We start from the raw sequence: 56,343 nt of genomic DNA on the forward strand, positions 1-56,343 counted from the left end.
CCAGGATCTCCGCGCAGATCGCCAGCGCCGTCTCCGGGGGCGTCCGGGCCCCCAGGTCCAGCCCGATCGGCCCGTGCACCCGCGCCAGCTCCGCCTCGGACACCCCGGCGGCGATCAGCCCCTCGCGCCGCCGCGCGGTGGTCTTGCGGGAGCCGAGCGCGCCGACGTACGGAATCCCCAGCGCGAGCGCGCTCCGTACGGTCGGCACGTCGAACTCCGGATCGTGGCTGAGCATCACCAGGCAGGCGGCGTCCCGGCGTGCGTCCAGCAGCTTCTCGGCCTCGGCGACGGAGCCGACGAGTCCGGCCCCCCACCCCAGCAGCAGGGCCTGCGCCTCGATGATCTCGGCGAGCTCGCCGCTCCCGCCGATGACCACGTACGGGGCGGACGGGTACGCCTCCACGAACACCAGCCCGCGCTGCCCGTACAGCGCGTCCCGGCCGGGCCGCCGCGTGGCCAGCAGCTCGCCGGCCCGCCGCTCGGCGTCGTCGGCCGGCGCGTCGACGGCCCGGACCACCTCGCTCACCGCGTGCCCGGCCTGCTCGTCGAGCCGGGTCACGAGCGCGACGCCGGCGCCCTCCCCGAGCAGCTCCCACCACGCGGCGGGCACGGCCGACAGCGGCTGGAGCAGGATCTCGGCCCGCCCGCCGCAGGTCAGCTTCGCCGAGACGGCCTCGTCCGCCCCCACCGATACCTCGCACACCCGCGCGGTGGCCCCGGCGGCCATGGCCCCGGCCTCCGCCACCAGCTCGGCGTCGAAGACCCCCCGGTACAGGGCCCCGACGCACTCCCCGCGCGCGTCCACGAGCAGGGCCCCGGCCGGGTCCCGCGGTCCGAACCCCTGCTCGGCCACCGGCCGGGCCAGGAACGCGGCCCGCCCCTCGGCCGTCCACCGCCGCGCCGTCTCCACCAGCTCACGCATCGCGCTGCCCCATCCTCGTCGTCAGAGCCCGCCCCATGGCACCAGGTCAGCGGCGCACCGCGGCCTCACGGCCAACCTACGCACGCACCGCACCCCTACCCATCCCTCAAAACCCACAGACCCGGACCCACCTCCCTCGTACAGACCACCGGACGGGCCGCCGGACGGGCCGCCGCACCGGCCGACCGACTCTGACTTGCGCGCGGCCGCCGGGAGGCGTTGTTTCGAAGTACGGCAGGCAACGCCGGGGACGACCCTTGGGGATGACCCGCAATGCTCTTCACGGACCGCGACGACGCAGGTCGAAGACTCGGCACGGAGCTCGCGAGGTACGCGCCGGACCACCCCGTGGTCCTGGGGCTGCCGCGCGGCGGGGTCCCGGTGGCCTTCCATGTGGCCCACGCCCTCGGCGCCCCGCTCGACGTGATCGTCGTCCGCAAGCTGGGGGTTCCGTACCAGCCCGAGCTGGCGTTCGGTGCCATCGGGGAGGGCGGCGTACGCGTGATCAGCGAGGACATCGTCCGGCGCGGGGGGCTCCGCCCGCAGGACATCGCCGCCGTCGAGGAGGCGGAGCAGGCGGAGCTGACCCGGCGGGCCGGCCGCTACCGCGCGGGGCGGCCGCAGGAGGACCTGCGCGGCCGGACGGTGATCGTGGTCGACGACGGCATCGCGACCGGCGCCACGGCGGCCGCCGCCTGCCAGGTCGTACGGGCGCAGGGCGCGGCCCGGGTCGTCATGGCGGCCCCGGTGGCCCCGCCGGACGCGCTGGGCCGGGTGGGCGCGGTGGCCGACGAGGTGGTCTGCCTCTCCGCGCCCCCGGGGTTCTCGTCGGTCGGCCAGTGGTACCGGGACTTCTCCCAGACCCCGGACGAGGAGGTCGTCTCCCTGCTCGCCCGGTCGCCGCGCCGGCCGGCCCCGACGGAACGGGCCGAGGTGGAGGTGGCGGTGGAGGCGGCGGGCCTGCACCTGCCCGGCGACCTCACCCTCCCGCCGGGCGCGAGCGCGGTGGTGGCGTTCGCGCACGGCTCGGGCAGCAGCCGCCACAGCCCCCGCAACCGCCAGGTGGCCGCGGCCCTGAACCGGGCCGGCCTGGGCACCCTGCTGTTCGACCTGCTCACCCCGGCCGAGGAGGCGGACCGCTCGAACGTCTTCGACATCGACACCCTGGCCGCCCGCCTCGTCGCCGCCACGACCTGGCTCGGCACCCGGACCGGGGCCCCGCTGGCCTACTTCGGCGCCAGCACGGGCGCGGCGGCCGCCCTCGCGGCCGCGGCCGCCCCGGACTCGCCGGTCTACGCGGTGGTCTCCCGCGGCGGCCGCCCGGACCTGGCCGGATCCCGGCTCGCCGGGGTCCGGGCCCCCACGCTCCTGATCGTCGGCTCGGAGGACCAGCTGGTCCTCACCCTCAACCGCGAGGCACAGGCCCGCCTGCGCTGTGAGAACCGCCTGGAGATCGTCCCGGGCGCCACCCACCTCTTCGAGGAACCCGGAGCGCTCCACCAGGTGTCCGCCCTCGCCGAGCAGTGGCTCACCACCCACCGCCCCCCGCAGCCCGCGGCGAGCTGAGGAGCGGGGCCGCTCGGGTGATCGTCGCCGAGACATGGGCCGAAGGGTGATCATTCGGTCACAAAGCGTCAACAATGGCCTCGTTCGTAGCCAGAGGCGCGCGCCTGCGGGCGCGACCCCTCCCAGTCCCGTGAGGACGGTTCTCTTGAGTCATCGAACGATCCGAACCAGACGCCTGAAGTCCGCCACCATGGTCGGGGCCGGTGTGCTCGCCGTGGCGCTCAACGTCGTCCCGACCACGACGGCCATCGCCGACGCCATCCACCGCTCCGGAGCCGACAGCGCCGTGGCACTGCCCGGCCCGGCCGGCGTGGTCACGGGCGGTGACCACGGCAACGGCCGCGGCCCGCAGGGCCCCAAGGGCAAGCCGGGCCGCCCCGGCCACCCGGGCCGGCCGGGTGTCCAGGGCCCGCAGGGCTACCAGGGAGTCCCGGGTGAACAGGGCAACCAGGGCAACCAGGGCTCCCAGGGCAACCAGGGCTTCCAGGGCAACCAGGGCAACCAGGGGTTCCAGGGCAACCAAGGTAACCAGGGCTTCCAGGGCGACCAGGGGTTCCAGGGAAACCAGGGCAACCAGGGCTTCCAGGGAAACCAAGGCAACCAGGGCTTCCAGGGAAACCAGGGCAACCAAGGTAACCAGGGCTTCCAGGGTGCGACGGGCACGGTGACGACCTACGTCAACGTCTCCGACCCCGTCACCAACGGCACGTCGACCGTCTTCTGCAACCCCGGAGACCAGGCCACCGGCGGCGGCTTCCAGACCAACAACGGCATCGTGCACCAAAGCCAGCCCGTTGCTCCCAACGGGTGGCAGGCCACCACCGTCACCGTCGGGCCCAGCCAGCCGATCGCCACCTACGTGGTGTGCGTCGACACGACGCCGTAACCCTCCCCGCAGAACGGCGGCGCCCCGGGGCCTCGGCCCCGGGGCGCCGCCGTTTCCGTGGAGCGCGCACCTACACCAGCAGCGGACCGCCGCACCGGGCGGCGCCCTCCTTCATCGCGATGAGGTTGGCCACCACGTACGAGATGTCGTTCCGCGAGTGCCATTCGGTCGGGAAGTAGGTGACCAGCCGCGACGACTGGAACTTCGCCTCGATCGTCGGGACGAAGGTGCGGTACTGGTCGTCCGTGTAGTACCAGAACGAGTTCTCGTTGTAGTACGCGACGTGCGTCGGGTCCTGGTACGCGCCGCGCCCGTCCGAGCTGGGCGTCATCGTGAGGAGCATGCCGCCGGGTGCCAGCAGCCGGTACAGCTCGTTGATCAGCGGCACCTTCGAGGGCACGTGCTCCAGGAAGTCCACCGCCCGCATCAGACCCACCGAACCGTCGGGCAGGTCCAGCTTCCCGGGCAGCGTCGCGACGATGTCGACGCCCTTGCCCGGGTACTGGTCCACGCCCAGGTAGCCGGGCGGCTTGCGGTGGGCCGCGCCGAGGTCCAGCGCCAGCAGTCCGCGCCGCTGGGTCCACGCGAGGGCGTTGGCCTCGATGTACTTGTCGTACAGGACGACCGTCTCGCGCTGGATGTGCGCGTTGATCTCCGGGTCGCTCTGGGTGTTCGCGGGGTGCACCCGCTGGAGGTACAGACAGCGGTTGATGTGGTGGAAGTCCCCGAGGTGGAAGAGGCGGCACATCAGGTCCTGGTCGTCCAGGACCGTCCGCGCGGCGTCGTACCCGCCGGCCTGCTCGTAGCTCTCCTTGCGGAAGGCCCGTACGTGGTTGGGCGCGTACCAGATGTAGGAGACGTTGTGCGGGGTCGGCGCCAGCGAGACGATCTGCTGGAGCTTGCGGCCGTCGACCTCCACCTCCTCGTACTGCCAGCCGCAGGACTCGTCCCACCGGGTGTCGTCCCGGCTTCCGTCCTCGGCGATCTGCGCGGTGTTGCTGTAGACGAAGACGGCCTCGGGGTGTTCGTCGAACGCCGTGCCGAGCTCCGCCAGGCACGACTTCGCCAGCAGGTCGTCGTGGTCGAGCTCTACGAGAATCTCGCCGCGCGCGAGTTCGCAGGCCCTGCGCTTCGCCGCTCCGACGCCCTGGATCTCGTCCGCGATCACCACGCGGACCCGGTCGTCGGGCCGCTCCGGCCGCCATCGGGCGCCGCTGTTGAGCAGGACGATCCACTCCCAGTCCTGCTGGGTCTGCGCCTGCAGGGTCGCCAGGCACTCGTCGAGGAAACGAGGCCGGTGGCTGGGCGTGAAAACGGAGAACCTCGGGGTCGCGGTCGACGTCATCTGGTGCTCCCGGCTGGGGGTGTCTTTCCGCGCGACGTTACGAGGGCGCCAGGATGATGCCGCCGAATGGCAGGCGGCCTTGGCCCAAGACCACTCGAATGTACGTTTAGACCAGCCAGCCGGCGTCGCGGGCGATGCGGATCGCGTCCACGCGGTTGCGGGCCTTCAGCTTCATCACGACCGTCGTCAGGTAGTTCCGCACCGTCCCGGTGGACAGATGGAGCTCGCCGGCTATCTCGGCCGCCTCCGAGCCCTGGGCAGCCATGCGCAGCACCTCGGTCTCGCGGTCGGTCAGCGGGCTCTCCAGACCGTTCCAGGCGGCCACGGCCAGCTTGGAGTCGATGACCCGGTGGCCGGCGACCACCCGGCGGATGGCGCTGGCCAGTTCCTTCGGGGAGTCGTCCTTGAGGAGGTAGCCGGAGACCTGGGCCGCCAGGGCCCGGCGCAGGGTGCCGGGGCGGCCGAGGCTGGTGAGCATCAGCGTCCGGCACTCCGGGATGTGCTCGTGGATCTGCATGGCGGCGCTCAGCCCGTCGAGCCCGGGGAGGTCGATGTCGATGATGGCGATGTCCGGCCGGACGTCGAGGGCGGCGGCCAGGATCTCGTCCCCGCGCGACAGTTCGCTGACGACCTCCAGGTCGTCCTCCAGGTCGAGCAGGGCGACGAGCGCACCGCGCACCATGTGCATGTCTTCGGCCAGCAGGATTCTGATCACCGTGACGAGCCCCCCGTCCGCGCGGTCGATCTTGTACTTCCGATCATAGCAACCGGCCCGATCCGGCGACCGGTTGGCAGTCGGTCGGCGGCCGGTCGGCGGCCGGTGTGCGCCGTCACGTCAGGCGACGAGCCATGACCGTTCGCCCTCCGCCGGCTCGTCCGACTCGTCGAGGTCGGGATCGACGTCCCCGTGCGCGGGAACCTGCGCGACCAGCCGGAACAAGGTGCCGGGGCCCCGTTCGACCGTCAACTCCCCGCCCACCGCCCGCAGCCGGATCCCCAGATTCCCCAGGCCGCTGCCGCTGTGCGGCGAGGTGTCGCGGTAGCCCTCGGTGACGCCGTCGTTGATGACCGACAGCGTCATCAGGCCGTCCTCCTCGATGGCGGTGATCTCGCAGTGCACGGCGCGGCTGTGGCGCAACACGTTGGTGACGGCCTCCCGCAGCACGGTGGCGAGCACCGTGTTCACCGGCGAACTGACCTCTCCCATGCGGATGTCGGTCACCGCGTCGACCTCGGCGGCGCCCAGCACCGACTTGGCCGAGGCGATCTCCTCCTCCAGCGACATGTCCCGGTATCCGCTCGCCACCCGCCGTACGTCGGCCAGCGACTGGCGGGAGATGGCCAGCACGTCCTCGATCTCGTCCATGGCCCGGGCGGGATGGGCCGGGATCAGGCGGTGGATGAGCTCGCCCTTGAGCTGGATCGCGGAGAGGCTGTACCCCAGCAGGTCGTGCAGGTCACGGGCGAAGCGCAGCCGTTCGCGGGTGACCGCGGCGCGGGTGAGTTCGCCGCGGCTCTCGTGCAGGACGCGGACCAGCTCCGAAAGCCTGGTCAGTCCGAAGGTGACCAGCCCGGTCAGCAGGGTGCTCTGCGCCAGATAGATGCCGTCGAGGACGGGCCGCCCTTCCAGCAGCGGGGGCACCAGCATGCTGATGCCGACGAAGCCGTACAGGATCCAGCCCAGCCGCGGGGGCAGGAGCAGCAGCAGGGAGCCGGCGAGGAAGCCCGCCATGGCGCCCCACTGCGATTTCAGGGCGATGAGCGGCAGGTAGGTGAAGGCGACCTGGGCGCCGAGGGTCAGCGCCCTGCGGGCGGTCGGGATGCGCTGTGTGCTCGTCCGGGAGTGCAGGAGCTGGAGGGCGAAGACCGCGCCGAGGCAGCCGAAGGCGGCTGCCAGGGCGGGTCCTTCGACTCCGGCGCTGAGGATGTTCAGGGCGGTGATGCCCACGTAGCAGAGGAGCGCGGCGACGAGGATGACCTGGGCCATCCGGGGCGCGGGTAAGTCCCGGCTACGTCGCAGAATGCCCTCGACCAGGACCGCCTCCGACGGTCCGTCCGAGGACTTCAGGCGGCCAGGCATGTCAATCCCCCTTGAGCGTTCCTCTGTTACATGCCAGGTGTGAGCATAGGGGAGGGGCGTGGACAAGGGGCGTGAATCGTTCCGTCATACGAACAGCGGGACGGGGTTGAGCTGGTCGTACGGAGTGGGTTCGGCCAGTCGGCCGAGGCTCACGGGGACGTCGAAGAGCCGGCCGGACCCGTACCTCGCCCAGAAGTGGCGCAGTCCCGGTACGACCACTTTCGTCACGGGAAGTCCGAGGTCAGGTCGGCTCTGGTCGAGCACCAGCAGGTCCATGCCTTTGCCGCGGACCAGCTCGGTGATCAAGCGTACGTCGTCGAGCAGATCGGTGTTCCGGAGCGACGGCCAGTGGCCCGGCGTGCGGGTCTGCGCCATCGGATCGGCCGCCAGATATGGCTGGTTGGCGATGGTGGCCCCCTGCCACCACGACAGCGGCTCCGGGTCGGTGATCCGGTATCCGCGGCCGTCCGGCCGTACGTCGCCGACGGCGGGCAGCAGCTGCCCCAGCTCCGACATGGCCCGGCACAGCGCCACCCGGGGGTCGAAGTGGGCGCCGAAGCCGAAGATCACGTCCTCGGCGGGCTTGTCGGTCCGCCGGGACAGCGCCGCGAACACCGGAATGCCCAGGTCGGAGGTGAGGTCGAGCGCCCACACCTCCCGGTTCGTCCGGCGCAGGCCGTGGCGGATCCGCTCCACCCACTCGTCCTCGAAGGAACCGAGGTCCACCCCGGGTTGACGGGTGCGGTTATACCACCACAGGGCCACCGCGTCCCGCTCCACCAGCTCCAGGAAGCCCTGCACCAGCGCGTCCTCGGGGCTGCTGCCCGCCGCGTTGCCGTTGGAGTCGGCCCACGGCTCGTCCTCGGCGCGATCCCTTCCCCGCCCGAAGTACAGCATCGAGGTGGGGAGCAGCCGCTGGACGCCCCCGGTGAGCGACCACACCGGGGTCCAGTCGGTCGGGCGGGTCTCGTCGAACGGCGCCGGGACGTGGTGGAACCGGGAGTGCCGCGCGTTCCACCGCTCCCTCTCCGCGAACTGGCGGGAGCTGTAGAGCTGGCAGTCGTTGGGGTGCACGGCGGCCCCGCCCAGGCCGCGCAGGGAGTCGCGGACCACCGGCTCGTCCCCGCTGCGCGTACCGCTGTAGCGCTCGACCGCCTCGCACAGCGCGCTCGTACGGGCCTCCTCGGCGGTACGGCCCTTGCCGCCGCTGAGCGCGCGCAGACCGGAGCTGAGACCGGCGAAGGACGCCGACTCCATGGCCAGGTTGTGCCCGGAGGTGTACGCGTGGACGAAGTCCGGGGCGCCGGAGGCCTGCCGGATCTCCTTGACCACCCCGGTCACCGGGTCCACGAGGTGCCCGTACGTACGCAGCACCTGCGCCGGGGTCAGGGCGCGGTCCCCGCCCCCGGTCGCGGCGGCCTTGGGCCGCGACACGGGGACGAACGGCGCGCCGACCCGGCGGGCCACCAGGCCGGGGTCCCCGCAGCCCGCGCACTGCGGGAGCCGGCTCACAGGGTGGCTGGCGGTGCGCAGGCGCAGCGTGTCGAAGGTACGGATGTGGGTCTGCTCGGGATGGCGCAGCCCGGCCAGCCACTTGGCGGCCTCCAGGACGGCGAGGTTCACCGCGAGCGCCGTCCCGGCCGCCAGCCCGGCGGGCGGCCGCGGTACGGGGCCGTCCAGGCCGAGCGCGCGCCGCACCGGCACCTCCGAGTGGCGGTGGCCGCGCAGCCGTACGGCCAGGCAGTGCCAGCAGGGGCCGGAGCCGGGCCGGAAGAACGGGCCCACCCAGGGGTCCGTCCCGCACAGCTTGGCCGGCACCCACGGCCGGCCCGCGGCGCGGTGGCCGGCGTCCACGGCGGCCAGGGCGGGGGAGAGGTAGTCCTCGCACAGGACGAGGACCAGGTCGGCGGCGCCGGGGTCCGCGACGACCGCGATCCCCGACTCCCGGCAGGCCTCGGCCACCGGCCGCGGATCCAGGCCGGGCAGCGCCTCGATGGCGACGGCGGCCCGGGCCAGCCCGGCGGCGGCCACGCCGCCGTCCAGCCCGGCCAGATCCCAGTACGCCTCGGCCTCGGCCTCGGCCTCGGCCCGCGCCTCGGCGGGCGCGGCCGCCGGGGCGGTGGAGCGGATCAACCCGGCGTCGGCCAGGGAGACGAGGGCCGCCTCGGCGTCCTCGGCGCCCAGGATCCGCGAGGCCTCCTGCCGGACCGCCAGGGCGGTCCGGGTGCCGTCGAGCAGCGGTACGAGGATCTCCGCCCCGCTCCCGCTCAGGGCCGTCACCCCGCGCCGGGACACCAGGTATGCGGCGTCGCCGGGGACGACCGTCGGCCGCAGATGGGACTTGAAACCCACCAGCGCCTCGGCGGTGGCCGGAGGCGGCACGAGCGGCACGGCGGGCCGCTCACGCTCGGCAGTGCTCATGCTCCCAGCCGTCCGGCGATCGGCGCCGCCGGGCCCGTGACCTGCGTCTGGCTGCAGACGCTGAACAGGGCGTACGCGGTGTCCGGCAGGGCGTCGAGGTTCTCGATCACCAGGCCAGGCTTCGAGGGGCGGGCGGGTATCGGTACGGATCCGGTGCTGGGGCTGATACGGGCGTTGGCCGAAAGGCTGGTCATGGCGGTGGAGTTCCCTCTGCGTCGTCGTGGCGCGGGTCGGTCCGTTCACTGACGATTCTGCGAGGATCCGGTGATCGCGGGACAGTGCCCCGGTCACCAGCGGAAGGTGAAGATTTCACATGGTGCGGTGCCGCCGACACAGCTGAACGTTCAGGCCGACCAGCGGACGGGCAGCTGCCGGGGGCCGCGGATGAGGAGGCCCGTGCGCCAGCCGAGGTCGCGGGGGTCGGCGTCCAGGGAGAGGCCGGGACAGCGCGCCAGGAGCGCGGTGACGGCCGTACGGGCCTGGAGGCGGGCCAGCGGGGCTCCCAGGCAGTAGTGGATGCCGTGACCGAAGGCGATGTGCCCGCCCGCGGGCCGGCGGATGTCGAAGCGGTCCGGGTCGGGGAAGCGCGTGGGGTCCCGGTCGGCGTCGGCGAGCGCGACCAGCACCAGTTCGCCGCCCCCGGGTATCGGGGTCCCGGCGATCTCCACGGGCCCGGTGGTGAACCGGTACGTGGTGGTCTCGACCGGCCCCTCGTACCGCAGCATCTCCTCCACGGCGTTGTCGATGAGCGAGGGGTCGGCGCGCAGCGCGGCGAGCTGGCCGGGGTGGCGGAGCAGCGCGAGGACGCCCCCGGAGATCAGCTGGACGGTGGTCTCGAAGCCGGTGACGAGCAGGAGCCAGGCCATGCCGATGAGTTCGTCGGGCGAGAGCCGGCCGCCGTCCTCGTCGGTGGCGCGGATCAGGGCGCTCAACAGGTCCTCGCGGGGCCGCTCGCGCATCTCGTCCACCAGCGCGACGAGGTAGCGCGTCATCGCCGCCGTGGCGGCGGTCCTGGTGGCGTGGTCCGGGCTGCTCAGGGCCTGTTCGGCCCAGTCGCGGAAGGCGGCGCGGTCGAGGGAGGGCACCCCGAGGAGTTCGCAGATGATGCCCATGGCCAGCGGGAACGCGAGGGCCTCCACGAGGTCGGCCGCGCCGGCGGGCCGGGCCAGCATGGCGTCGAGGAGCTCGCCCGTGAGGGCCCGTACCCTCGGGGCGAGCGCCTCGACGCGGCGCGGCGTGAACTCCTTCACCACCAGCTTGCGCAGCCGGGTGTGGTCGGGCGGGTTCGAGCTCAGCAGGTTCTCGCCCGCGGAGAGCCGCGCCAGCGGCAGCGCGGGAGAGGCGTCCCGCCAGGACTTGGACAGGGAGGGCTCGGTGAGCGCGGCGCGGCAGGCCTCGTGGCCGACCACGAGCCAGGCCTCGGCGCCCTCCGGTACGCGGACGCGGTGCACCGGGCCCCGGGCGCGGAGCGCGGCGTACACCGGGTGGGGATTCCTGGTGAATTCCTCGCCGAGCGCACCGAAGTCCGCCGCGATGTCCGCCATCATGTCCACCGAGATGTCCGTTCCCATGGATCGCCCTTCCTGCCGTCGTACCGTCCGGTCGTCGTAACGTGCTGTCGCCTTACCGAGCGGGGGCGTTCCGCTTCTCGAACACCTCCCTGGCCACCCCGATGGCGTTCAGCACCCGCGGGAACCCGGCGTACGGCACCACGTGGATCAGCGTCTCCACGACCTGCGCCGGGCTCAGGCCGACGTTCAGGGCGGCGCCGATGTGCACCCGCAGCTGCGGAGCGGTGTCACCGAAGGCCGTCAGGGCGGCGACGGTGACGAGCTGGCGGCGCCTCGGCGACAGCCACGGGCGGTGGTAGACGTCCCCGAAGGTGAATTCGACGATGAACCGGCCGAGGTCCGGGGCGATGTCCTTGAGCGACTCGATGACCTCCAGGCCGTGGTGCCCGTCGATTTCCACGAGCTTCTCGGTTCCGCGCATGTAGCGGTCGCGGGTGTCGTTCATGACGGGCGGTTCGAAGGTGACGCCCCGGTTGGCGAAGACCGTCCTGGCGACGCCGACCGCGTTGAGCGCCCGCGGGAATCCCATGAAGGGCACGATGTGGATCAGGGCCTCGATGACCTCCTCGGGCTGCACGCCGACGTGCAGCGCCGCGTCGATGTGGAAGTCCAGCTGCGCGGCGGTGTCCCCCTGGGCGGCCAGCGCGGCGACCGTGGACAGCTCCCGTTCGCGCAGGTCGAGTCCCGGCCGGGCGTAGACGTCGCCGTACGCGAACTCCACGACGTAGCGGCCGAGGTCCGGGGCGATGTCCCGCAGCGAGTCGATGACGGCCGCTCCGCGCTCGCCCGAGGTCTCGTGCAGGACGGCCAGCCCCCGCTCGTAGCGGGAGTCGCCGCCGGAGGTGGCCGCGGCCGCGGCCGATGCCGGGTTCAGCAGTCCCTCGGCGAGGCCGATGCCGACGAGGGCGCCCCCGGTGAGGGTGGCCCGACGGGTCATTTCGGCGGTGCTCCGTACGTCGTTCATGGTGTGTCGTCTCCATCCATCGGTGCGAGCGGCACCCTGCCGATCGCGATGACGTTTCCTTCGCTGATGTATCCGTCCGGGTCACGCAGCGGGCCGGCCGGATCGTCGGGATCGAGGAAGGGGGCCCAGTTCCCCGGGATGCCCTCGTCCGCCGCCTGCCGGGCGAAGCGCGCGCAGGCGTTCGCGTAGAACCGGAGGGCCGCCGGGGTCAGCGGAGCGTGGTGCTCCATGAGGATCGTGCGCTGCGTCACGTCCGTCAGACCGGCCGCCCGCAGCCGGCGGTACAGATCGCGGCCGCGGAGCAACTGGCGTGCGTAGCCGGGGGAGGCGGCGGACGCCCGGAAGAAGTCGGTGATCAGGAACGGGTCCGCCGGGCGGACGGTGCTCAGCGAACCGTCCACGTCCTTGACCGCGACGAGCCCCCCGGGCCTGGTGACCCGGCGCAGTTCCGCCAGCGCGCGCGCCAGCTCCGCGTCGTCCAGGTACTGCGTCGTGTTCGCGCACCAGACGGCGTCGAACATGCCGTCCGCGTACGGCAGGTCGAGGACGCTGCCCTGCCGTACCACCAGCGGCGCGGCGCCCGGCCGGCCCCGCAGCCGCCCGGCGGCGCGCTCCACGTTCTCCGCGGCCAGGTCGACGGCCGAGATCCGGCCCGCCGCGCCGACGAGTTCGGCGATCCGGGGCAGGAACGCACCGCTGCCGCAGCCCGCGTCCAGTACGTGCCACCCGGGCCGGATGCCGACACCGTCCAGGGCGTCCCGGTAGTACGCGGCGCAGGCCTCGAAGTGCGGGTCCACGATCTCCTCGTGGGTGAACGGCAGTCCGGTGGACGTCGTGTACCCCCACGCCGCGTGATCGGCCGTCAGCATGGAGCGGCCTGCGCTTCCGCCCGTACGAGGGCCTGCGCGAGCAGCCCCGTGAGGATCTCCGCCGTGGCCTCCGGCGCCTCCAGGGGAGCGAGGTGGCCGACCCCGGGAAGGACGACGAGCCGGCCGCGCGGCAGTGCCTTCGCCGTCCGGCAGGCCTCTTCGAGGGAGACGAGCTCGTCCTCGGCGCCGATCACGACCACCGCCGGTACGTCCGCGGCCCTCAGGGTGGCCGTGGAGTCCGTACGGGCCGCGATGGCCCGCTGCGCCCAGGCGACGGACCGCGGCGGCGCCGCCAGCGCCAGGCCGGTCACCCGCGCCGTCAGATGCGGCCGCCGGGCGCGCGTGGTGGCGCCGAGCAGGGACGGCGTGGTCGCGGCGACGAGCCCGGCGCGCGCCGAGTCGTCGAGGATCGCGTCGGCGAAGCGCAGGCGCTGCCCGGCCGCCGCCGCCGAGTCGGCCGTACCCCTGGCCGCCAGCAGGGCCAGCGCCCGGACGCGGTCCGGATGGCGGCGCAGGAAGGCCATCGCCACGTAGCCGCCCATGGAGCAGCCGGCGAGGGCGACTTCGCCGATGCCCTGCCGGTCGAGCTCCCGGGCCAGGCCGTCCGCCACGAGATCGAGCGAGGGCGAGCCCTGGGGCAGCGGCGCCGAGCCGAAACCGGCCTGGTCGGGGGTGAGGACCCGGCGGCCCCGGGCGCGCAGGGCCGCGGCCGCCGCGTCCCACAGGGAGGAGTCGAGGGGCAGGGCGTGGAGCAGGACGAGGGGGAGGCTCATCGGCGTGCCGCCCACTGCGCGTCGGCGACGAACCGCCGTACGTGTTCGGGCGGTTCGCTGCCCCGCAGCCAGGCGAAGGCCACCGGCGAAGGCGGCAGGTCGTGCACCGGGACCACCTTGACGTCCGGCGGGACCACCGCGTCCAGGGACCGGAACGAGAGATGGATCGCGTACGTGCTCCTGAGCAGCTCCGTCATCGCGGTGAGCGTCGTCATGGCGTGGATCCGGCGGATCGGCCGGCCCAGCGGGGTCCGCGGCGGCACCACCAGGTTCCAGACGTGCGCCGGGAAGTCCCCGGGGCACCGGAAGCCCCCGTACTCCGCGACCTCCTCGACCGACACCGAGGCGCGGCCGGCCAGCGGGTGATGGGCTCCGACGAGGACGGCCCGCCCGTCGAAGCCGACCGGCTCGCTCACGGCGAGGTCCGGCTCCAGCGGGTCGTACTTGACGATCATGATGTCCATGGATCCGGCCCGCAGCGGGCCGAAGGGCTCGGTGACCTCGTACGGGACGTACTCCACCGACTCCGGCGCATGTCCGGCCGCCGCGACGAGGCGGGACGCCAGGTGCGTCGAGCCGTGGACGCCCAGGCGGACGGTGCGCGGCGCGGTGCCGGTGCGGGTGGGGGTGCGGGTGGGAGCGGCGGTGGGGGTCGCGGTGGGGGTTGGCATTTCAGACCTCCGTGGTCAGTCCGGCATAGGCCTGGAGCTCGTCCGGGCGGTGGACATCGGTGTCGACGCGCAACATGGCGAGCTGCGCGCCCAGGCCGGTCAGGCGCGGTACGAACCGCAGCGTCAAGCGGTCCCCGGGACCGATCAGCCCGTCCAGGACGGCCTCGGCGAGCAGGTGGTTGACGTGCACGAGCGCCTCGGTGACGGACACTCTGGCGGTGGCGATGTACAGCTCGCGGTGGGCCGGGGGACGGGTGCCCGGACGGCCGGGCACGGTCACGGTGGCCGACCGCTGCGCGGTCAGCTCGTGCGCCGCCTCGAAGGACTTGAGCAGCCGGCGCAGCGTGGCCGTCCGCGCGCCGGGCGCGGGCCCGGCCCAGGCGACCGAGTCGTCTCCGGCGACGTGGTCGAAGACGAACCGCTCGCGGAGGTTGGACGGGCTGCCGGCCAGGTAGACGGTACGGGTGAACGAGCGCCGCCACGCCTCCCGTTCCCCGGGAGCCAGCGCGAGGGCGAAGGCGCAGGTCTCGCGCACCCACCGGGGCAGGTCGAGCCGGCCGATGACGACCACGGCCAGCACCTCGTCGGCCGGGGCGGTGCGGTCGCCGTGGAGTCCGGCCCGGGCGGCCCGCAGGGCCTGCGTACTGGACAGGTCGAGCCCGTCCGCGAGCTCCGGTCGGGCGGACCGGACGCGGTCCGCCGCCGATTTGAGCAGGGCCGCGGAGGACAGGGGGAAGGGGGTCACAGGAACACCGCCGACAGGAGTGCGGGATCGGGAGCGGGGCGGCCCTTGCCGAGGAGCGAGCAGGCCAGCCGGTAGGGGTCGACGTACGCATGGCCCCGCCGGTGCCGCTCCAGCGCCTCGGCCAGATCGCCCGCACCGGTCGCGGACCCCGAGCGCCTCAGGAGCCGGGCGGCCACGGCCAGGCAGTGGCGCAGCAGGTCGTGGCGGAAGGACTGCTGCTCTCCCGGGCCGAGGGTCGCGATGAAGTACAGGCGCATGCCGAGCCGGAGCGCGTCGTCGCCGTGGCCGTCCGCGGACTCGCCCGCCTCGGCCGAGGCCCGCAGCAGCGCGCCCGCCGTGTGGCCGCGCCAGCCGCCGTGCCGGGCCGAGGTGATCTTGCCGTCGATGGGCACCCGGCCGATGGGCACCCGGCGCACCGGCGGCCCCAGGCTGGTCAGCACACGGTGCAGCAGTCGGTAGTCCGCGTCGAGTTCGCGGTCGTACAGCAGGACCACCTCGTCGTACCAGGGCACCAGCGGCAGCAGCTCGCGCAGCGCGCAGGCGAGGTAGTTGGGGCGGCCGTCCGCGGTGACGATCCGGCGCAGCGGCATCCCGTACCGGGTGAGGTCCAGGTAGACGGGGCCCCCGCAGTGCCGCTGGTCGAGGACCAGGCCCACGGCGCCGAGCCGTTCGATCATCTCCTCCAGCCGGAGGCCGGGCGGCTGGTGCTCCCGCAGGCCCGGGTCGTGCATCCCCAGCCGCTCGTAGTGCCCGGCCCACAGCCGCAGCATCCGCTCGCTCGCGGGGTGCACCCAGCCGCTGTGCTCGACGGCGTCCCGGTAGGGCCGCAGGACCTCGGCGCCCTGGCGCCGCTCCTCGGAGCGGTAGCGGACGTAAAGGTCCCCGATCTCCTCCTCGGAGAGCTGCGTGTAGTCGGTCTCCCCGTGGGTGCGGTCGAGGTACTCCCAGAAGCCGACGGTCTGTTCGGTGACGTGGTACGTGGTGTGGCTGTAGCGGTACGTCACCGCGGCGAGCGGTGCGGTGGCCCGGAACATCACGTCCGTCCACAGCAGGCCCTTGAGGTGGCTGGGGGTCAGCGGTTTGGTGGGGGTGACCGTGACCGGTGCCAGCAGGACGTTCTTGCGGGGCAGCACGTTCATCCTTCCTCCCGGTCCGGGGCGTGGGCGTGGGCGGCGATGGCTCGGCGGAGCTGCGCGTACGTCGGCGGTCGCGGGCCGGACGGCACGGAGCCGTCCGTCCCGGCCGCCCGTACGCGGGCCAGGAACTCCGGGTCGGCGAAGACCTCGGCGGGGGTGGCGAGGCCCGTCCCGATCCGGGTGGTGCCCCGCCATACGGCGCGGTCGGTGGCCGCCGCCGTGTGCGCGGCCACCCGGACCGGCCCCGGAACGGGCGGTACGGGCGGTACGGGCCGGCCGGGCCCGGGGAGCGGCGGCGCTCCGGCCGCCGCCCGCCACCGTTCGCCGCGCGACCAGGAGTCGTGCACCCCCAGCTCGTACCAGGGCCGCAGCACGCGGTCGGCCAGTTCCGCGGCGGCCAGGCCCAACCACTCGTCCACCGCCGGGTGTTCCTCGATCAGGTCCGCGAGCCGGAAGGCGTGCGCGAGGGCGAGGGACAGGCCGCGGCCGTACATCGGATCGGTGACGCAGGCGGCGTCCCCGGCCCGCAGGAGCCCGGCGACCGGACGCTGCCGGCCGGGCCCGGCGCCGCGCAGGATGTTCGGCGGCATGGCGATGGCCCGGACCGGGCCGAGCGGCTCCGCCGCGCGCTCGTCGACCCAGTCGGCCAGGTACGGCGAGAGGCGGCAGGCGGCGGTGAAGGCGGCGGGTGTGCGCAGGGCCGCCATCGCGCGGTCGCCGGGCAGGGCGCCGAAGGTGACGGCGAAGACCTCGTTGTCCGCCGGGTGCAGGACGGCGGAGTAGTGGTCCCAGATCCCGCCGGCCGCGTTGCCCCGGTTGAGCGGGCCCGGCGGCGGGCCGTCGGGGTCGCGCAGCCGGTAGAAGCGGCCGAAGGCGTGCAGCCGGCTGGGGCCGGTCAGGTCGCCCGCGGCCGGCAGGCCCGCCGCGGCCAGCCAGGACCGGGACGCGCACCGGCGGCCGGACGCGTCCACCACCAGGTCGGCGGGGATCGGCTCGCCGCCGTCCGTGACGACTCCCGTCACCCGCAGGCGCGTCGGCCCGGACGGGGCGGTCAGCACCCCGGCGACCGTGGTCCGGTGGCTGAGGGTCACCCCGGGCAGGGACTCGACGGCCCGGTGCAGTACGAGGTCCAGGACGGGGCGGCGGACGAGCAGGGTGACGAGCTCCTCGTCCCCCTGCTCCACGGGACCCGGCGGCGCCGCGGCGGTGAGATCGGCGAGCCGCGCCCCCTCCGCCAGCGCCGCGTCGAGCACGGCCGGCGCGCAGGAGCGCAGCGTGCGCACGCCGAGCGCGTTCAGGATGTGGTCGTGGCCGGCCTGGGGCACCGAGGGCCGTTCCCACAGCTCGGCGCTCTTGACGAGCGGCCCGTCCGGCGGCGGTTCGCTGCGCTCCAGGACCCGCACCCGGTGGCCGCGCCCGCCGAGCGCGAGGGCCAGGGCGAGGCCGGCGGCGGCGCCGCCCGCGATCACGATGTTCGCCATGGTCAGCGTCGCCGGCCGTGCACGAAGAACACCCGCCGTACGTCCTTCACCCCGCGCGGCGGCACCGGGTCCGGCCACCGCCCGAAATCGGCCTCGGGCTCGCCCGGCTGGACGGCGCGCACGTCGAACCCGTACCGCGAGAACAGGGCCTCCGGCTCGTCGGTGCCGAACACCCACGGGCACCCCCAGCCGGCGAAGACGTCCAGCAGGCCGCGCATGTGGGGGAGGGTCAGGGCGGCCCGGTTGACGATGTCGGCGGCGATCCGGCTGCCGGGCGCGGAGATCGCGGCGACCCGCTCCAGCATCCGGTGCGCGTCGGCCTCGGGGATGTAGTAGAGCAGCCCCTCCAGCAGCCACGCCGAGGGGACGGCGGGGTCGTAGCCGGACGCGACGAGGCGGTCCTCCCAGTCGTCGGCGGTGAGGTCGACGGCGACCGTACGGTGGTCGACCCGCGGCTCCGCCCCCCGCAGCCGCTCCGCCTTGAAGTCGAGCACCGCCGGGCGGTCCACCTCGAAGTAGCGGATGTGCCCGGGCCACGGGAGCCGGTAGGCGCGCGAGTCCATGCCGGCCGGGGCCAGCACGAGCTGGGTCGTCCCCGGGTCCTGGGCCGCCTCCTGGAGCAGGTCGTCGAAGAACCGGGTGCGGATGGCGTTGTAGTCCGGGGTGCTGGGCAGGGTGCGCGGCCGGTCGGGCGGGAAGGTCGCCGCCCGGATCTCGGCGAGCAGTTCCGGGCCCGCCTCGCCGACCAGTCCGGCGGCGTACGGGTCCTCGTACAGCCGGTCCTCGCGGCGGGTCTCGGCGGCGCGCAGGGCGGCGGTGAGCAGGGCGGTCCGTTCGACGGGGTTGAGCACGGGCATGGTGGCTCCTTGTACGGGGGTGCGGGTGCCGGACGGCCGGTGGTGCGGTGGGGTGGGGTGAGGGCGGTCAGGCGAGCGGGGTCCGGGGGTCCCGGGTCAGGCGCTCCCAGAGGGCGTCGTCCTGCCGGAAGAGGCGGTCCTTGACCTGCGTCGGGCGGATGCCTTCGGCGACCGCCTCGTGCCAGTCGCGGTCGAACGCCTCGGCGTCCAGCAGGCGTACGGCGGGCGCGGCCAGCCGGCCGGCCGACCGGGCCTGCGCGTACCCGGCGGACTGCGCCGCCAGGCAGCGGTCCAGGGCGGCGGTGAAACGTACGGTCTCGGCCGCGTGCCATGGGCTGCGCGGGGCGATCGCGAACACGTAGCGCGGGGCCCCGTGCCCTGCCGGGCCCGCCGTCGTACCGGCCGCCGGTTCGACCCGGCACGCCACGTTGCGCAGCGCGAGTCCGCCGGAGCCCAGGGCCGTGTGCAGGGCCCGGACCACCTCCGCGTCCCGCAGCCGCTCACCGGCCGCGTCGGACCGGCCGCCCCGGCCCGCGTACTCCAGCCGCGGGACCCCGCCGGACATGTCCACGACGCGGACCACGTCACCGACGGCGTACCGGTACAGCCCGCCGACGTGGCTGAAGACCACGTGGTAGTCCCGGCCGGCTTCGAGCTCGTGCGGCAGCAGCGTGGCGGAGTCCGGGGCGAGGTCCTGATCGGCCGGCACGAACTCGTACACCGAGGCCGACGCGACGAGGCTGCCGGCCGAGGCGTGCCGGTCCAGCGCCACGCCGACCGGGCCCTCCGAGGCGGCCACCGGCGCCGGCAGCACGGTGACGCCGGGGCCGAACTCCTCCCGCAGTGCGGGCAGGTACAGCGATGCCACCCCGGTCGTCCAGCAGAAGATCGCCCGCAGCCGGGGCCACACGTGCGCGGGCCGTACGGTGCCGAAGTACTCCGCGAGGCGTTCGAGTTCGGCGGCCCGCTCGGGGTCCGGCGCCCGGTGCGGCAGGCCGCCGAGGGTGCCGTCCCGTACCTCCTTCACGATCCGCGGCCACCACAGGTTCAGCTGGTACGGGACCGCGGAGACCATCGCCGGATTGATGCCGATCAGCGCCCGCAGATCGCTCTGCACCGCCAGCCGGAGCCGCAGGTACGCCCGCTCCAGGTGGTCACCGGGCTCGGTCGGCACCGGAAGCACCGCCCAGGGTGCGCCCGTGCCGGGTTCGGCCGAGAGGGGTTCGCCGAAGCGGGCCCCGAAGTCCACCTGGCTGGCGCCCACATGGGGCCGGCCGTCGCCCGTGGTGGGCGGTGCGCTCAGCGGATCGTGCTTGAGGTTGAGAACGGCGTCGGGCCGGTCCAGTACGTCCGGGAAGTGCTCGATCAGCGGGGCCCAGGCCGCGAAGTAGAACGGCATGAAGGTCGTCCGCATGAAGCGCGGGGTGACGGGCACCTTCTTGTGCGCCCCGGTGCTGCCGCTGCTGGTGAAGTAGACGGCGGGCGCGTCGGCCGACAGCAGGTTCCGCTCCCCGGCGGCCGTCCGCTCGATGAGGGCGGCGTGGTCGGCGTAGTCGCGTACGGGCACGGCCTCCCGGAAGTCGTCCACCGTGAGGACGCGGCCCAAGCCGTGCCGCCTGCCGAACCGGGTGGAGGCGTTGAAGCCCACCAGATCGGTGAGGACACGCTGCTGCATGCCGCGCAGATCGGCGTGCTCGGCGGCCAGCCGCTCGCGCGCGGCGAACACGCGCTCGCGGTAGCGGCCGGTGTGGCCGGGGGTGTGCCAGACGGATGAGGCGTTCATACGGACAGCACCTCCCGTACGGCTTCGGCCGCCCGGTCGGCGTCGGGCTGCTCCGGCAGCATCGTCACCGGCAACTCCCGCACCTCCTCCAGCAGCAGCTTCCGCAGATTCCGCTGGTAGCTCTCGAACTCCGCCCAGCTCCCGTCCTGCCCGTCGTACTCCAGGGCGTTGAGCCGTGCGCCGTCTCCCCTGCGGCGCCAGGCGGACTCGGGCGAGACGTCGAGGAAGACCACCCCGCTGGGCTGCGGGAAGGAACGCCACCAGGAGTACATCCGGCTGTCCCGGACCCCTGCCATCCGGCACTTCGCCAGGATCTTGTAGTAGTACGAGTCCACGAGCACCGGAACCCGCGGGTCCGTCTCCCTCACCTGGTCCCGGAGGTGGACCACGGCCGTCTGCAGCACACCGGCCATGAAGTCCACCGAGTACGCGGTGCCGAGGCCCGGCAGCAGATGGTCGTGGACGTCCTGCCGCAGCCGGGTGATCAGGGCGTGCTCGGGTGCGACGAACGCGCGGTCCGTCGACACCAACCGCCACTCGGGCAGCATGGGCGCCAGACGCCGCATGGCCGAGGACTTGCCGGCCCCGTCGGGACCCAGCAGCACGTGGAACCGGCGCCCGCTCATCGGACGGCGATCGTCTCGGGGCGCCGCTGGGAGCGCCGCGCCAGGCGCTCGCGCAGCTCGGCGTCCTCGCCCACGGCCACGGGATGCCCCACGAGTTCCAGCATCGGCAGGTCGGAGACGTGGTCCCCGTACGCGAAGCAGTCGCGCGGGTCGACGGCGGGCCGCGCCGCCAGGTGGGCGAGGACCGCTGCGCGCTTGCCCTCGCCGATGACCGGGGTACCGACCTCGCCGGTGTAGATGCCGTCCTCGATCAGCGGGCGGGTGCACAGGACCGTTTCCGCGCCCAGCTCGCGCGCCAGCGGTTCCAGGAGGGGCGGGAACGAGCCCGAGACCAGGACCAGCGGCGCGCCGGCGGCCCGGTGGCCGCGCAGGGCCCGGAGCGTGGAGTCGATGTAGAAGCCCCGGGTGGAGGCGGTGCGTTCGGTGAACCACTCGTCCGCCAGCCGCGTGAGCGACTCCACGGACTCGCCCGCGTAGTGGCTGTAGTAGAAGCGGTTGATCTCCTCGCGGGGCGCCCCGTCGGCGGCCCGCCGGCCGATCACCGCCGTGATCCGCTCGTACTCCTCCTCCCCGGCGACGCCGTGCCGGCGCACCAGCCGGTAGTGGAGGAAGTCGAACATGCTCTTGACGGTGATCAGCGTCTCGTCGACGTCGCTGAAGACGATGTACGGCCCGGGCGTGTGCTCGGTCATGACGTACGGACCTCCGCGCGCGCCGGAGCCGCAGCCTCCGCGGCGGCCGCCGCCGCGGCCAGCGCCACCCCGTCCTGGAGGGACCGCTGCGCCGCCCGTGTCTCCTTGGCGTGGGAGACCTGGGTGTCGAAGGCGGTGAACCGGACCTCCATGCCCGCCGTCTCCGACCCGCCCTGGCTCACGGAGAGTTCGCAGTGGAAGGTCATCCGGGTGCGGTGCGGGGTGCGGTGGGCCAGGACCCGGCAGCGCACCACCGCGGGGAGCGGGAAGAGGAAGTTGCGGTACCGGGTGGCGAAGGAGTCGATGACGAAGTAGCTGCTCCCCACCGCCTCGGGCGGCAGGTAGAACTGCTCGGCCACCGCGATGAACATCTGCCGGCCGGCTTCGGTGGCCAGCATCCCCTGCATGTGCTGCCCGGTGAGGTGGTCGGACATCACCTCGTTGTCGCCGTCGACCAGCAGGTCCGCCTCGTACCAGTCGGCGCCGACCGGACGCGGCGCGGAGATCAGCACGTTCTCGGGACGGTGTTTGTGGGCGATCTCCCGGCCGGCGCGGGTGTGCAGCGCCTGGTCGTCGATGACGACCAGGTCCGCGAGCCCGCGCCGGGCCAGGGTGTCGCGTATGAACTGGACGTCGAACAGGGAGACGCCCTGCCCCACGCTCACGCGGACCCCGTCGGCGTCGGCGTCGGCGTCGGCGTCGACGGCGCTGTCGGGGCCGTCGGGGAAGGTCCCGTTCCTGATCAGGCGGGCCAGCTGGGAGACGGTGAACACGCCTTCGTGGTGGGCGAACTCGGCGAACACGTCGCCCACGAGGAACAGCGTGCCGGGCTTGGCATCGGTGGCCTGGGACGACTCATGGGGCATGGGCACGGACATGGCTTTCGACCTTTCCTGTTCGGGTGGTGGTGGGGGTCAGGTCATTCGGTCAGGCGCCGGCTCAGCACCGGGAACTCCGGGTCGCTGCCCAGGGCCCCGCCCTCCGTCCAGCGGTTGCGCGGCACCTCCTGGACGTAGACCGTGATCTTGTCCAGGGGGGCTCCGGTGACCTTCCTGACCGTTCGGGTCAGCTCCTCCATGAGCTCCCGGCACTGGGCGTCGTCCTGGCCGTCCCAGGTGGTGACGGAGATGATGGGCATGGGATGGAACCTCTCAGGGTGTGGTGCGCAGGTCCTGGAAGGACGGGCCGCGCAGTTTGAGGTGGGCGTGGATGTCCCCGCCGAGGCCGAACTCCCCGATGGCGCCGCCGTAGCTGCGCTGGTAGCTCATCCACAGCACGACGACGTTGATGATCCGGTTGGCGCCGGGCAGCTCCGGGTCCGGGAACGGGTCCGGCATCGTGGCGTGGTAGCGGCCGGAGCCGTCCTCGTCGGTGACGAACACGTTCGGGACCCCGAGCGGTCCCGGCCGGGTCGGGCCGGCCGGATCCAGGTCGCGGGCGCGCAGCGACATCACCGTGTAGACGCTGTTCGGTACGAGACGGGAGAAGTCGAAGTCGAACGTCCCGGACCGGCCGTCCGGGGTGACGGCGACCTCCAGGGTCCCGCTCGCCTCCATCCACCGGCCGAAGGTCACCGGCTCGACGACCTTGGGCCCGTCCTCGGCCCGCAGGTCCGGGATCGGCACCTGGTGGAAGGCGTGGCTCGGCCGCTCGACGCGGGCGGCGTCCGGCAGCTGCTCCGGCGCGAACACCATCGGGTAGTTGTTGCACGGCAGGGGCAGCGGCAGGGTGTGGAGCACGAGGTCCCGGTCCGCCCCGCCGGGGTCGGTGTCCAGTTCGCGCACCACCGTGTAGGGGGCGAGGCGGCCGAACTCGGGAACCGGGCTGGCCGGTGAGACCACGGCCGCGCCCCACTCGGGCGCGGCCCCGCCCGCGGCGGTGGGCCGGTTGACCATGCCCACCACCACGAAATTGCCCTCGCCGTCCATGACCTCGCTCGGCGGGTAGAGCGGACCCTGGGTCGTCAGGGCGAGCTCGTACGTCTCCGTGCGGTTCGGGGTCGCGAGCCCGGCCGTCGTACGGGCCGCCGTACGGGTCTTCGTAGCGCTCTCAGACATCGGCGCGCTTGTAGACGCGGGTGTACAGGCCGCTCTCGCCGCCGACGATGTAGCGGTCGCCCGCCTGGCGGACGATCTCCTGGTACTCCGGCGACGTGAACACCGCCTGGTACTCGGCCGGCTCGACCTCGAAGCCGGACACGAACATCACACCCGGCTGCGAGCTGATCAGCGAGTGGTAGGCCAGGAACGTCTTCACCTCGTCCGCGCGCCGGACGACGTCGAAGATGGTGTTCTCGCGCCACTCGCGGTACGCGGTGTACTGGCTGGGCTTCACCTCGATGTAGCGCAGCTGCACGTAGGGGGTCTGCGGCAGCGGGTCGGCGGTGTCCTTGGGCGCCTCGACGAACTCCAGGAGGTGGCGCCGGAAGTCCGTGACGAGGTCGCCCGACACGGCCTCCCAGAGCTGCTTCCAGCCCGCGTTCAAGCCGTCGAGCTCGGAGAGCTCCTTGACCGGCGTGATCTCCAGGACGTTGCCGTCGTCCACGCTGACGTACAGCGCGCGGCCGGCCACCGGCTCCTTCCGGTTCAGCCGGCTCCACTCGGCGAGGACCTGGTCCAGCCGGCCGGGGGCCACGGCTACTTCATTGAGGACGAGCAGGGTGGAAGACATGGGTGTGCCCTTTCGATGAAAACGTGAATTCGGAAATGGGGGGGAGGGGAAGGGGGAGAGGGAGGGGGAGGGGGGAATTCCTCAGGCGACGGTGACGCCCTTGGACGCGATCACCGCGGCCGCCTCCGCGACAGTCTGCTCGGGGACGAGTTCACCCATCTCGATCTCGACGCCGAACGTCTTCTGCAACCGCAGTGCCAGTTCCTCCAGCAGCAGCGAGTCGATCTCCATCGCCTCGAACGTGGTGTCCGGCGTGACGTCCGCCGTCTCCACGTCCAGCTCGCCGAGGACCGTGACCACCCGGGTGACGATCGAAACATCCATGAGAATCCTCCGTGAATCACTTGGAACGCCGACTTTCGCGTTGCGGGATCGGAGCTGGTGAATTCAGCGGATCGAATTTCCTCCGCGTCCCACGGATTCATCATGGGATCCGGGAACGGGCGGAGGAAGTGTCTCCTGATCATGGTGGTGCGAACACCACCGGCATGGGAATCAGGCGGCCTCGGCATGGCAGCCGACCAGTTCGCGCGGACGCGCGGCCGATTCCGCCCCGGGCCGGGCGACATACAGGGTCAGCAAGGACTCGGGGCTCTCCGGCACGCTCATCACCACACGGTCGAAGACCCGCACCCCGGCCTGCGGGAGCGCGATCTTGCGCCGGCTCTGGTTCGGGCCGACCACCTCGTGACAGTCCCACAGCGTGGCGAAGCGCGGGCTGCGCTCGCTCAGCCGCTCGGCGATCCGGCCGAATTCCCGGTCCTCCGGGAAACGGGCCGACTGCGCCCGGAACTGGGCGACCAGACCGCGCCCCACCTCGTCCGCCTCGGGGTACTTCTCGCGCGTCGACGGCTCGGTGAAGAACTTCAGCACGCAGTTGTCACCGCGGGCGTCGATACGGAACAGGGAGCGGGCCGAACGACTGGCCAGTTCGATGCGCCCGTACCGGTCGGTGATGTACGCCGGATTGCGCGACCACCCCTCGACGAGCGCGTTCATCCGCGCGTACTCGCTGTCCCACCGGCGGCCCGCCGTGGGCTGCGGCGGATTGTGGCCGGCCAGCCGGTAGAAGTACGTGCGCTCCACGTCCCCGAGCCGCAGCGCATTGCTGACCGCATTCACGATGCCTTCGGAGACGTTGATGTCCCGGCCCTGTTCGAGCCAGGTGTACCAGGACACCCCGACCCCGGCCAGAGCCGCGACCTCCTCGCGCCGCAGCCCCGGCGTACGTCTGCGCTCCACGTTCACCAGACCGACTTCCTCCGGCGTGATCTGCTCCCTGCGCGCCCGCAGGAAATGCCGCAGCCGCGTCCGCCGTAAAAGTCCTGATACCGGAGGGGATGCAGTCGTCTGCATTCCTCGACCTCTTTCTCTTTCCGACTGAAGAAAATTTCGGTGCGGTGCGCCCGGCCGGCAGGCCCACCGATGGTGGTGGCACCACCCCGATCGAAAGACACTCCCTCCCGCCGGAATCGCCCGCCACACTGGCGGCATGTTCCACACAGCGGCGAACATCCCGGCTGCCAGGGCGGCGGGTACGGCGGAGAGCATCCCTGCGAAGAACGAATCGACCCGGCTGCGCCTGTTCTGCTTCCATCACGCGGGCGGCAGCGCCTGGTCCTTCTCGGGCTGGGGGCAATGGCTCGGCCGCGGGGTGGAGGTGGTGCCGGTGTCCATGCCCCCCAGGTCGGTGCCCGCGGCCGGCGTCCCCGGTGCCGTCAGCACGATGGACGACCTCGTACGCGAGGTGACAAGGCAGCTGACCCCCTTCCTCGACGAGCCCTACGCCTTCTACGGACACAGCATGGGAGCGCTGGTCTCCTACGGCGTGGCACAGCGGCACATCGCCGCGGGACGGCGCCCGCCCGCCTGTTTCGTGGCCGGGGCCCACCGCGCGCCGCATGTCCAGGCTGCGCCCGACCTGACCGTAGGGCTATCGGATCGAGCGTCCCTAGAGCTGTTGTTGGGTCTGGGTGGAGCCGGTCGGCTGCTGCGGGAGAACCCCGTCCGCATGAGCACCGTCGTACAACGGCTCCGCGAGGACCTGCGGGTATGCGGTACCTACCGGCATCCGGAGGCCGGCCACCGGCCGCTGCCCTGCCCGGTCCACGTACTGCTGGGCAGCCGCGACCCGCTGGTGCCCGCGGCGGACGCCGAGGCGTGGCGCGTGCACGCGGGCGGGCCGTTCTCCTTCCGCACCCTCCCGGGGGGCCACTTCTTCAACCGGGAGCACAAGGAGCTGTTCTTCGCCGAGTTGGGGCACATCCTCGGGGCGGTCGAAAACTGAAGCCGTGTGATTCCCGCCGCTGACACCGCGTGGGGGTGTGACCTACCTTCGGGCGGTATGGACGCCATGCCGTTAGGGACCGACCGCAACGACCGCAACGACCGTACCGACCGTACGAAGAAGAAGCGCACCGAGCTGGCGCACTTCCTGCGGAGCCGCCGAGCGGCGCTCTCCCCCGAGGACGTCGGACTGGCGACGGCCGCCCGGCGCGCCCGGGTCGGGCTCCGCCGAGAGGAGGTCGCGGTCCTGGCCGGGGTGAGCGCGTCGTGGTACGCGTGGCTGGAACAGGGCCGCCCCATCAAGGTCTCCGACGGGATACTCGACGCGATCAGCCGCGCCCTGCGCTTCAGCGAACGCGAGCGGGTCCACCTGTACCGGCTCGCGGACGCCAACCCCCCGCTGCCGCTCTCTGCTCCGGACCTCCCGGATTCCGGACTCTTCCAGCGGATGGTGGACACCCAGCTGTTGGGGCCCTCCTGCGTCATCGACCGGTACTGGGAGGTCCTCGCGGTCAACGAACCGGCCGCCGAGGCGCTGCTCCTGGGCCGCGACGGCAACGACAACTTCCTGACCAGCCTGTTCACCGGATCCCACGGCCGGCGGTATCTCAACCGGCCGCAGCTGGCCCGCCGGATGACGGCCCGGTTCCGCCTGCAGTCCTCGTACGGGGCCGACGATCCGCGGTACGAGGAGATCGCGGACGAACTGGCGGAGAACGACCCGCGGTTCGCCGAGTTGTGGGAGCGCCACGAGGTCGAGGAGTTCGTGCCGACGACCGTGGAGGTGGACCACCCCCACGAGGGCCGCGTCTCCTTCGTCCTGTTCACCATGGACCTGGACGAAGCCGCCGGCACCCGCCTCCTGGTGTACCTCCCGCCGGGCGCCGCCGGGCCCGTGTCGGCCTGGTCGTAGGGGACGGACGCGAGGGTGGTGGTCCCACCACCACCGGCGGCAGGCTCTGGCTGGGTTCCGGCCGCCGCCACAGAATCGTCGGGTGGCCTGCCCCCGCGCGGAGAGCGGCCCGTTCCACCGTGCCCGGTAGCGGAGTCCCGCACCGGCGACTATGGAGGCCTCCCTTGACTCATGCGACTGATGCCGTTGATGCCATTGATGCGTCGGGCCACGGCCGGACAGCGGTCCTCACCGGGCTCGGGACGTTCGTCCCGCCCCGCGTCGTGACCAACGAGGAGCTGTCCCGGACCATGGACACCTCGGACGAGTGGATCCGCACCCGTACGGGCATCACCCAGCGGCACTGGGCCGACCCGGGGACCGCCACCGGCGACCTCGCCGTGGCGGCGGGCGAGCGGGCGCTGAAGTCGGCCGGCTCCGGGGACGTCGACCTGGTGGTGCTCGCCACGACCACTCCGGACCACCCGTGCCCGGCGACGGCTCCCGAAGTCGCCTCCCGGCTGGGCCTGGAGGGTGTGCCCGCGTACGACGTGGCCGCGGTGTGCAGCGGCTTCGTCTACGGACTCGCCTCCGCCGCGGGCGCCATCGCCGCCGGCATCGCGGAGCGCGTCCTGGTCATCGGCGCCGAGACGTACTCGACCATCCTCAACCCGCAGGACCGCACCACGTCGGTCATCTTCGGCGACGGCGCCGGAGCGGTGGTGCTGCGGGCCGGTGACCCCACCGAGCCCGGTGCGCTGCTGGGGTACGACCTGGGCAGCGACGGCTCGCTGAAGGACCTGATCATCGTCCCGGGCGGCGGTTCGCGGCAGCGCTCGGCGTCGGCCGCGGCCGACGGGCCCGAACCGGATCCTGCCGACGCGTACTTCACCATGCAGGGCAAGTCCGTCTTCCGGCACGCCGTGACCCGTATGGCGGCCTCCTCCCAGACCATGCTCGACCGCGCCGGATGGGCGGCGGATTCGGTGGACTGGTTCGTGGGCCACCAGGCGAACGTACGGATCCTGCACGCCGTGGCCGACCAGCTCGGGATGGCGCGGGAGCGGACGGTCGTCAACCTCGACCGCGTCGGCAACACCTCGGCCGCCTCCATCCCGCTGGCCCTCGCCGACGCCGTCGCCGGGGGCCAGGTCACACCGGGCGACCGGGTGCTGATGAGTGCCTTCGGCGGCGGCGTGACCTGGGGCTCGACGGCCCTGGTCTGGCCCGACATCACCGCGTACTGACACGACCAACCCCCAGAGTCGGCCGCCGGTCACCGTGACCGGCGGCCGACGCCGTACGTACGAAGAACGCAAAGCGAGGAGTACCCCATGAACATCGGCATCCTGGGCGCGGGCAACATCGGCCGCCCGCTCGGCCGGCACTGGGTGGCGGCCGGGCACCGCGTGACGTTCGGCTCCCGGGACCCGGGCCGGCTCGCGTCCTTCGTCGAACCGCTGGGCGAGCGGGCGCGGGCCGCGACGTACGCCGATGCGGCCCGGGCGAGCGACATCGTCCTGCTGTCCGTCCCGCACCCGGCCCTCGACGGCCTTCTGGACCAACTGGCGGGCCCGTTGGCCGGAAAGACCGTGATCGACGCCACCAGCCCGATCGGCGTCTCGGGGGACGGACTGTTCATCTCGGTGCTCGGACCGGGCATCACCCGGGGGAGCCGGACCGCCGAGCGGCTGCCCGACAGCGCGCTCACCCGTGCGTTCTGCCACTTCCCGGACGAGCTGCTGTGGTCGCGCGGCACCGGGCAGCGGCACTTCTGGGGCGTGGGCACCGCTGCCGACGACCCCGCGGCCCGGGAGGTCACGGAAACCCTGGTGCACGACGCCGGTTTCGTACCGGTCCACGTCGGCGGGCTGGCGGAGTCGGCCGCCCTGGATCCCGGCGGCGCGCTCTTCGGCCTCGCCTCCACGGCCGCGGGCCTGCGCGCCGCGGCCGGCCTCTGACGTACGACGGGGACCGCCTGCCCCCTCCGGCCGGAGCCGGACGGGGCAGGCGGTCCCGTTTCCCACGGACCCGTCCTACGTACCCGCGATCACGCGGTGGGGGAGGATCCGACCTTCTCGCCCGCGCCGCGGACCGCGAGGGGCCGGGGCTCGGCGGCGGGAAGGGCGGCCGCCACGAGCTTCTTCTTCGGGTTCGACCAGCGCCGCGTGATCGGCCGCTCGACCAGGGTGTACAGCGCCCACGAGGCGAGGATCGCGACGCCCATGGCCAGCGCCATCAGACCGACGGCCGCCGGATTCGAGTACGAGTGGCTGCCGAGCAGCTTCCACACCGCGACCATCACCGTGTAGTGCACCAGGTAGAAGGCGAACGAGATGTCGCCGAGCCAGACCATCACGCGGTTGCGGAAGAGCGTGAACCGGCCCTCGTCGTCCGCGATGGCGCCGGCCGCGATGAGGAGGGCGGCGGGGACGACGCAGACCGCGCGCGTCGCGTAGATGGGCGGTACGAAGTAGCCCAGGGCGAAGGCGGCGGTGAGCAGGACGCCGGACCAGACCATGCCGATGTTGCGCCAGCGTCCCGCCATCACGGAACGGGCCACGAGGATGCCGAGGGCGAAGTCCAGTACCCGGGGCAGCGGCAGGATGTAGGAGAAGAAGTACTGGTTGATGGAGGTGTCGGGCTCGGTGGGCATCATCGCCCCGGCCGGGACCAGCAGCGTGGAGAGCAGCGGCGTCGCGACGATTCCGGCGACCACGCCCACGACCCAGAGGTTCAGCCGGTGGGCCGGGATCTTCTTGATCCAGTGGAGCAGGACGGGGAAGAGGAGGTAGAAGACCGCCTCGACGCCCAGGGACCAACCGGCCGGGTTCACCCCGAAGTTGATCGCGAAGTCCGGGTACCAGACCTGGACCATGAAGAGGTTGAGCAGGCCGGTCGTCATGTCCGTGATGGGCGCCGCGAACACCAGCATGGCCAGCGCCCAGGCGATCACGTAGTTCGGGACGATCTTGAGGAAGCGACGCCGCCAGAAGCGCGGCGCGGTATCGGTGTCTCGGGCCGACCAGGTCAGTACGAAGCCGCTGAGCACGAAGAAGAACGTGACGCCGACGGCGCCTACGTGGGCCACGGCGTCGTAGTACGTCGTGACCGCCGAGCTGCTGCTCAGCCAGGGGACGCCCAGGAAGCCCAGGAGTGCCGCGTGGTACAGGAACACCACGAAGGCGGCGGGAAAGCGCAACCCGGTCAGCGTGTCGAGGCGGGTCACCCGGGTACGCATTCTGTCCGTCGACACGTTGCTGCTCCTTCGGAAGAGGGATGCTGGGAAAGACGTTCGGAAAGCTACCCGAGAAACCGCTGAATTGCCGGGGCGTGCTTATCCAGTTGGTGCCACCACCAGGAGCCGGAGGCACTTCCTCCGCAGATGTGCGAGCGGGAGAATTCACCGACGGAAACTTTTCTGTATTTCTCGCTTCGCGCATATTCCTCGACCCGGGAGCACCCATGTCCACGAGCGTGACCAGTCAGAGCGGCACGACGCCCTCGGTGGCGAAAGACCCGACCCTGACCCCGACCCCGCCCCCCGCGGCCGCGCCACCGGGCTCGCCCTGGCGGTCCTGGCTGGCCGTGGTCGGACTGGCCCTCGGCGTCTTCTCGTTCGTCACCACGGAGACCCTGCCCATCGGCCTGCTCCCGTCCATCGCCGAGGGCACGAAGGTCTCCCTCGGCTCGGCGGGCTTCCTCGTCACCGGCTTCGCCGTGCTCGCCGCGGTGACCGCCGCACCCCTGACCGCGCTCACCGGCCGCGTGGACCGCAAGTGGCTGCTCGTCGCCCTGATGGTCCTCTACGTCGCCGGCAACTTCATGGCCGCCGCCGTCTCCGGCTACGCGCTGCTCCTGACCGCCCGCCTCATCGTGGCCCTGGCGCACGGGGTGTTCTGGTCCATCGCCGTGTCGATCGCCGTACGCCTGGTCCCCGAGCGGCACGCCGTCCGCGCGACCTCGGTGGTCCTCGGCGGCATCTCCCTCGCCTCCGTCGCGGGCACCCCGCTCGGCACCGCCGTCGGCCAGTCCGCCGGCTGGCACGCGGCCTTCGTCTGCGTCGGCTTCCTCGGCTTCCTCGTCCTGGCGGCGAGCCTGCTGTTCATGCCCGCCCTGCCCGCCAAGGGCAGCGGCAGCCTGGCCGCGCTCCTGCACGTACTGCGCCACCGCGCGCTGCGCGTCGCGGTCGGCGTCACCGCGCTGATCATGAGCGGCCACTTCCTCGCCTTCACGTACGTGGCCCCGTTCCTGCAGGAGGTCACCGGCGTCCGGCCGTCCCTCGTCGGCGCACTGCTGCTGGTCTTCGGCGCGGCCGGACTGGCGGGGAACTTCGCGGCGGGCGCCGTCGTCGGCCGGGCCCTGCGGGCGAGCATCATCGCCTGCACCGGACTGCTGGCCGTCGTCATGGGCGTGATGTACGCGGGCGGAGCGAGCGGCCCGCTCGTCATCACCCTGCTGGTGTGCTGGGGTGTGCTCTACGCGGCGCTCCCGGTCGCCCTGCAGACCTGGGTCATGCGGCTCGTCCCCGAGGAGAGCGAGGCCGCCTCGTCGCTGTACGTCGCCGCCTTCAACGGGGCCATCGGCGTGGGTTCGTTCATCGGCGGCCTGATCATCGACTCCAACGGCCCGCGCCTGGCGATGGCCGTGGCCGGCGCCTTCGCGCTCGCCGCGATGCTGATGACCGCTGCTTTCGGCCGGACCGGGGGAGAGGCGCCGAAGCCCGTCCGTTCCTGATCACGACGCGTCCGTACATCCCGACCTGGCCCGTATGAGGGGCCCTTGGGGACGGCGTGAGGAATTCATGGTGGCCGTATGGCTCACGACCTGTCGTGAGGCTCGGGCGCGCGGCCATACTCGTGAAACCCTCCGCCCGGCTAGAGAGGTGCAACATGCGGTATACGACCGGGGGTGTCCAGACCTTCCATCTCTGGTCGCTGTCCGAGGACGTGATCGTCGATCAGGGGGCCGGCGGCGACGTACTCCTGCTCACAAGCCGCTGGGGCCAGGACCGGCTCGACCGGCCCAGCCCGGCGGTACGCGAGGTACTGCGGAGGATGGAGCTCGGGCCGGTCCTGCTGGCCAATGCCCTGAGCGAGCCCGAGGAGCAGTGCCCGTTCACCCTGCCGGCGCTCAGCAAGCTGTCGCACCTCGTGGTGCGCACCCTCGGCGTGGACGACCTGAAAGGGCCGCTGCTGTCCGTGGTCCCGCTGTCGTCGGCGGCGTCGTTCGTCCTGATCCGGCCTGCCGGTGAGCGCCGCGTATGCCTGCCCCGGCACGTGGCCTTCACCGTGCCGGAGTCGGGCACCGGATGCGTCCTGGAGTCCGAGCGCTCCCCCCACCGCGTCGTCCTGCACCGGCAGGAGGCGGCGTGGGTGGCGATGACCCTCGCGTGGCCGACCACGCTCACCGCGGTCTCGGCCGCGTTGCCGCTGCCGCCGCAGGTGACCGAGGACATCATCGGCTATCTGGCGGCCGCCGGGCTGGTGACGTCGGTGGACGAGTCCGCATAGCGGTGTGGTGGCTCAAGGGACGCTGGGGTTCCGGCCGAGTTCCCGTCCAGACGATTTCAAGCCACTTCGCCCATAGTGCGGCGCATGCAGCGGGAAAGTCCCGTAACTGACTCGACGGAGTGGCCATCATGCTGGACACGGATACCTTCCGTAAGGTTTTCGGTTCCTTTCCGACCCCTGTCGCGATCGTCACCGCACTCGGCGAGGGCGGCGAACCGACCGGCTTCACGTGCAACGCGTTCTCCGCCGTCTCGGCGGCGCCGCCCCTGCTCCTGCTGTGCGTGGGCAAGGGTTCCCGGACCTTGCCCGCGATCCTCGCCTCCGGGGTGTTCGCGATGAACTTCGTGGCCCACCGGGGCCGGGACAAGGCCCTGACCTTCGCAGGGAAGGCGGCGTGCAAGTTCGACGAAGTGGCCTGGCGCGGCGGGCTGGCGGGCGTTCCCGTGCTCAACGAGGACGCGGTGGCCTACGCCGGCTGCACGCTCGTGGAGACGGTGGAGGCCGGCGACCACCTGCTGCTCATCGGGCGGATCGACGAGAGCGAGACCTTCCCGGGCGCGGCCGCCCTGTACCAGCAGGGCGAGTTCGGCCGGTGGGAACCGGACCGCCGGCTGGCCGTCCAGCACTGACGCAGCGACGAAGCTCCTGGCGGACACGGTGTCTGCCAGGAGCTTCGTCGTTCGTACGGCGCGGCCGTATCGCCTTGTGGGGGGCGGCGCCGGCTAGGCGGAGAGTGCATGCAGGGTGGAGGAAGGGGCCTGCAGGCCGGTGTCGTTGGCCAGAATGGCCTGGTGCAGCCGCTGGAGCCGCGGCGACGGTTCGACCCCCAGCTCATTGATGAGCGCGTGGCGCAGCGCCTGGAAGGCGTCGAGCGCACGCCACGGGTGCCCGGCCCGGTACAGGGCGGTCATCAGCTGGGCGGACAGGGTCTCGTGCAGGGGCTGCCGGCTCACCAGCATGCGCAGCTCGCCGATGATCTCCGCGTGCCGGCCGAGACTGAGGTCGGCTTCGAGGCGCATCTCCAGCGCCCAGTCGCGTTCCTCCTGCATGCCGATGACCTCCGTGCCGAGGACCTCCCCTACCGGGACGTCGGTGAGGGCCGGGCCGCGCCACAGGTCCAGGGCGCGGCCGAGCTGCTCGGAAGCCGTCCTGGGGTCGTTCTCGGCCATCGTCCGCCCGCCCGCGCGCACCAGCTGCTGGAACGTCTGCAGATCGAGGGAGAACTCCTCGGGAGCGAGCCGGTAGCCCCCGTAACAGGTCGCCAATACGTCCTTGGCACTGCGGCCGGATTGCTGCTGCACGCCGGCCTGCGTGAGTTTCCGGCGTAATTGGAGGATGTAGGTCTGGAGCGTGGTGGCGGCACTGCGGGGAATGGCATTGCCCCACAATTCGGCCATCAGCGTTTCCACTTGTACGACACGTCCCGCGCGGATGGCGAGCAGCGCGAGGATCTGGCGCGGTTTTCCGGCGGTCGGTGCGATGGACGTGCCGTGCATACGGGCTTCGAGCGGTCCGAGAACTCCGAATTCCATGGACTCAGCATCGCAGCCGACTTGAGCGGGCGACCAGTGACGAGTGCACGGGCGGACATGAAGTTCTCATATGCGTCCGCCCGCCTGCTGGGGAGCAGGCGGGCGGAAGGGAACGGAACGGAGCCGTGCGGGAGGGCTCAGCCGTTGACGAAGGTGAGCCCGGTCGCGTCGTAACGGGTGCCCGCGATCTCCCCGGGCGGGGCCGCGGCCTCGATCGCGGCGAGGTCCTCGGGCGACAGCTCGACGGCCAGGGCCGCGAGGTTCTCCTCCAGGTAGCGCCGGCGCCGGGTGCCGGGGATCGGCACCACGTCCTCGCCCCGGTGCTGCACCCAGGCGAGCGCGAGCTGGCCGGCCGTGATCCCCTTCGCCGCGGCGAGCTCGTCCAGCTTCGCGACGATCGCCAGGTTCCGCTCGCGGTTGCCGTCGGCGAAGCGCGGGTGCCCGCGCCGTACGTCGGTGTCCGCCAGCTTCTCCACCGAGCCGTACCGGCCGGTCAGGAAGCCCCGCCCGAGCGGTGCGTACGGGACCACGCCCACGCCGAGCTCGCGGCACACCGGGATGATCTCCGCCTCCAGATCGCGGGACCACAGCGACCACTCGCTCTGCAGCGCCGAGATCGGGTGCACCGCGTGCGCCCGCCGGATGGTCTGCGCACCGGCCTCGGACAGGCCGAGGTGGCGCACCTTCCCGGCCCGCACCAGCTCGGCCATGGCGCCGACGGTCTCCTCGATCGGGACCTGCGGATCGACCCGGTGCTGGTAGAAGAGGTCGATGTGGTCGACACCGAGACGGCGCAGCGACGCCTCGCAGGCCTGCCGTACGTACGCGGCGTCGCCCCGTACGAGGGTGGGCTCGCCGAGCCGGTTGGCGAAGCCGAACTTCGTGGCCAGCACCACCCGGTCGCGGCGCCCGGCGACGGCCCGGCCGATCAGCTCCTCGTTGTGCCCGCTGCCGTAGAAGTCGGCGGTGTCCAGCAGGGTCACCCCGAGGTCGAGGGCGCGGTGCAGGGTCGCGACCGACTCCGCGTCGTCCGTGGCGCCGTAGCCGTGGCTCATGCCCATGCAGCCCAGGCCCTGCGCGGAAACCGCCAGTTCGCCGAGGTGTCGGGTGGGGACGTCGGTCATGCTGCCTCCAGGGCGAAAGGGCGGGACGCGAAGAGAACGGCGGCCGGATCGAAGGTCAGGGCGATGTGCGTGGCAATGGAATTGACGTCCCGCCACGCCCGTTCCAGCGGACTGCGAGTGCTCTGACCGGACGTACCGGAGGCGGCGAACATCCGATTGACGGCGTTCACCAGGAGATCGGCGGACAGCGCGTAGTCGCGCACGTTGCGGGCGATCTCCTCCTCGGTGATCCCCGCGCCCCGGTCGGCGACGGACGCGGCCCGCTCCAGCAGCAGCATCGCGGCGTCGATCTCACCGGAGCTGCGGGTCAGGACGGCTTCGTACGTACTGAGGGAGGGCCCGGGACCCCCCACCCGCCCACCGCCGCGCGCGAGCCGCTGGGCGGTGTCGGCGGTCCACAGCTTGAGCGCGCCGCGCGCGGCCCCGAGGGCGGCGGGCGCACACGACAGCCCGTTCACGGCCTGGATCGGCACGGTGCGGCCGTCGGACAGCCGCTGCCGGTCCGCGCTCCGCGACTCGGGAACGAACACGTCATCGACGATGACGGTATTGCTCCCGGTACCCCGCATCCCGGATCCGGTCCAGGTGTCCTTGACGGCATAGGCACCGCGAGGCAGAGCGAACAACCGCGCACCACCCCGGCCGGGCAGGGTGGCACACAGCACCACCCAGTCGGCATAGTCGACGCCGCTGATGTAGGCCCAACTCCCGGACAGCTGCCACCCACCCGGGGCCGGCACGGCCGTGCCCGCGGGCGAGAGCGACCCGACGACGAAAACATCGGCCCCGCCGCCCCAGACATCGGCCTGCCCCTCCTGCGGCAGACAGGCGGCCACCCGAGCCAGACTGGCCGCGACGGAGGCACACCAAGCAGTAGCGGCACACCCCTCGGCGACGACGGCCACGGCGCGGGCGAACTCACTGAAGCCGCCCTCCACCCCACCGAAGCCGACGGGCACGAAATGCCGGGCGAACCCGCTCTCCAGCATCCGCGCCACCACATCGGGGGTCAGCCGCCGCTGCTCCTCGGCATCGGCGGCCCGCCGCCGCCCCAACTCGCCCAACCCCCCGGCCCGCTCAACAAGCCCGGTCCCCGTAACCATCCTGCCTCCTCAAACGCCACCGATGAGCGGCCGGACCATCCCACACCCCCCTCAACCCCCACTCGCACCCCCCTAGAGCCGCAACCCCGGGCCGCCGGCCCCTCGACGGTTCAGGTACCGGTGCACGGTCCATCGCGACCAGGGCGAGAAAACGACAAAGGCCCGGACTCAGTGGGACTGAGTTCGGGCCTTCATGCTTGGCACTTCAGCAGGTCAGCGGGTTGATCACGCTGCTCTTGCTGGAGTGCCCCCGGCAGGATTCGAACCTGCGCACACGGCTCCGGAGGCCGTTGCTCTATCCCCTGAGCTACGGGGGCGTGTCGTTCGCGTTGCGGCGACGGGTTGAACACTACCAGCTTCGGCGGGGTGATCAGGAACGGATTACGGGCCCGGGGGACGTGGGTCGCTCGGAGGGGGTGGAAGTGGCAAAAACCCGGACGCGGGGGCTTAGGCACACCTACTCTCGACTTGTGCCAGGCGCCTCGGGCCGGGTGCTTGTTGTCGACGACAACAAGGTCATCCGGCAGCTGATCAAGGTCAATCTCGAGCTGGAGGGCTTCGAGGTCGTGACCGCGAACGATGGTGCCGAGTGCCTGGACATCGTGCACCACGTGTGCCCCGATGTGATCACCCTTGATGTGGTCATGCCCCGGCTGGACGGGTTCGGGACCGCCGCGCAGCTGCGGGCCGATCCGCGGACGCGGGATCTGCCCCTCGCCATCGTGAGCGCCTGTACGCAGTACGAGGTCGAGGCCGGGATCGAGGCCGGGGTGGATGCGTTCCTCGCCAAGCCCTTCGAGCCCGCCGAGCTCGTACGGGTCGTACGCCGGCTCGTCGAGCGCAAGGACCGGCGCGAGCGGAAGGGCGCGCCGGCCGGGCGGGGGAGGGGGTAGCGCCGGTCACCTGTTCACATGGCGAAACCGTTCGCGGGATGGGAGGGCTTCTCCCCTAGGCTGGTCCCGTGACCCCCGCCGACCTCTCCAGCACCGTCGCACGCGCCGTGCGCCGCGCCGTCGAGGACGGGGAGCTGCCGGCCGAGGCGGATGTGCCCGAGCGGGTCGTCATCGAGCGGACCCGGCCCGGGGGAGTGGGGGACTACGCCACCCCCGTCGCCTTTCAGATCGCCAGGACTGTGGGAAGTGCTCCCCGTCACGTCGCTGATGTGCTCGCTCGGCGGTTGGGCGAGGTGGCCGGGATCGAGCGCGTCGAGATCACCGGCGCCGGGTTCCTGAACTTCACCCTCGCCCCCCGCAGCGCCGCCGCGCTCGTCCGCGAAGTGCTGTCGCGCGGATCGCGCTACGGGTACGCGGACGACGCCGTCGAAGCCGAGCCCTTCTGCTGGGCCCCCACCGCCGAGTTCCGCCGGCGCGCCGTCCACGAGGCCGTCGTACGCATCCTGCGCAGTCAGGGACGGGAAGACGGCGGTGCGCTGCCCGGCGTCGCCCCCGTCGCGCGCCGTGACGGGGACGTGGTCGCCACCTACGGGCGGTCCGCCGCAACCTGGGCCGTGCTCGCCGTTCCGGCCCGCGAGACGCCGCAGTTCGGGGCGGGACTCCTGGTTCAGGACGAGTCCAGCGAGTTCTTCCTCGTGCGGTACGCCCACGCCCGAGCCAAGGCCCTCGGCCGCGGCGCCGCCCGCCTCGGCTTCGGCGCCGAGCCCGGCGAGTTCGACGACGCGCCCGCCGAGCCCGACGCGCCCGCCGAGCCCGCCGAGCCCGCCGAGCCCGACGCGCCCGCCGAGCCCGCACTGCTGCGGCTGCTCGCCGAGCACCCGCTCGTCCTGGAGGCCGCCGCGCACCACCGGGCCCCCGAGCGCCTCACCCGTCAGCTCGTCGCCGTCGCCGACGAGCTGCTCGATTTCCAGCACTGCGTCCTGCCCAAGGGGGACGAGAAACCCTCGGCCGCCCACCGCGCCCGGCTGGCCCTTGCCGAAGCCGCCGGGACGGTGCTGGCCGGCGGCCTGGCCCTTCTCGGCATAGACGCACCTGACTGCCTGTGATCTGCGAAGAGAGATACCGATGAGCCGTTCCGCGCACCCCGCCGGGCCCCGCCACGCCGACGTCCTGCCCGAGGGGCACTACTCCCCGCCGCCCGCCGACCTCAACGCGCTCGACGAGAAGGTCTGGGCCCGGACCGTGCGGCGGAACGACGAGGGGGAAGTGACCGTGGGCGGGGTGGCGGTCAGCACCCTCGCCGAGGAGTTCGGGACGCCCGCCTACTTCCTCGACGAAGAGGACTTCCGGGCTCGGTGCCGGGCCTGGGCGCACGCCTTCGGGCCCGACGCCGACGTGTTCTACGCGGGCAAGGCGTTCCTCTCCAAGGCCGTCGTGAAGTGGCTCAAGGAAGAGGGACTCAACCTCGACGTCTGCTCCGGCGGCGAGCTGGCCACCGCCCTCGCCGCCGGCATGCCCGCCGAGCGGATCGCCTTCCACGGGAACAACAAGTCCGTGGCCGAGATCACCCGGGCCGTCACCGCCGGCGTCGGCCGGATCGTGCTCGACTCCTTCCAGGAGATCGCCCGCGTCGCGCACATCGCCCGTGAGCTGGGCGTACGCCAGCCCGTCCAGATCCGCGTGACGGTGGGCGTCGAAGCCCACACGCACGAGTTCATCGCCACCGCGCACGAGGACCAGAAGTTCGGCATCGCCGTCGCCGACGGCTCCGCCGCCGAGGCCGTACGGCGCGCCCTCGGACACGACAGCCTCGACCTGCTCGGCGTCCACTCCCACATCGGCTCGCAGATCTTCGACATGGCCGGCTTCGAGGTCTCCGCCAAGCGCGTCGTGCAGCTGCTGGCCGCCGTACGGGACGAGCACGGCGTCGAGCTGCCCGAGATCGACCTCGGCGGCGGGCTCGGCATCGCCTACACCTCCTCCGACGACCCGCGCGAGCCCCACGAGATCGCCAAGGCCCTGCACGAGATCGTCGCCCGCGAGTGCGAGTCCGCCGGCCTGCGTGCGCCCCGCATCTCCGTCGAGCCCGGCCGCGCCATCGTCGGCCCCACCGCCTTCACCCTCTACGAGGTCGGCACGATCAAGCCGCTCGAAGGGCTGCGCACGTACGTCTCCGTCGACGGCGGCATGTCCGACAACATCCGCACCGCCCTCTACGACGCCGAGTACGCCGTCACCCTCGTCTCCCGCGTCTCCGACGCCGAGCCCATGCTCGTCCGCGTCGTCGGCAAGCACTGCGAGAGCGGCGACATCGTCGTGAAGGACGCCTTCCTGCCGGCCGACCTGGCCCCGGGAGACCTCCTCGCCGTACCCGCCACCGGGGCGTACTGCCGCTCCATGGCCAGCAACTACAACCACGCGCTGCGCCCGCCCGTCGTCGCGGTGCGCGACGGACAGGCCCGGGTGATCGTCCGGCGCGAGACGGAGGAAGATCTCCTGCGTCTCGACCTCGGATGATCCGGTTATTTCAGGGAGAAGCCCCCATACCCCCAAAATAGGTGTCTCACTCAATGGACCGAGGATGGAAAGTGCTGTCCATTGAGTGAGACTGGATGAGACCCGGCGCGCAATACCGCACGCCGGGTGGTGATGGAAGATCGAAAGGCGTAGGTCGAATGATGCGTACGCGTCCGCTGAAGGTGGCGCTGCTGGGCTGTGGAGTGGTCGGCTCAGAGGTGGCGCGCATCATGACGACGCACGCCGACGACCTCACGGCCCGCATCGGTGCGCCCGTCGAGCTCGCCGGCGTGGCTGTGCGCCGTCCCTCCAAGGTGCGCGAGGGCATCGACCCGGCCCTGGTCACCACCGATGCGACCGCCCTCCTCAAACGCGGCGACATCGACATCGCGATCGAGGTCATCGGCGGCATCGAGCCCGCCCGCACCCTCATCACCACCGCCTTCGAGCACGGCATCTCCGTCGTCTCGGCGAACAAGGCGCTGCTCGCCCAGGACGGCGCGGCCCTGCACGCCGCGGCCGAGCAGCACGGGCTGGACCTGTACTACGAGGCGGCCGTCGCCGGCGCCATCCCGCTGGTCCGCCCCATGCGCGAGTCCCTCGCCGGCGACAAGATCAACCGGGTGATGGGCATCGTCAACGGCACGACGAACTTCATCCTCGACAAGATGGACTCCACCGGCGCCGGGTACCAGGAGGCGCTCGACGAGGCCACCGCCCTCGGGTACGCCGAGGCCGACCCCACCGCGGACGTCGAGGGCTACGACGCCGCCGCCAAGGCCGCGATCCTGGCCGGCATCGCCTTCCACACCCGGGTCCGCCTCGACGACGTCTACCGCGAGGGCATGACCGAGGTCAGCGCCGCCGACTTCGCCTCCGCCAAGCGCATGGGCTGCACCATCAAGCTCCTCGCGATCCTGGAGCGCGCCGCCGACGGCGAGTCCGTCACCGCCCGCGTGCACCCGGCGATGATCCCGCTGACCCACCCGCTCGCCTCCGTCCGCGAGGCGTACAACGCCGTCTTCGTCGAGGCGGAGGCCGCCGGGCGGCTCATGTTCTACGGGCCCGGCGCGGGCGGTTCGCCGACCGCCTCGGCGGTCCTGGGCGACCTCGTCGCCGTTTGCCGCAACAAGCTCGCCGAGGTAACGGGGCCCGGCGAGTCGGCGTACACCCAGCTGCCGGTCAGCCCCATGGGCGACGTCGTCACGCGGTACCACATCAGCCTCGATGTGGCCGACAAGCCGGGCGTCCTCGCCCAGGTGGCGACGACGTTCGCGGAGCACGGGGTCAGCATCGATACCGTACGACAGCAAGGACGTCCGGACGGGGTCGGCAACGAGGCCTCCCTCGTCGTCGTCACCCACCGCGCGCCCGACGCCGCCCTCTCCGGGACCGTCGAGGCACTGCGGAAGCTGGACACCGTGCGCGGTGTCGCCAGCATCATGCGTGTTGAAGGGGAGTAAGGACCCATGAGCAGCAATCGCACCCACCAGTGGCGCGGCATCATCGAGGAGTACCGGGACCGCCTGCCGGTGACGGACGCGACTCCCGTGGTCACGCTCCGCGAGGGTGGCACTCCCCTCGTCCCCGCGCAGGTGCTCTCCGAGCGCACCGGCTGCGAGGTACACCTCAAGGTCGAGGGCGCGAACCCCACCGGGTCCTTCAAGGACCGCGGTATGACCATGGCGATCACCAAGGCCAAGGAGGACGGCGCCAAGGCCGTCATCTGCGCCTCCACGGGCAACACCTCGGCCTCCGCCGCCGCGTACGCGGTGCGCGCCGGGATGGTCTCCGCCGTCCTCGTCCCCCGCGGCAAGATCGCACTCGGCAAGATGGGCCAGGCGCTCGTCCACGGCGCCAAGATCCTCCAGGTGGACGGCAACTTCGACGACTGCCTGGACCTGGCCCGCGCGCTGTCCGACAACTACCCGGTCGCGCTGGTCAATTCCGTGAACCCGGTGCGCATCGAGGGCCAGAAGACGGCCGCGTTCGAGATCGTCGACGCGCTCGGCGACGCCCCCGACATCCACGTGCTGCCCGTCGGCAACGCCGGCAACATCACCGCGTACTGGAAGGGCTTCAAGGAGTACAAGGCCGACGGTCTGGCCTCCCGTACGCCCCGTGTGTGGGGTTTCCAGGCCTCCGGCTCCGCGCCCATCGTGCGCGGAGAGGTCGTCAAGGAGCCGCACACCATCGCCACCGCGATCCGCATCGGCAACCCGGCCTCCTGGGAGTACGCGCTCGCCGCGCGCGACGAGTCGGGCGGCTTCATCGACGAGGTGACGGACCGCCAGATCCTGGCCGCCTACCGCCTGTTGGCCGCGCAGGAGGGCGTCTTCGTCGAGCCCGCCTCGGCGGCGTCCGTGGCCGGCCTGCTCAAGGCCGCCGAGCTGGGCCTGGTCGACCCCGGCCAGACGATCGTGTGCACCGTGACCGGAAACGGCCTCAAGGACCCCGACTGGGCCGTCGCCGGCGCCCCGCAGCCGGCCACCGTCCCGGTGGACGCCGAAGCCGCGGCCATCCGCCTCGGCCTGGTCTGACCGCAGTACCCCGGTCGCCGGATTCCGGAATGCCTCCCCGAGGCTTCCGGAATCCGGCAACTCAGGCCGTACGGCACAAAAGCCAACGGCATCCAGCGGTATCCACCGGAAGACACCGACACGCATCGTGCGCCTCCTGTGCGCCCTATGTCGCGAGAGAACCTTCCTTCGATACGCTGTACTTACACCCGCCACCGCGCATATGACCGTGGTGCTGCCCAGAGGGCCTTCGGGTGTCGTACGTTCTCCAGTACATTCGCAGCGAGCCAGCGAAGATCTCGTCTCGCACAGTCACAAGGAGTGTCATCGGACGATGGCCGGTCCAGCGTTCCGCGCCGCCGCCGTACGGGTGCGCGTCCCCGCCAGCAGTGCCAACCTCGGCCCGGGCTTCGACGCCCTCGGCCTGGCCCTGGGGCTCTACGACGACGTCGTCGTCCGGGTGGCCGACTCCGGCCTGAACATCGACATCGCGGGCGAGGGTGCCGACACCCTCCCGCGGGACGAGAGCCACCTGCTCGTACGCTCCATGCGCACCGCCTTCGACCTGCTGGGCGGGCAGCCGCGCGGCCTGGAGGTCGTCTGCGCCAACCGCATCCCGCACGGCCGCGGCCTCGGGTCCTCGTCCGCCGCCATCTGCGCCGGCATCGTCGCCGCCCGCGCCGTGACCATAGGCGGAGAGGCCAAGCTGGACGACGCGGCCCTGCTCGAACTGGCCACCGAGATCGAGGGCCACCCCGACAACGTCGCCGCCTGTCTGCTCGGCGGATTCACCCTCGCCTGGATGGACGGCGGCAGCGCCAAGGCGATCCGTATGGAGCCCGCCGGTTCCATCGTTCCGGTGGTCTTCGTACCCTCCAAGCCCGTCCTGACGGAGACCGCGCGCGGCCTGCTGCCGCGCAACGTCCCGCACGTGGACGCGGCCGTCAACGCGGGTCGCGCGGCCCTGCTCGTCGAAGCCCTGACCAGGCGTCCCGAGTTGCTGCTGCCGGCCACAGAAGACCGGCTCCACCAGGAGTACCGGTCCCCGGCGATGCCCGAGAGCGTGGCACTCGTCAACCGGCTGCGGGCGGACGGCATCCCCGCGGTCATCTCCGGCGCGGGCCCCACGGTCCTCGCGCTGGTCGACAACGGCGCGGCCGACAAGGTCGCGCAGCTCGCGGGCGAGGGGTGGGCGGCGAACCGGCTCGCCCTCGACGCCGCGGGCGCGAGCGTCCTGCCGCTCGGAACGCAGGGCGGCTAGGCCGTAGGGGCAGACCCGCCAGGCGCGGGCGGCCAGGGCAGGCCGCCCGCGCTGTAAGCGCGATTGCCGGTGATTGAGAGGGGGAATATCTGTTGGATCCGGTAGTGTTAGTCTCAAGTGTGCAGCCGAAGCCGCCATGGCTCGGTGCTCAGTGTCCCCATCCGGGACCACCTTTCTTCCGGGAGCCTCCCCGACTGCTTTGATCGCATCCAGCAGTTTCGAGCACGCTCCGGAATCGGCGTGACATTCCCACGCTTCCAGCTCGGGGGCTTCTCGCCGGAACCACCCATGCACGTTTCTTTCCGCCGTTCCTCTTTCGGCGGACCACCGCCCCGGCCGCGGTCCATGACCCAACAGATCATGGTCCGTTGTCGGACAGCACAACCGGTCGCCGAGCCAGACAGGCCGACGTCCGCTCCAGGGAAGGACCCTTCGTGAGCGACACCACCGATCTGATGGGCGCTGCCGACACCTCTGTCGACACCAGTGCCCCCGCCGCGGGCACCGCCCCCAAGCGTCGCCGCTCCGGCACCGGCCTTGAGGGCATGGTCCTGGCCGAGCTCCAGCAGGTCGCGTCGGGCCTCGGCATCAGGGGCACCGCGCGGATGCGCAAGAGCCAGCTGATCGAGGTCATCAAGGAGGCGCAGGCGGGCAGCAGTGCCCCCAAGGCCGCGGCTCCCGCCGCCGACGCCGCCGAGGCCAAGCCGAAGCGCCGCGCCACCAGCAAGGCCCGTACGGGCGAGGCCGCCGCAGAGGCGCCCGCCGAGAAGCCTGCCGCGCAGGCGCAGATCGAGATCCCGGGCCAGCCGGCCTCCGACGACGCCCCGGCCGGCGAGCGCCGCCGCCGTCGGGCCACGGCCCCCTCCGGCAGCCCGGAGACCGCGGCCCCCGCCGCCGCCGTGCAGGTCGAGGCCAAGACCGAGACCGCCACCACCACCGCGACCGCTCCGGCCGAGGTCACGGCCGAGGCCGCCACCGCCGTCTCCGCGCCCGCCCAGGAGGGCGAGGGCCGCGGCCGGCGCGACCGCCGCGACCGCGGTGACCGTACCGAGCGCGAGGGCGGCCGGCGCGACCGCCGCGACCGCGGCGCCAAGGCCGACGACCAGGGCCAGGGCGCCCAGGGTCAGGGCCAGGGCCAGGGTCAGAGCCAGGCCGGCCAGGGTCAGGGCGGCGGCCAGGGCGGCCGCGGCGACCGTCAGGACCGCCAGCAGCAGGGCGGCCGTCAGGACCGCCAGGACCGCCAGCAGCAGGGCCGCCAGGACCGGCAGGGCCCCCAGGACAACGGCCCGCAGGACGACTTCGACGGCGAGGACGGCCGTCGCGGCCGTCGCGGCCGCTACCGCGACCGCCGTGGCCGTCGCGGTCGCGACGAGTTCGCGCCGAGCGAGCCGCAGGTCGCCGACGACGACGTCCTGATCCCCGTCGCGGGCATCCTGGACATCCTCGACAACTACGCGTTCATCCGGACCTCGGGCTACCTGCCCGGCCCCAACGACGTGTACGTCTCCCTCGCCCAGGTCCGCAAGGCGGGTCTGCGCAAGGGCGACCACACCACCGGTGCCGTGCGCCAGCCCAAGGACGGCGAGCGCCGCGAGAAGTTCAACGCCCTCGTGCGTCTGGACTCGGTCAACGGCATGGCGCCCGAATCCGGCCGCGGCCGACCGGAGTTCCAGAAGCTGACCCCGCTGTACCCCCAGGACCGGCTCCGTCTGGAGACCGACCCGGGCGTGCTGACGACCCGCATCATCGACCTCGTGTCGCCGATCGGCAAGGGCCAGCGAGGCCTGATCGTGGCCCCGCCGAAGACCGGCAAGACCATGATCATGCAGGCGATCGCCAACGCGATCACCGTCAACAACCCCGAGTGCCACCTGATGGTCGTCCTGGTCGACGAGCGTCCGGAAGAGGTCACCGACATGCAGCGGTCGGTCAAGGGCGAGGTCATCTCCTCGACCTTCGACCGCCCGGCCGAGGACCACACCACCGTCGCCGAGCTGGCCATCGAGCGGGCCAAGCGTCTCGTCGAGCTGGGTCACGACGTGGTCGTCCTGCTGGACTCCATCACCCGTCTGGGCCGCGCGTACAACCTCGCCGCCCCCGCCTCCGGCCGCATCCTGTCCGGTGGTGTCGACTCGACCGCGCTGTACCCGCCGAAGCGCTTCTTCGGTGCCGCGCGCAACATCGAGGACGGCGGCTCGCTGACCATCCTGGCCACCGCGCTGGTCGACACCGGCTCGCGCATGGACGAGGTGATCTTCGAGGAGTTCAAGGGCACCGGCAACATGGAGCTCAAGCTCGACCGGAAGCTCGCCGACAAGCGCATCTTCCCGGCCGTCGACGTCGACCCGTCGGGCACCCGCAAGGAGGAGATCCTCCTCAACAGCGAGGAGCTCGCCATCGTCTGGAAGCTGCGCCGGGTGCTGCACGCGCTCGACTCGCAGCAGGCCATCGAGCTGCTGCTCGACAAGATGAAGCAGACGAAGTCGAACGCCGAGTTCCTGATGCAGATCGCCAAGACGACCCCGTCGGGCAAGAACGACGACTGATCCGTAGATCCGTCGCCGTACACCGCATCGCAGGACCGCCCCCACCGCAGCCGCGGCGGGGGCGGTCCTGCGTTGTGCGCGGGTGCGAGCTTCGACACACCCGCTGTTCGCGTGAACCTTCCCGCCGCGCGGTACGTCCCTCCCAAGAACCGCAGGTGGGCGGGGGTGTGCCCGAGGGTGGACGGGCCGTTCGTCCCGTCCCGGCCGCCGTAGTGCCCCCGCAGGAGGTGCCTTCCGGCCGTGGAACCCTGGACGGCATTCGTCCGTCTGTGTCAGAGGGAACGTACTCAGGACTGAGGAGAGCATGAGCGAGGACAGCAGGGGCGGCGGCGGGCGTGCCGCGGGCCGGCGCCGACGGAAACCGCCGAAGCGCCGCGGGGCCCTGGTCATCGCCGCATGGAGCGCCGCGGGCGTGGTCCTGCTGGGCGGGGCGGGTCTCGGCTGGTTCTACTTCCACCTGAACGGGAACCTCAAGACGGTCGACATCGACCAGGCGCTCGGCACCGACCGCCCGCAGAACGTGGACAACGGCTCGATGGACATCCTCGTCCTCGGCTCCGACTCCCGCGGCGGCGCCAATTCCGAGTACGGGCACGACGACGGCGGCTCGGCCCGCTCCGACACGGCGATGATCGTCCACCTCTACGAGGGCCACAAGAAGGCCACCGTCGTCTCCATACCGCGCGACACCATGGTCAACCGGCCGGCCTGCACGCTGAGCAACGGCAAGACCGACCGCGGCAGCTCGCGCTCCCAGTTCAACGAGTCGTTCACCATCGGCGGGGCCGCCTGCGCGGTCAAGACCGTCGAGAAGATGTCGGGGATCCGCATGGACCACTACATCGAGGTCGACTTCACGGGTTTCAAGAAGATCATCGACAACCTCGGGGGCGTCGAGCTCACGACCACCAAGCCGATCAAGGACGGATCGAGCCACCTCGACCTCCCGGCCGGTGCCAACAAGCTCAACGGCGAGCAGGCCCTGGGCCTCGTACGGACCCGCAAGAGCGTCGGCGACGGCTCCGACCTGGGCCGAATACAGCTCCAGCAGGCGTTCATGAAGGCCCTGATCAAGCAGGTCAAGGGCATCGGCGTCTTCGACAACCCCAAGCGACTGCTCGACCTCGCCGACACCGGCACCAAGGCGCTCACCACCGACAAGTCGCTCGGCGACGTGAAGTCGCTGATGGGCTTCGCCCAGAGCCTCCAGGGCATCGACGCCCAGGACATGAAGATGATCACCCTGCCCGTGGGTCCTGACCCCCGCGACAGCGACCGGGTCGTCCCGCTGACCAAGGAGTCCAAGATGGTCTGGGACGCCCTGCTCGCCGAGCAGCCGGTCCCCGCCGAGGCCACCGCGAACTCCATGGGCGACAAGGGCACCGCGGGCCAGATCGTGCAGTAAACCGCAAAACGCCTGGTCACACGCTTCCCGCAGGGGAGCGGAATAGATACCCGACCCCCCTCGTTGAGGGAGGCGTCCTCAGAATTTTGACAGGCAGCCCGGTCCTGGCAGACTGGTCTGTCGGCCCCGGTTCACGCAGTGCGCAATTCGGCTCCTGCGACCCGGCGCCCTCCCGAATCTAGGAGACACCTTGAAGCGCGATGTTCACCCCGAGTACGTCGAGACCCAGGTCAGCTGCACCTGTGGCGCGTCGTTCACCACCCGTAGCACCCTGACCGATGGCACCATCCGTGCCGAGGTCTGCTCCGAGTGCCACCCGTTCTACACGGGCAAGCAGAAGATCCTCGACACCGGTGGCCGTGTCGCCCGCTTCGAGGCCCGCTTCGGCAAGGCTGCCGGCTCGAAGTAGCGAGCCCCCGGCGCCGGACCCCGGCTGCACCCTGTCCACACGGGGGCAGCCGGACCGGCGCCTTTGTCGTCCCGCAGCCCTTTTTCGTACTTTTCACTTCAGGAGCCCCCGATGTTCGAGGCGGTCGAGGAACTGGTCGGCGAGCACGCCGATCTTGAGAAGAAGCTCGCCGACCCTTCGGTCCACTCGGATCAGGCCAACGCGCGCAAGCTCAACAAGCGCTACGCGGAGCTGACCCCGATCGTCGCGACCTTCCGTGCCTGGAAGCAGTCCGCCGAGGACATCGAGACGGCGAAGGAGTTCGCGGCCGACGACCCGGACTTCGTGGCCGAGGTGAAGGAGCTCACCGCGCACCGCGAGGAGCTCACCGAGAAGCTGCGCCTGCTGCTGGTCCCGCGCGACCCCAGCGACGACAAGGACGTGCTCCTTGAGGTCAAGGCGGGCGCGGGCGGCGACGAGTCGGCCCTGTTCGCAGGCGACCTGCTGCGCATGTACCTGCGCTACGCCGAGCGCGTGGGCTGGAAGACCGAGATCATCGACGCCACCGAGTCCGAGCTCGGCGGCTACAAGGACGTCCAGGTCTCCGTCCGCACCAAGGGCGGCAACGGCGCCACCGAGCCCGGCCAGGGCGTGTGGGCCCGCCTGAAGTACGAGGGCGGCGTGCACCGCGTCCAGCGCGTTCCGGCCACCGAGTCCCAGGGCCGCATCCACACCTCCGCCGCCGGCGTGCTCGTCACCCCGGAGGCCGAGGAGGTCGAGGTCGAGATCAACCAGAACGACCTCCGCATCGACGTGTACCGCTCGTCGGGCCCCGGCGGCCAGTCCGTCAACACCACCGACTCGGCCGTGCGCATCACGCACATCCCGACCGGTGTGGTCGCCTCCTGCCAGAACGAGAAGAGCCAGCTCCAGAACAAGGAGCAGGCGATGCGCATCCTCCGGTCGCGCCTGCTGGCCGCGGCCCAGGAGGCCGCCGAGCAGGAGGCCTCCGACGTGCGCCGCAGCCAGGTGCGCTCCGTGGACCGCTCCGAGAAGATCCGTACGTACAACTTCCCGGAAAACCGGATCTCGGACCACCGGACCGGCTTCAAGGCGTACAACTTGGACCAGGTGCTCGACGGCGACCTCGATCCGATGATCCAGGCCTGCGTCGACGCGGACTCGGCCGCCAAGCTGGCGTCCGCGCACTGATCCGCGCCTGACCGCACCACCCCGCACGGCCCAGCACCACCCCGCTCGACCTGCTTCACCGTGTACGCCCCGCACCACCCCCGTACGACAGCAGCCCGGAGGACCAGCGTGAACTTGCTGCTTGCCGAGGTGGCCCAGGCCACCCAGCGGCTGGCCGCCGCCGGCGTGCCCTCACCGCGCTTCGACGCGGAGGAGCTCGCGGCCTTCGTGCACGGCGTCAAGCGGGGGGAACTGCACCACGTCAAGGACGCGGACTTCGACGCCCGCTACTGGGAGGCCGTCGCCCGCCGCGAGGCGCGCGAGCCGCTCCAGCACATCACCGGCCGCGCCTTCTTCCGCTACCTGGAGCTCCAGGTCGGGCCCGGGGTCTTCGTGCCCCGGCCCGAGACCGAGTCGGTCGTGGACTGGGCCATACACGCCGTCCGGGCGATGGACGTCGTCGAGCCGCTGATCGTGGACCTGTGCACCGGCTCCGGCGCCATCGCGCTGGCCATGGCCCAGGAGGTGCCGCGCTCGCGCGTGCACGCGGTCGAGCTGTCCGAGGACGCCCTGCGGTGGACCCGCAAGAACGCCGAGGGATCCCGGGTCACCGTCCACCAGGGTGACGCGCTGAGCGCCCTGCCCGAGCTGGACGGCCAGGTCGACCTGGTGATCTCGAACCCGCCGTACATCCCGCTCACCGAGTGGGAGTACGTGGCCCCCGAGGCCCGGGACCACGACCCGGAGATGGCCCTGTTCTCCGGCGAGGACGGCCTCGACACCATCCGCGGCATCGAGCGCACCGCGCACCGGCTGCTGCGGCCCGGCGGCATCGTCGTCATCGAGCACGCCGACACCCAGGGCGGCCAGGTTCCGTGGATCTTCGCCGAGGAGCGGGGCTGGGCCGACGCCGCCGACCACCCCGACCTGAACAACCGCCCGCGCTTCGCCACCGCCCGCAAGGCCATGCCGTGACGCTTGCGACCCACCCCTCCACCCCCCTGCTGCACGAGGAGTCCCGCTGATGGCCCGGCGATACGACTGCAACGACGCGACGGACCGCAAGACGGGTCTGCGTGAAGCCGCATCCGCCGTGCGCCGCGGCGAGCTTGTCGTGCTGCCCACCGACACCCTCTACGGGATCGGCGCGGACGCCTTCAGCGCGGAGGCGGTCGGCGACCTGCTCGCGGCCAAGGGGCGCGGCCGCAACATGCCGACCCCCGTGCTCATCGGCTCCCCGAACACCCTGCACGGGCTCGTCACGGACTTCTCCGAGCAGGCCTGGGAGCTCGTCGACGCCTTCTGGCCGGGCGCGCTGACCCTCGTAGCCAAGCACCAGCCCTCGCTGGCCTGGGACTTGGGGGAGACCCGCGGGACCGTGGCCGTACGGATGCCCCTGCACCCCGTCGCGATCGAGCTGCTGACCGAGGTCGGTCCGATGGCCGTGTCCTCGGCGAACCTGACCGGGCACCCGGCGCCGGAGGACTGCGACGCGGCGCGCGAGATGCTGGGCGATTCCGTGTCCGTGTACCTGGACGGCGGTCCGACCCCGGGGATTCAGCCGTCGTCGATCGTCGACGTCACCGGGAAGGTTCCCGTCCTGCTGCGCGAGGGGGCGCTGACCGCCGAGCAGCTGCGGGAGGTCGTACCCGACCTCGAGGTGGCCCCGTGAGCCCTGAGGGGCGTGGCATAGCAAGCGGGCACACCTCCGGCGGCAGCCACGGCTGGGGGGACCCCCACCCGGCGGGTGCCGGCGGGGACACGTTCCGCATCCTCCACGTCAGCACCGGCAACGTGTGCCGCTCGCCGATCACCGAGCGGCTGACCCGGCATGCGCTGGCGCACCGGCTGGGCGGCATCCCGGTCGGCGACCTGATCGTGGAGAGCGCGGGGACGTGGGGCCACGAGGGGGCCCCGATGGAGGCCAATGCGGCGGCCGTGCTCGCGGACTTCGGGGCGGACGCGTCCGGGTTCACCGGGCGGGAGCTGCTGGACGAGCACGTCATACGGGCGGACCTGGTGCTGACCGCCACGCGGGACCACCGGGCGCAGGTCATCTCGATGGGGCATTCGGCGGGGCTGCGGACGTTCACGCTGAAGGAGTTCACGCGGCTGGTGCGCGCCATAGACCCGGCCACGCTGCCGCCGCTGGACGACGGGGTCGCGGAGCGGGCTCGGGCGCTGGTGCGGGCCGCGGCCGCGCTTCGGGGGTGGCTGCTGGCGCCGTCGCCCGACGCGGACGAGGTGTACGACCCGTACGGGGCGCCGATCACCTTCTTCCGCTCGATCGGCGACGAGATCAACCAGGCGCTGGACCCGGTGGTCACGGCCCTGACGGGCGTCACCGCTTCCCGCTGACGGTGGTACTGATTGCGGTGGGGTGAAATCGGGCGAAGCGGGTCGCGGCGACCTAGAGTGGGCGTATCCGGGATCGCCACTGGGAGTCGCGCCATGAGCGTCATCACCCCGCCCTCCGACCTGCTGCGGCAGCAGGATCCGCAGATGGCCGACGTGCTCGCGGGGGAGGCGCAGCGGCAGGCCGTCTCGCTCCAGCTGAGCGCCGCCGAGAACTTCACCTCGCCCGCCGTACTGGCGGCACTCGGCTCGGCGCTCGCCAACAAGTACGCCGAGGGCTATCCGGGCCACCGCTACCACGGCGGCTGCGAGTACGCCGACCTCGCCGAAGGGCTGGCCGTCGAGCGGGCCCGGGCGCTGTTCGGGGTGGAGCACGCCAACGTGCAGCCGCATTCCGGTTCCGCCGCCGTGCTGGCCGCGTACGCCGCGCTGCTGCGCCCCGGGGACACCGTCCTCGCGATGGGGCTCGCGTACGGCGGCCACCTCACCCACGGTTCGCCCGCCAACTTCTCCGGCCGCTGGTTCGACTTCGTCGGGTACGGGGTCGACGCCGAGACCGGCCTGATCGACTACCAGCAGGTGCAGGGCCTCGCCCGGATGCACCGGCCCAAGGCCATCGTCTGCGGCTCGATCTCCTATCCGCGCCACCCCGAGTACTCCGTGTTCCGGGAGATCGCCGACGAGGTCGGGGCGTACCTCATCGCGGACGCCGCCCACCCGATCGGGCTCGTCGCCGGCGGTGCCGCGCCCAGCCCCGTCCCGTACGCCGACATCGTCTGCGCGACGACGCACAAGGTGCTGCGCGGCCCGCGCGGCGGGATGGTCCTGTGCGGGGCCGAGTTCGCCGAGCGGATCGACCGGGCGGTCTTCCCCTTCACCCAGGGCGGCGCCCAGATGCACACCATCGCCGCCAAGGCCGTGGCCTTCGGCGAGGCCGCGGCCCCGGCGTTCACCACGTACGCCCATCGGGTGGTGGCCAACGCGCGGGTGCTGGCCGATGAGCTCGCGGCCCACGGGTTCGCGGTGACGACGGGCGGCACCGACACCCACCTGATCAGCGCCGACCCGGCGCCGCTCGGCGTGGACGGCCCGACCGCGCGCGGCCGCCTCGCCGCCGCCGGGATCGTGCTGGACACCTGCGCGCTCCCGTACGGGGACCAGCGCGGGATCCGGCTCGGTACGGCGGCCGTCACCACCCAGGGCATGCGGGAGCCCGAGATGGCCCGGATCGCCGCGCTGTTTGCCGCCGCACTGCGCGGGGAAGGCGCGAACACCCGCGCGGAAGTGGCCGAGCTGACGCGCGGATTTCCCCCGTACGGGGCGTAAACAGGACAAGCGGGGCGTACCGCAACCGCGATAGCGCCCCCTCGCGTCCTCGGTGAGGGGTACATCGCAGCTAATGTGTGGGGCTGAGATGGCCGGCGATACATATGGGGCAGCCCGTGCGTGAATATCTGCTGACGCTTTGCGTCACGGTCGCGGTGACCTACCTGCTCACCGGGCCCGTGCGGAAGTTCGCGATCGCGGCCGGTGCGATGCCGGAGATCCGCGCCCGCGACGTGCACCGCGAGCCCACTCCGCGGCTCGGCGGCATCGCCATGTTCGGCGGACTGTGCGCGGGGCTGCTGGTCGCGGACCACCTGCGCAACCTCAACGGCGTCTTCGAGCTGTCGAACGAGCCGCGGGCGCTGCTCTCCGGAGCCGCCCTGATCTGGCTGATCGGCGTGCTCGACGACAAGTTCGAGATCGACGCCCTGATCAAACTCGGCGCGCAGATGATCGCCGCCGGTGTGATGGTCATGCAGGGCCTGACCATGCTGTGGATCCCCGTCCCGGGCATCGGGACGGTCGCGCTGACCCAGTGGCAGGGCAACCTGCTCACCGTGGCCCTCGTCGTGATCACCATCAACGCGGTGAACTTCGTGGACGGGCTCGACGGGCTGGCCGCCGGCATGGTCTGCATCGCCGCCGCCGCGTTCTTCCTCTACTCGTACCGGATCTGGTTCGGGTACGGGATCGAGGCGGCCGCTCCCGCGACGCTCTTCGCGGCGATCCTGATGGGCATGTGCCTCGGCTTCCTGCCGCACAACATGCACCCGGCCCGGATCTTCATGGGCGATTCCGGATCGATGCTCATCGGTCTGGTGCTGGCCGCCGCCGCGATCTCGATCACCGGGCAGGTGGACCCGGACACCATGGCCCTGTTCGCCGGCGGTGAGCGCAACGCGACGCACGCGATGCTCCCGGTCTTCATTCCGCTTCTGCTCCCGCTGACGATCATCGCGATCCCGATGGCGGACCTGGTCCTGGCCATCGTGCGGCGTACGTGGAAGGGTCAGTCGCCGTTCGCGGCCGACCGCGGGCACCTGCACCACCGGCTGCTGGAGCTCGGGCATTCGCACAGCCGCGCGGTGCTGATCATGTACTTCTGGTCAGGGCTGATCGCCTTCGGTGCGGTGGCGTATTCGGTGCATTCCGCCTCGATGTGGATCGTGCTCGCCATCGTCGGTCTGAGCGCGCTGGGCCTCGTCCTGCTGCTCCTGCCGCGCTTCACCCCGCGCGCCCCGCGCTGGGCCGAGGGTCTGGTCCCGCCGCGCTACCGGCACAGCGAGCGCGCCGCGGAGGCGGCCGCGCTCGACGCCTCGGGCCGGGAGCCGGAGCCGGCCGGTCCGATCCGGGTCGGTGTCTCGGGCGTCAACGGAGCGACCGCGGTAGGCCCCCGTTCGCGCTTCCCCGACCGGCGTAAGGCCGAGTCGGCGCGCTGACGCCCGCGGTACATGTCGGACATGAACCGCCTTTACCACACACAACGGCGGCTTGTCGCGCACACACGGGCGGGTTAGCTCTCATGTGTGACAGTCAGCACACTCCGCAGGTAAAGCTCTCATCAAATAGTTTGTGATACCGTTCACTAAACCCGGCGACAGAGCCGAAGGACCGTAGTGCGACGGCCCATCGGCCCGAGGTTCGATCTCGGACCGGGCTTACGCTCGTCCCGTACGAGTTCCCGTACGAGTCCGTGCCCCCACCACCACGCGGAGCAAACCGCCATGCGGTCAGATGACGTCCGATCCCTCCTGCACGCCGCTGTACCCACGGCTGTCGCCGGCGCTCTCGCCGCCGTCATCAGTGCTGTGGTGGCAGGTGGCGAGGGAGCCCTTGGCGCCGTCATTGCCACGCTGGTCGTGATGCTGTTCATGGGCATCGGATTCATCGTTCTGCAACGAACCGCGAAATCGCTGCCGCACCTGTTCCAGGCCATGGGGCTGATGCTCTACACGGCCCAGATCCTGCTGCTCTTCGTCTTTCTCGCCGTGTTCAAGAACACGACGCTGTTCAACCCCAAGGCTTTCGCGATCACGCTCGTCGCCACCACCCTCGTGTGGATCGGCGCGCAGACGCGTGCTCACATGAAGGCCAAGATCCTCTACGTCGAACCGGACTCGACGAAGGGCGACAAGCCCGAAAATTCGGGGCCGAAGTCGTGAGGGGTAGGGCCGGAATAAGGGCGCGTTCGAGATGCTGCTATCGTCCGGTGCCAACTGCGGCATTGCGGGCGCGGGCATCTGAGCTGACGCCTGTTCCATCGCGAGGCTCGATGCCTGATCGCCGCCCCCACACCCGTAACACCAGTCCAGTGCCGAACAGCGGCTGTGCGCCGCGCCGACACAACGAGGTTGCCGTACCTATGCGCCACGCTGAAGGAGCCCGCGGTGAGTGCTGACCTGACGCAGGTGCTCGCTTTCGAGACCGACTGTCACATCTTCGACGGATGTGGCTTCCCCGGTCCGGGCCTGCACTCGTTCCTCTTCGAGCCGCTGTGGGGCGAACCCGGCCTGACCAGTGTGTACTTCAACAAGCCGATGCTGCTGGCCCTCCTGGGCTCGCTGATCATCGTCGGCTTCTTCTGGGCCGCCTTCCGCAAGCCGAAGGTCGTCCCGGGCAAGCTCCAGATGGTCGCCGAGACCGGCTACGACTTCGTGCGCCGCGGCATCGTGTACGAGACGCTGGGCAAGAAGGAGGGCGAGAAGTACGTCCCCTTCATGGTTTCGCTGTTCTTCTTCGTCTGGGTCCTGAACGTCTGGTCGATCGTCCCCCTGGCCCAGTTCCCGGTGACCGCGATCATCGCGTACCCGGCGATTCTCGCGCTGCTCGTCTACTTCATCTGGATGTCGGTGACGTTCAAGCGTCACGGCTTCGTCGGCGGACTCAAGAACCTGACCGGCTACGACAAGTCGCTCGGCGGCGTCCTGCCCCTCGTCATGGTCATCGAGTTCTTCTCGAACGTCCTGGTGCGCCCGTTCACCCACGCGGTCCGACTGTTCGCGAACATGTTCGCCGGTCACACCCTGCTGCTGCTGTTCACCATCGCCAGCTGGTACCTGCTGAACGGGATCGGGATCGCCTACGCGGGCGTCTCTTTCATCATGGTCATCGTGATGACGGCCTTCGAGCTCTTCATCCAGGCTGTCCAGGCCTACGTCTTCGTGCTGCTGGCCTGCAGCTTCATCCAGGGCGCACTCGCCGAGCAGCACTGAGTCCGGCCCTCCCCCAAACCCCCTGTCGTCCGGTGGCCAACCCCCACCGGTCCGTGAAAGAGAAGGAAGAACTGGCATGTCCCAGATCCTCGCTGCCGCCGATGGCGTCACCGGCTCCCTCAGCTCCGTTGGTTACGGTCTCGCGGCCATCGGCCCGGGTGTCGGCGTCGGCATCATCTTCGGTAACGGCACGCAGGCTCTCGCCCGTCAGCCCGAGGCTGC

Annotated in this window: 55 protein-coding genes and 1 tRNA gene (2 of these 56 only partly in view); 27 read left to right on the forward strand and 29 right to left on the reverse strand. The window is 71.8% G+C overall.

The features are described 5' to 3' along the window. A protein-coding gene (locus tag OG509_RS25560; RefSeq protein ID WP_406184840.1) for an XdhC family protein crosses the window boundary here: on the reverse strand, nt 1-922 show its 5' portion. 59 nt of this gene lie to the left of the window's left edge; only the first 922 of its 981 coding nucleotides appear in the window; it begins with the start codon at nt 920-922; its stop codon lies off the left edge, out of view. Between the two features lie 273 nt (nt 923-1,195). On the opposite strand from OG509_RS25560, the gene OG509_RS25565 reads away from it, so the two are divergent. Continuing rightward, entirely contained in the window at nt 1,196-2,488 is a 1,293-nt protein-coding gene (locus tag OG509_RS25565; RefSeq protein ID WP_406184841.1) for a phosphoribosyltransferase family protein, read from the forward strand. A gap of 145 nt (nt 2,489-2,633) precedes the next feature. Continuing rightward, nucleotides 2,634-3,374 carry a hypothetical protein gene (locus OG509_RS25570; protein WP_406184842.1) on the forward strand — a complete coding sequence of 247 codons (741 nt, stop codon included), beginning with the start codon at nt 2,634-2,636 and terminating at the stop codon, nt 3,372-3,374. Between the two features lie 70 nt (nt 3,375-3,444). Here OG509_RS25570 and OG509_RS25575 read toward each other — a convergent pair whose 3' ends face one another. From OG509_RS25575 to OG509_RS25685, 23 genes are all read right to left on the reverse strand, one after another. Beyond that, on the reverse strand, nt 3,445-4,719 hold the full coding sequence (locus OG509_RS25575) for a glycosyltransferase (RefSeq protein WP_406184843.1): 1,275 nt from the start codon (nt 4,717-4,719) through the stop codon (nt 3,445-3,447). A 106-nt stretch (nt 4,720-4,825) separates the two neighbouring features. Continuing rightward, on the reverse strand, nt 4,826-5,434 hold the full coding sequence (locus OG509_RS25580) for a DNA-binding response regulator (RefSeq protein ID WP_406184844.1): 609 nt from the start codon (nt 5,432-5,434) through the stop codon (nt 4,826-4,828). A 120-nt stretch (nt 5,435-5,554) separates the two neighbouring features. After that, on the reverse strand, nt 5,555-6,799 hold the full coding sequence (locus OG509_RS25585; RefSeq protein ID WP_387290428.1) for a sensor histidine kinase: 1,245 nt from the start codon (nt 6,797-6,799) through the stop codon (nt 5,555-5,557). Nucleotides 6,800-6,883: 84 nt separating this feature from the next. Continuing rightward, nucleotides 6,884-9,220: a TOMM precursor leader peptide-binding protein gene (locus OG509_RS25590; RefSeq protein ID WP_406184845.1), complete on the reverse strand. Its 2,337-nt coding sequence runs from the start codon at nt 9,218-9,220 to the stop codon at nt 6,884-6,886. Beyond that, nucleotides 9,217-9,414 (reverse strand): hypothetical protein, encoded by a 198-nt coding sequence (locus tag OG509_RS25595; protein ID WP_053689393.1) that lies wholly within the window; start codon nt 9,412-9,414, stop codon nt 9,217-9,219. Before OG509_RS25595 ends, OG509_RS25590 begins: the two co-directional genes overlap by 4 nt. Nucleotides 9,415-9,564: 150 nt before the next feature. Further along, the gene (locus OG509_RS25600; protein ID WP_406184847.1) at nt 9,565-10,791 is read right to left on the reverse strand and encodes a cytochrome P450; all 1,227 of its coding nucleotides are present in this window, start codon (nt 10,789-10,791) and stop codon (nt 9,565-9,567) included. 52 nt (nt 10,792-10,843) lie between these two features. Then, the gene (locus tag OG509_RS25605; RefSeq protein WP_406184849.1) at nt 10,844-11,755 is read right to left on the reverse strand and encodes a carboxymuconolactone decarboxylase family protein; all 912 of its coding nucleotides are present in this window, start codon (nt 11,753-11,755) and stop codon (nt 10,844-10,846) included. Then, nucleotides 11,752-12,624 carry a class I SAM-dependent methyltransferase gene (locus tag OG509_RS25610; RefSeq protein ID WP_406184850.1) on the reverse strand — a complete coding sequence of 291 codons (873 nt, stop codon included), beginning with the start codon at nt 12,622-12,624 and terminating at the stop codon, nt 11,752-11,754. The genes OG509_RS25605 and OG509_RS25610 overlap by 4 nt, the downstream gene beginning before the upstream one ends. Further along, nucleotides 12,618-13,397 carry an alpha/beta fold hydrolase gene (locus OG509_RS25615; RefSeq protein ID WP_406184851.1) on the reverse strand — a complete coding sequence of 260 codons (780 nt, stop codon included), beginning with the start codon at nt 13,395-13,397 and terminating at the stop codon, nt 12,618-12,620. The genes OG509_RS25610 and OG509_RS25615 overlap by 7 nt, the downstream gene beginning before the upstream one ends. Continuing rightward, entirely contained in the window at nt 13,394-14,068 is a 675-nt protein-coding gene (locus OG509_RS25620) for a LysR substrate-binding domain-containing protein (RefSeq protein WP_406184852.1), read from the reverse strand. Before OG509_RS25620 ends, OG509_RS25615 begins: the two co-directional genes overlap by 4 nt. A 1-nt stretch (nt 14,069) precedes the next feature. After that, entirely contained in the window at nt 14,070-14,813 is a 744-nt protein-coding gene (locus OG509_RS25625) for a DUF6182 family protein (RefSeq protein WP_406184854.1), read from the reverse strand. Next, complete coding sequence (locus OG509_RS25630) at nt 14,810-15,952, reverse strand: hypothetical protein (protein ID WP_406184856.1); 1,143 nt, start codon at nt 15,950-15,952, stop codon at nt 14,810-14,812. Before OG509_RS25630 ends, OG509_RS25625 begins: the two co-directional genes overlap by 4 nt. Beyond that, nucleotides 15,949-17,430 carry an NAD(P)/FAD-dependent oxidoreductase gene (locus OG509_RS25635; RefSeq protein WP_406184858.1) on the reverse strand — a complete coding sequence of 494 codons (1,482 nt, stop codon included), beginning with the start codon at nt 17,428-17,430 and terminating at the stop codon, nt 15,949-15,951. Before OG509_RS25635 ends, OG509_RS25630 begins: the two co-directional genes overlap by 4 nt. A gap of 2 nt (nt 17,431-17,432) precedes the next feature. Beyond that, on the reverse strand, nt 17,433-18,287 hold the full coding sequence (locus tag OG509_RS25640) for a class I SAM-dependent methyltransferase (protein ID WP_406184860.1): 855 nt from the start codon (nt 18,285-18,287) through the stop codon (nt 17,433-17,435). 67 nt (nt 18,288-18,354) lie between these two features. Continuing rightward, a complete protein-coding gene (locus tag OG509_RS25645) occupies nt 18,355-20,070 on the reverse strand; it encodes a GH3 auxin-responsive promoter family protein (protein WP_406184861.1) in 1,716 nt (571 codons plus the stop codon). Beyond that, nucleotides 20,067-20,696 (reverse strand): hypothetical protein, encoded by a 630-nt coding sequence (locus OG509_RS25650; protein ID WP_406184862.1) that lies wholly within the window; start codon nt 20,694-20,696, stop codon nt 20,067-20,069. Before OG509_RS25650 ends, OG509_RS25645 begins: the two co-directional genes overlap by 4 nt. Further along, nucleotides 20,693-21,388 carry an HAD family hydrolase gene (locus OG509_RS25655; protein WP_406184864.1) on the reverse strand — a complete coding sequence of 232 codons (696 nt, stop codon included), beginning with the start codon at nt 21,386-21,388 and terminating at the stop codon, nt 20,693-20,695. The genes OG509_RS25650 and OG509_RS25655 overlap by 4 nt, the downstream gene beginning before the upstream one ends. After that, complete coding sequence (locus tag OG509_RS25660; RefSeq protein WP_406184866.1) at nt 21,385-22,266, reverse strand: AfsA-related hotdog domain-containing protein; 882 nt, start codon at nt 22,264-22,266, stop codon at nt 21,385-21,387. Before OG509_RS25660 ends, OG509_RS25655 begins: the two co-directional genes overlap by 4 nt. Nucleotides 22,267-22,307: 41 nt before the next feature. Continuing rightward, nucleotides 22,308-22,526, reverse strand: coding sequence for a tautomerase family protein (locus OG509_RS25665; RefSeq protein ID WP_030857091.1), 219 nt, complete (start codon nt 22,524-22,526; stop codon nt 22,308-22,310). 13 nt (nt 22,527-22,539) lie between these two features. Next, the gene (locus tag OG509_RS25670; protein WP_406184868.1) at nt 22,540-23,445 is read right to left on the reverse strand and encodes a hypothetical protein; all 906 of its coding nucleotides are present in this window, start codon (nt 23,443-23,445) and stop codon (nt 22,540-22,542) included. Further along, the gene (locus tag OG509_RS25675) at nt 23,438-24,058 is read right to left on the reverse strand and encodes a hypothetical protein (RefSeq protein WP_387290397.1); all 621 of its coding nucleotides are present in this window, start codon (nt 24,056-24,058) and stop codon (nt 23,438-23,440) included. Before OG509_RS25675 ends, OG509_RS25670 begins: the two co-directional genes overlap by 8 nt. Nucleotides 24,059-24,139: 81 nt before the next feature. Then, entirely contained in the window at nt 24,140-24,382 is a 243-nt protein-coding gene (locus OG509_RS25680; protein WP_385579101.1) for a phosphopantetheine-binding protein, read from the reverse strand. 171 nt (nt 24,383-24,553) lie between these two features. Beyond that, nucleotides 24,554-25,414, reverse strand: a complete 861-nt coding sequence (locus OG509_RS25685; RefSeq protein ID WP_387290393.1) for a helix-turn-helix transcriptional regulator — start codon at nt 25,412-25,414, stop codon at nt 24,554-24,556. Nucleotides 25,415-25,550: 136 nt separating this feature from the next. On the opposite strand from OG509_RS25685, the gene OG509_RS25690 reads away from it, so the two are divergent. The 4 genes from OG509_RS25690 (at nt 25,551) to OG509_RS25705 (ending at nt 29,197) form a co-directional block, all read left to right on the forward strand. Then, nucleotides 25,551-26,345 (forward strand): thioesterase II family protein, encoded by a 795-nt coding sequence (locus OG509_RS25690; protein ID WP_406184870.1) that lies wholly within the window; start codon nt 25,551-25,553, stop codon nt 26,343-26,345. Nucleotides 26,346-26,402: 57 nt separating this feature from the next. Beyond that, entirely contained in the window at nt 26,403-27,257 is an 855-nt protein-coding gene (locus OG509_RS25695; protein ID WP_406184871.1) for a helix-turn-helix transcriptional regulator, read from the forward strand. A gap of 164 nt (nt 27,258-27,421) precedes the next feature. Continuing rightward, nucleotides 27,422-28,483, forward strand: coding sequence for a beta-ketoacyl-ACP synthase III (locus OG509_RS25700; protein WP_406184873.1), 1,062 nt, complete (start codon nt 27,422-27,424; stop codon nt 28,481-28,483). Nucleotides 28,484-28,570: 87 nt separating this feature from the next. Next, nucleotides 28,571-29,197 (forward strand): NADPH-dependent F420 reductase, encoded by a 627-nt coding sequence (locus OG509_RS25705; protein WP_406184874.1) that lies wholly within the window; start codon nt 28,571-28,573, stop codon nt 29,195-29,197. A gap of 89 nt (nt 29,198-29,286) precedes the next feature. On the opposite strand, the gene OG509_RS25710 is transcribed toward OG509_RS25705, so the two are convergent. Then, nucleotides 29,287-30,492, reverse strand: coding sequence for an acyltransferase family protein (locus OG509_RS25710; protein ID WP_406184875.1), 1,206 nt, complete (start codon nt 30,490-30,492; stop codon nt 29,287-29,289). Nucleotides 30,493-30,701: 209 nt separating this feature from the next. Here OG509_RS25710 and OG509_RS25715 point away from each other — a divergent pair, with 209 nt between their 5' ends. The 3 genes from OG509_RS25715 to OG509_RS25725 all read left to right on the forward strand — a co-directional run bounded on the left by OG509_RS25715 (nt 30,702) and on the right by OG509_RS25725 (nt 33,378). Further along, entirely contained in the window at nt 30,702-31,973 is a 1,272-nt protein-coding gene (locus OG509_RS25715) for an MFS transporter (RefSeq protein ID WP_406184877.1), read from the forward strand. Between the two features lie 155 nt (nt 31,974-32,128). Beyond that, on the forward strand, nt 32,129-32,749 hold the full coding sequence (locus tag OG509_RS25720) for an NADH oxidase (RefSeq protein WP_385591599.1): 621 nt from the start codon (nt 32,129-32,131) through the stop codon (nt 32,747-32,749). A gap of 128 nt (nt 32,750-32,877) precedes the next feature. Next, entirely contained in the window at nt 32,878-33,378 is a 501-nt protein-coding gene (locus OG509_RS25725) for a flavin reductase family protein (RefSeq protein ID WP_406184879.1), read from the forward strand. A 93-nt stretch (nt 33,379-33,471) separates the two neighbouring features. Here OG509_RS25725 and OG509_RS25730 read toward each other — a convergent pair whose 3' ends face one another. The 4 genes from OG509_RS25730 to OG509_RS25745 all read right to left on the reverse strand — a co-directional run bounded on the left by OG509_RS25730 (nt 33,472) and on the right by OG509_RS25745 (nt 36,825). After that, nucleotides 33,472-34,281 (reverse strand): BTAD domain-containing putative transcriptional regulator, encoded by an 810-nt coding sequence (locus OG509_RS25730; RefSeq protein ID WP_406184881.1) that lies wholly within the window; start codon nt 34,279-34,281, stop codon nt 33,472-33,474. Between the two features lie 137 nt (nt 34,282-34,418). Beyond that, entirely contained in the window at nt 34,419-35,405 is a 987-nt protein-coding gene (locus OG509_RS25735) for an aldo/keto reductase (RefSeq protein ID WP_406184882.1), read from the reverse strand. Then, complete coding sequence (locus OG509_RS25740) at nt 35,402-36,508, reverse strand: acyl-CoA dehydrogenase family protein (protein ID WP_406184883.1); 1,107 nt, start codon at nt 36,506-36,508, stop codon at nt 35,402-35,404. Before OG509_RS25740 ends, OG509_RS25735 begins: the two co-directional genes overlap by 4 nt. A gap of 245 nt (nt 36,509-36,753) precedes the next feature. Then, nucleotides 36,754-36,825, reverse strand: a tRNA-Arg gene (locus tag OG509_RS25745). A 105-nt stretch (nt 36,826-36,930) separates the two neighbouring features. Between OG509_RS25745 and OG509_RS25750 the strand changes: the two genes are divergently transcribed. From OG509_RS25750 to OG509_RS25835, 18 genes are all read left to right on the forward strand, one after another. Next, a complete protein-coding gene (locus OG509_RS25750) occupies nt 36,931-37,401 on the forward strand; it encodes a response regulator (RefSeq protein ID WP_406184884.1) in 471 nt (156 codons plus the stop codon). A gap of 68 nt (nt 37,402-37,469) precedes the next feature. Beyond that, nucleotides 37,470-38,507 carry an ArgS-related anticodon-binding protein NrtL gene (gene nrtL, locus OG509_RS25755; RefSeq protein ID WP_406184886.1) on the forward strand — a complete coding sequence of 346 codons (1,038 nt, stop codon included), beginning with the start codon at nt 37,470-37,472 and terminating at the stop codon, nt 38,505-38,507. A gap of 19 nt (nt 38,508-38,526) precedes the next feature. Next, nucleotides 38,527-39,918 carry a diaminopimelate decarboxylase gene (gene lysA / locus OG509_RS25760; protein WP_403724488.1) on the forward strand — a complete coding sequence of 464 codons (1,392 nt, stop codon included), beginning with the start codon at nt 38,527-38,529 and terminating at the stop codon, nt 39,916-39,918. Between the two features lie 158 nt (nt 39,919-40,076). Next, nucleotides 40,077-41,381: a homoserine dehydrogenase gene (locus OG509_RS25765; protein ID WP_406184887.1), complete on the forward strand. Its 1,305-nt coding sequence runs from the start codon at nt 40,077-40,079 to the stop codon at nt 41,379-41,381. Between the two features lie 6 nt (nt 41,382-41,387). Beyond that, nucleotides 41,388-42,458, forward strand: a complete 1,071-nt coding sequence (thrC, locus tag OG509_RS25770) for a threonine synthase (protein WP_385591610.1) — start codon at nt 41,388-41,390, stop codon at nt 42,456-42,458. A gap of 313 nt (nt 42,459-42,771) precedes the next feature. Then, nucleotides 42,772-43,698, forward strand: coding sequence for a homoserine kinase (gene thrB, locus OG509_RS25775; protein ID WP_406184888.1), 927 nt, complete (start codon nt 42,772-42,774; stop codon nt 43,696-43,698). A gap of 434 nt (nt 43,699-44,132) precedes the next feature. Continuing rightward, nucleotides 44,133-46,244 carry a transcription termination factor Rho gene (gene rho / locus OG509_RS25780; protein WP_406184889.1) on the forward strand — a complete coding sequence of 704 codons (2,112 nt, stop codon included), beginning with the start codon at nt 44,133-44,135 and terminating at the stop codon, nt 46,242-46,244. A 304-nt stretch (nt 46,245-46,548) separates the two neighbouring features. Then, the gene (locus OG509_RS25785) at nt 46,549-47,649 is read left to right on the forward strand and encodes an LCP family protein (RefSeq protein ID WP_406184890.1); all 1,101 of its coding nucleotides are present in this window, start codon (nt 46,549-46,551) and stop codon (nt 47,647-47,649) included. Between the two features lie 190 nt (nt 47,650-47,839). Further along, entirely contained in the window at nt 47,840-48,058 is a 219-nt protein-coding gene (rpmE, locus tag OG509_RS25790) for a 50S ribosomal protein L31 (RefSeq protein WP_136215107.1), read from the forward strand. 111 nt (nt 48,059-48,169) lie between these two features. Further along, nucleotides 48,170-49,249: a peptide chain release factor 1 gene (prfA, locus tag OG509_RS25795; RefSeq protein WP_406184891.1), complete on the forward strand. Its 1,080-nt coding sequence runs from the start codon at nt 48,170-48,172 to the stop codon at nt 49,247-49,249. Nucleotides 49,250-49,357: 108 nt separating this feature from the next. Continuing rightward, a complete protein-coding gene (prmC, locus tag OG509_RS25800) occupies nt 49,358-50,203 on the forward strand; it encodes a peptide chain release factor N(5)-glutamine methyltransferase (protein ID WP_030153768.1) in 846 nt (281 codons plus the stop codon). A 49-nt stretch (nt 50,204-50,252) separates the two neighbouring features. Further along, the gene (locus OG509_RS25805; protein ID WP_030153769.1) at nt 50,253-50,900 is read left to right on the forward strand and encodes an L-threonylcarbamoyladenylate synthase; all 648 of its coding nucleotides are present in this window, start codon (nt 50,253-50,255) and stop codon (nt 50,898-50,900) included. Beyond that, nucleotides 50,897-51,586 (forward strand): low molecular weight phosphatase family protein, encoded by a 690-nt coding sequence (locus OG509_RS25810; protein ID WP_030153770.1) that lies wholly within the window; start codon nt 50,897-50,899, stop codon nt 51,584-51,586. Before OG509_RS25805 ends, OG509_RS25810 begins: the two co-directional genes overlap by 4 nt. Before the next feature lie 93 nt (nt 51,587-51,679). Further along, on the forward strand, nt 51,680-52,909 hold the full coding sequence (gene glyA, locus OG509_RS25815) for a serine hydroxymethyltransferase (protein WP_406184893.1): 1,230 nt from the start codon (nt 51,680-51,682) through the stop codon (nt 52,907-52,909). A gap of 104 nt (nt 52,910-53,013) precedes the next feature. Beyond that, nucleotides 53,014-54,348 carry an MraY family glycosyltransferase gene (locus OG509_RS25820; RefSeq protein WP_406184894.1) on the forward strand — a complete coding sequence of 445 codons (1,335 nt, stop codon included), beginning with the start codon at nt 53,014-53,016 and terminating at the stop codon, nt 54,346-54,348. 285 nt (nt 54,349-54,633) lie between these two features. Further along, nucleotides 54,634-55,071: a hypothetical protein gene (locus OG509_RS25825; RefSeq protein WP_266625414.1), complete on the forward strand. Its 438-nt coding sequence runs from the start codon at nt 54,634-54,636 to the stop codon at nt 55,069-55,071. A gap of 210 nt (nt 55,072-55,281) precedes the next feature. Then, complete coding sequence (atpB, locus tag OG509_RS25830; RefSeq protein ID WP_327364516.1) at nt 55,282-56,121, forward strand: F0F1 ATP synthase subunit A; 840 nt, start codon at nt 55,282-55,284, stop codon at nt 56,119-56,121. A 76-nt stretch (nt 56,122-56,197) separates the two neighbouring features. Continuing rightward, nucleotides 56,198-56,343, forward strand: the 5' portion of a protein-coding gene (locus OG509_RS25835) for an ATP synthase subunit C (protein ID WP_030153776.1). The gene runs 91 nt beyond the window's last position; only the first 146 of its 237 coding nucleotides appear in the window; the start codon lies at nt 56,198-56,200; its stop codon lies beyond the right edge, outside the window.

Source organism: Streptomyces sp. NBC_01006 (assembly GCF_045162725.1).
GTDB lineage: Bacteria > Actinomycetota > Actinomycetes > Streptomycetales > Streptomycetaceae > Streptomyces.

Excerpts from the sequence above, each read along its gene's own strand:
- OG509_RS25740 (WP_406184883.1), bottom strand. The coding sequence starts at position 36,508 with ATGGTTACGGGGACCGGGCTTGTTGAGCGGGCCGGGGGGTTGGGCGAG.
- OG509_RS25645 (WP_406184861.1), bottom strand. The coding sequence starts at position 20,070 with ATGAACGCCTCATCCGTCTGGCACACCCCCGGCCACACCGGCCGCTAC.
- OG509_RS25820 (WP_406184894.1), top strand. The coding sequence starts at position 53,014 with ATGGGGCAGCCCGTGCGTGAATATCTGCTGACGCTTTGCGTCACGGTC.
- OG509_RS25605 (WP_406184849.1), bottom strand. The coding sequence starts at position 11,755 with ATGAACGACGTACGGAGCACCGCCGAAATGACCCGTCGGGCCACCCTC.
- OG509_RS25595 (WP_053689393.1), bottom strand. The coding sequence starts at position 9,414 with ATGACCAGCCTTTCGGCCAACGCCCGTATCAGCCCCAGCACCGGATCC.
- OG509_RS25655 (WP_406184864.1), bottom strand. The coding sequence starts at position 21,388 with ATGACCGAGCACACGCCCGGGCCGTACATCGTCTTCAGCGACGTCGAC.
- OG509_RS25735 (WP_406184882.1), bottom strand. The coding sequence starts at position 35,405 with ATGACCGACGTCCCCACCCGACACCTCGGCGAACTGGCGGTTTCCGCG.
- OG509_RS25680 (WP_385579101.1), bottom strand. The coding sequence starts at position 24,382 with ATGGATGTTTCGATCGTCACCCGGGTGGTCACGGTCCTCGGCGAGCTG.
- OG509_RS25715 (WP_406184877.1), top strand. The coding sequence starts at position 30,702 with ATGTCCACGAGCGTGACCAGTCAGAGCGGCACGACGCCCTCGGTGGCG.
- OG509_RS25690 (WP_406184870.1), top strand. The coding sequence starts at position 25,551 with ATGTTCCACACAGCGGCGAACATCCCGGCTGCCAGGGCGGCGGGTACG.
- lysA (WP_403724488.1), top strand. The coding sequence starts at position 38,527 with ATGAGCCGTTCCGCGCACCCCGCCGGGCCCCGCCACGCCGACGTCCTG.
- OG509_RS25665 (WP_030857091.1), bottom strand. The coding sequence starts at position 22,526 with ATGCCCATCATCTCCGTCACCACCTGGGACGGCCAGGACGACGCCCAG.
- OG509_RS25600 (WP_406184847.1), bottom strand. The coding sequence starts at position 10,791 with ATGGGAACGGACATCTCGGTGGACATGATGGCGGACATCGCGGCGGAC.
- thrC (WP_385591610.1), top strand. The coding sequence starts at position 41,388 with ATGAGCAGCAATCGCACCCACCAGTGGCGCGGCATCATCGAGGAGTAC.
- OG509_RS25765 (WP_406184887.1), top strand. The coding sequence starts at position 40,077 with ATGATGCGTACGCGTCCGCTGAAGGTGGCGCTGCTGGGCTGTGGAGTG.
- thrB (WP_406184888.1), top strand. The coding sequence starts at position 42,772 with ATGGCCGGTCCAGCGTTCCGCGCCGCCGCCGTACGGGTGCGCGTCCCC.
- OG509_RS25720 (WP_385591599.1), top strand. The coding sequence starts at position 32,129 with ATGCGGTATACGACCGGGGGTGTCCAGACCTTCCATCTCTGGTCGCTG.
- OG509_RS25675 (WP_387290397.1), bottom strand. The coding sequence starts at position 24,058 with ATGTCTTCCACCCTGCTCGTCCTCAATGAAGTAGCCGTGGCCCCCGGC.
- OG509_RS25590 (WP_406184845.1), bottom strand. The coding sequence starts at position 9,220 with ATGAGCACTGCCGAGCGTGAGCGGCCCGCCGTGCCGCTCGTGCCGCCT.
- OG509_RS25620 (WP_406184852.1), bottom strand. The coding sequence starts at position 14,068 with ATGCCAACCCCCACCGCGACCCCCACCGCCGCTCCCACCCGCACCCCC.
- OG509_RS25785 (WP_406184890.1), top strand. The coding sequence starts at position 46,549 with ATGAGCGAGGACAGCAGGGGCGGCGGCGGGCGTGCCGCGGGCCGGCGC.
- OG509_RS25575 (WP_406184843.1), bottom strand. The coding sequence starts at position 4,719 with ATGACGTCGACCGCGACCCCGAGGTTCTCCGTTTTCACGCCCAGCCAC.
- OG509_RS25705 (WP_406184874.1), top strand. The coding sequence starts at position 28,571 with ATGAACATCGGCATCCTGGGCGCGGGCAACATCGGCCGCCCGCTCGGC.
- OG509_RS25615 (WP_406184851.1), bottom strand. The coding sequence starts at position 13,397 with ATGAGCCTCCCCCTCGTCCTGCTCCACGCCCTGCCCCTCGACTCCTCC.
- OG509_RS25805 (WP_030153769.1), top strand. The coding sequence starts at position 50,253 with ATGGCCCGGCGATACGACTGCAACGACGCGACGGACCGCAAGACGGGT.
- prfA (WP_406184891.1), top strand. The coding sequence starts at position 48,170 with ATGTTCGAGGCGGTCGAGGAACTGGTCGGCGAGCACGCCGATCTTGAG.
- OG509_RS25685 (WP_387290393.1), bottom strand. The coding sequence starts at position 25,414 with ATGCAGACGACTGCATCCCCTCCGGTATCAGGACTTTTACGGCGGACG.
- OG509_RS25610 (WP_406184850.1), bottom strand. The coding sequence starts at position 12,624 with ATGCTGACGGCCGATCACGCGGCGTGGGGGTACACGACGTCCACCGGA.
- OG509_RS25825 (WP_266625414.1), top strand. The coding sequence starts at position 54,634 with ATGCGGTCAGATGACGTCCGATCCCTCCTGCACGCCGCTGTACCCACG.
- OG509_RS25670 (WP_406184868.1), bottom strand. The coding sequence starts at position 23,445 with ATGTCTGAGAGCGCTACGAAGACCCGTACGGCGGCCCGTACGACGGCC.
- OG509_RS25640 (WP_406184860.1), bottom strand. The coding sequence starts at position 18,287 with ATGCCCGTGCTCAACCCCGTCGAACGGACCGCCCTGCTCACCGCCGCC.
- OG509_RS25695 (WP_406184871.1), top strand. The coding sequence starts at position 26,403 with ATGGACGCCATGCCGTTAGGGACCGACCGCAACGACCGCAACGACCGT.
- OG509_RS25630 (WP_406184856.1), bottom strand. The coding sequence starts at position 15,952 with ATGAACGTGCTGCCCCGCAAGAACGTCCTGCTGGCACCGGTCACGGTC.
- OG509_RS25730 (WP_406184881.1), bottom strand. The coding sequence starts at position 34,281 with ATGGAATTCGGAGTTCTCGGACCGCTCGAAGCCCGTATGCACGGCACG.
- OG509_RS25635 (WP_406184858.1), bottom strand. The coding sequence starts at position 17,430 with ATGGCGAACATCGTGATCGCGGGCGGCGCCGCCGCCGGCCTCGCCCTG.
- OG509_RS25650 (WP_406184862.1), bottom strand. The coding sequence starts at position 20,696 with ATGAGCGGGCGCCGGTTCCACGTGCTGCTGGGTCCCGACGGGGCCGGC.
- glyA (WP_406184893.1), top strand. The coding sequence starts at position 51,680 with ATGAGCGTCATCACCCCGCCCTCCGACCTGCTGCGGCAGCAGGATCCG.
- OG509_RS25585 (WP_387290428.1), bottom strand. The coding sequence starts at position 6,799 with ATGCCTGGCCGCCTGAAGTCCTCGGACGGACCGTCGGAGGCGGTCCTG.
- OG509_RS25565 (WP_406184841.1), top strand. The coding sequence starts at position 1,196 with ATGCTCTTCACGGACCGCGACGACGCAGGTCGAAGACTCGGCACGGAG.
- OG509_RS25660 (WP_406184866.1), bottom strand. The coding sequence starts at position 22,266 with ATGTCCGTGCCCATGCCCCATGAGTCGTCCCAGGCCACCGATGCCAAG.
- OG509_RS25725 (WP_406184879.1), top strand. The coding sequence starts at position 32,878 with ATGCTGGACACGGATACCTTCCGTAAGGTTTTCGGTTCCTTTCCGACC.